47 protein-coding genes and 1 pseudogene (1 of these 48 only partly in view) are annotated in these 57,671 nt (G+C 46.0%); 31 read left to right on the forward strand and 17 right to left on the reverse strand.

The window, feature by feature from the left end; all coding sequences use genetic code 11:
- The 8 genes from F3I09_RS07185 to F3I09_RS07220 form a co-directional block, all read left to right on the forward strand.
- Positions 1-1,442, forward strand: the 3' portion of a protein-coding gene (locus F3I09_RS07185) for an RND family transporter (RefSeq protein ID WP_149694359.1). Its footprint begins 979 nt before the window's first position; only the last 1,442 of its 2,421 coding nucleotides appear in the window; its start codon lies off the left edge, out of view; the stop codon is at positions 1,440-1,442.
- Between the two features lie 188 nt (positions 1,443-1,630).
- Complete coding sequence (locus tag F3I09_RS07190) at positions 1,631-2,323, forward strand: LuxR C-terminal-related transcriptional regulator (protein WP_149694360.1); 693 nt, start codon at positions 1,631-1,633, stop codon at positions 2,321-2,323.
- Between the two features lie 577 nt (positions 2,324-2,900).
- Positions 2,901-6,113 (forward strand): SusC/RagA family TonB-linked outer membrane protein, encoded by a 3,213-nt coding sequence (locus F3I09_RS07195; RefSeq protein WP_149694361.1) that lies wholly within the window; start codon positions 2,901-2,903, stop codon positions 6,111-6,113.
- Between the two features lie 20 nt (positions 6,114-6,133).
- The gene (locus F3I09_RS07200; protein WP_223233160.1) at positions 6,134-7,585 is read left to right on the forward strand and encodes a SusD/RagB family nutrient-binding outer membrane lipoprotein; all 1,452 of its coding nucleotides are present in this window, start codon (positions 6,134-6,136) and stop codon (positions 7,583-7,585) included.
- 273 nt (positions 7,586-7,858) lie between these two features.
- A complete protein-coding gene (locus F3I09_RS07205) occupies positions 7,859-10,873 on the forward strand; it encodes a TonB-dependent receptor (RefSeq protein WP_149694362.1) in 3,015 nt (1,004 codons plus the stop codon).
- A gap of 3 nt (positions 10,874-10,876) precedes the next feature.
- Positions 10,877-12,313: a RagB/SusD family nutrient uptake outer membrane protein gene (locus F3I09_RS07210; RefSeq protein ID WP_223233161.1), complete on the forward strand. Its 1,437-nt coding sequence runs from the start codon at positions 10,877-10,879 to the stop codon at positions 12,311-12,313.
- Between the two features lie 637 nt (positions 12,314-12,950).
- Positions 12,951-15,959, forward strand: a complete 3,009-nt coding sequence (locus F3I09_RS07215; protein WP_149694363.1) for a TonB-dependent receptor — start codon at positions 12,951-12,953, stop codon at positions 15,957-15,959.
- A gap of 18 nt (positions 15,960-15,977) precedes the next feature.
- Complete coding sequence (locus F3I09_RS07220; protein ID WP_149694364.1) at positions 15,978-17,387, forward strand: RagB/SusD family nutrient uptake outer membrane protein; 1,410 nt, start codon at positions 15,978-15,980, stop codon at positions 17,385-17,387.
- Between the two features lie 72 nt (positions 17,388-17,459).
- On the opposite strand, the gene F3I09_RS07225 is transcribed toward F3I09_RS07220, so the two are convergent.
- Complete coding sequence (locus tag F3I09_RS07225; RefSeq protein ID WP_223233162.1) at positions 17,460-18,623, reverse strand: TlpA disulfide reductase family protein; 1,164 nt, start codon at positions 18,621-18,623, stop codon at positions 17,460-17,462.
- Positions 18,624-18,638: 15 nt separating this feature from the next.
- Entirely contained in the window at positions 18,639-20,093 is a 1,455-nt protein-coding gene (gene gatB / locus F3I09_RS07230; protein ID WP_188133716.1) for an Asp-tRNA(Asn)/Glu-tRNA(Gln) amidotransferase subunit GatB, read from the reverse strand.
- A gap of 198 nt (positions 20,094-20,291) precedes the next feature.
- Between gatB and F3I09_RS07235 the strand changes: the two genes are divergently transcribed.
- Entirely contained in the window at positions 20,292-21,662 is a 1,371-nt protein-coding gene (locus F3I09_RS07235; protein ID WP_149694366.1) for an aldehyde dehydrogenase, read from the forward strand.
- A 641-nt stretch (positions 21,663-22,303) separates the two neighbouring features.
- On the opposite strand, the gene F3I09_RS07240 is transcribed toward F3I09_RS07235, so the two are convergent.
- Positions 22,304-23,332: a PDZ domain-containing protein gene (locus F3I09_RS07240; RefSeq protein WP_149694367.1), complete on the reverse strand. Its 1,029-nt coding sequence runs from the start codon at positions 23,330-23,332 to the stop codon at positions 22,304-22,306.
- Between the two features lie 144 nt (positions 23,333-23,476).
- On the opposite strand from F3I09_RS07240, the gene F3I09_RS07245 reads away from it, so the two are divergent.
- Entirely contained in the window at positions 23,477-23,662 is a 186-nt protein-coding gene (locus F3I09_RS07245) for a hypothetical protein (protein ID WP_149694368.1), read from the forward strand.
- 242 nt (positions 23,663-23,904) lie between these two features.
- Here F3I09_RS07245 and alaS read toward each other — a convergent pair whose 3' ends face one another.
- On the reverse strand, positions 23,905-26,520 hold the full coding sequence (gene alaS, locus F3I09_RS07250) for an alanine--tRNA ligase (protein WP_149694369.1): 2,616 nt from the start codon (positions 26,518-26,520) through the stop codon (positions 23,905-23,907).
- A 282-nt stretch (positions 26,521-26,802) separates the two neighbouring features.
- Here alaS and F3I09_RS07255 point away from each other — a divergent pair, with 282 nt between their 5' ends.
- Genes F3I09_RS07255 through F3I09_RS07265 form a run of 3 tightly spaced genes read left to right on the forward strand, consistent with a single transcriptional unit; the run spans position 26,803 to position 28,966 of the window.
- Positions 26,803-27,774 (forward strand): M23 family metallopeptidase, encoded by a 972-nt coding sequence (locus F3I09_RS07255; protein WP_149694370.1) that lies wholly within the window; start codon positions 26,803-26,805, stop codon positions 27,772-27,774.
- A gap of 52 nt (positions 27,775-27,826) precedes the next feature.
- The gene (locus F3I09_RS34350; RefSeq protein WP_223233163.1) at positions 27,827-28,438 is read left to right on the forward strand and encodes a MerR family transcriptional regulator; all 612 of its coding nucleotides are present in this window, start codon (positions 27,827-27,829) and stop codon (positions 28,436-28,438) included.
- A gap of 9 nt (positions 28,439-28,447) precedes the next feature.
- A complete protein-coding gene (locus tag F3I09_RS07265) occupies positions 28,448-28,966 on the forward strand; it encodes a thioredoxin family protein (protein WP_149694371.1) in 519 nt (172 codons plus the stop codon).
- Between the two features lie 56 nt (positions 28,967-29,022).
- On the opposite strand, the gene F3I09_RS07270 is transcribed toward F3I09_RS07265, so the two are convergent.
- Both F3I09_RS07270 and F3I09_RS07275 read right to left on the reverse strand, forming a co-directional pair.
- Positions 29,023-30,114 carry a mechanosensitive ion channel family protein gene (locus F3I09_RS07270; RefSeq protein ID WP_149694372.1) on the reverse strand — a complete coding sequence of 364 codons (1,092 nt, stop codon included), beginning with the start codon at positions 30,112-30,114 and terminating at the stop codon, positions 29,023-29,025.
- A 31-nt stretch (positions 30,115-30,145) separates the two neighbouring features.
- Positions 30,146-31,300 (reverse strand): amidohydrolase family protein, encoded by a 1,155-nt coding sequence (locus tag F3I09_RS07275; RefSeq protein ID WP_149694373.1) that lies wholly within the window; start codon positions 31,298-31,300, stop codon positions 30,146-30,148.
- 82 nt (positions 31,301-31,382) lie between these two features.
- Here F3I09_RS07275 and prfA point away from each other — a divergent pair, with 82 nt between their 5' ends.
- On the forward strand, positions 31,383-32,447 hold the full coding sequence (prfA, locus tag F3I09_RS07280) for a peptide chain release factor 1 (RefSeq protein WP_149694374.1): 1,065 nt from the start codon (positions 31,383-31,385) through the stop codon (positions 32,445-32,447).
- 137 nt (positions 32,448-32,584) lie between these two features.
- Positions 32,585-33,265 (forward strand): OmpA family protein, encoded by a 681-nt coding sequence (locus F3I09_RS07285; protein WP_149694375.1) that lies wholly within the window; start codon positions 32,585-32,587, stop codon positions 33,263-33,265.
- A gap of 153 nt (positions 33,266-33,418) precedes the next feature.
- On the opposite strand, the gene F3I09_RS07290 is transcribed toward F3I09_RS07285, so the two are convergent.
- The 4 genes from F3I09_RS07290 to F3I09_RS07305 all read right to left on the reverse strand — a co-directional run bounded on the left by F3I09_RS07290 (position 33,419) and on the right by F3I09_RS07305 (position 35,497).
- Positions 33,419-33,820: a VanZ family protein gene (locus tag F3I09_RS07290; RefSeq protein WP_149694376.1), complete on the reverse strand. Its 402-nt coding sequence runs from the start codon at positions 33,818-33,820 to the stop codon at positions 33,419-33,421.
- A gap of 121 nt (positions 33,821-33,941) precedes the next feature.
- On the reverse strand, positions 33,942-34,322 hold the full coding sequence (gcvH, locus tag F3I09_RS07295; protein WP_149694377.1) for a glycine cleavage system protein GcvH: 381 nt from the start codon (positions 34,320-34,322) through the stop codon (positions 33,942-33,944).
- 56 nt (positions 34,323-34,378) lie between these two features.
- Entirely contained in the window at positions 34,379-35,038 is a 660-nt protein-coding gene (locus F3I09_RS07300; protein WP_149694378.1) for a peptidylprolyl isomerase, read from the reverse strand.
- 117 nt (positions 35,039-35,155) lie between these two features.
- Positions 35,156-35,497, reverse strand: coding sequence for a hypothetical protein (locus tag F3I09_RS07305; RefSeq protein WP_149694379.1), 342 nt, complete (start codon positions 35,495-35,497; stop codon positions 35,156-35,158).
- Positions 35,498-35,809: 312 nt separating this feature from the next.
- Between F3I09_RS07305 and F3I09_RS07310 the strand changes: the two genes are divergently transcribed.
- The 5 genes from F3I09_RS07310 (at position 35,810) to rsgA (ending at position 40,860) form a co-directional block, all read left to right on the forward strand.
- Complete coding sequence (locus tag F3I09_RS07310; protein WP_149694380.1) at positions 35,810-36,808, forward strand: MoxR family ATPase; 999 nt, start codon at positions 35,810-35,812, stop codon at positions 36,806-36,808.
- 51 nt (positions 36,809-36,859) lie between these two features.
- A complete protein-coding gene (locus F3I09_RS07315) occupies positions 36,860-37,723 on the forward strand; it encodes a DUF58 domain-containing protein (RefSeq protein ID WP_149694381.1) in 864 nt (287 codons plus the stop codon).
- 26 nt (positions 37,724-37,749) lie between these two features.
- Complete coding sequence (locus F3I09_RS07320; protein ID WP_149694382.1) at positions 37,750-38,739, forward strand: hypothetical protein; 990 nt, start codon at positions 37,750-37,752, stop codon at positions 38,737-38,739.
- A gap of 34 nt (positions 38,740-38,773) precedes the next feature.
- Complete coding sequence (locus F3I09_RS07325) at positions 38,774-39,784, forward strand: VWA domain-containing protein (RefSeq protein ID WP_149694383.1); 1,011 nt, start codon at positions 38,774-38,776, stop codon at positions 39,782-39,784.
- A 140-nt stretch (positions 39,785-39,924) separates the two neighbouring features.
- Positions 39,925-40,860, forward strand: a complete 936-nt coding sequence (gene rsgA, locus F3I09_RS07330) for a ribosome small subunit-dependent GTPase A (protein ID WP_149694384.1) — start codon at positions 39,925-39,927, stop codon at positions 40,858-40,860.
- A 38-nt stretch (positions 40,861-40,898) separates the two neighbouring features.
- On the opposite strand, the gene F3I09_RS34000 is transcribed toward rsgA, so the two are convergent.
- From F3I09_RS34000 to F3I09_RS07335, 3 genes are read right to left on the reverse strand one after another with little or no spacing between them, the layout of a single operon-like run.
- Complete coding sequence (locus F3I09_RS34000; RefSeq protein WP_188133717.1) at positions 40,899-41,051, reverse strand: hypothetical protein; 153 nt, start codon at positions 41,049-41,051, stop codon at positions 40,899-40,901.
- 15 nt (positions 41,052-41,066) lie between these two features.
- Positions 41,067-41,222: a hypothetical protein gene (locus F3I09_RS34005; RefSeq protein WP_188133718.1), complete on the reverse strand. Its 156-nt coding sequence runs from the start codon at positions 41,220-41,222 to the stop codon at positions 41,067-41,069.
- Positions 41,223-41,262: 40 nt separating this feature from the next.
- Positions 41,263-41,793, reverse strand: coding sequence for a gamma carbonic anhydrase family protein (locus F3I09_RS07335; protein ID WP_149694385.1), 531 nt, complete (start codon positions 41,791-41,793; stop codon positions 41,263-41,265).
- Between the two features lie 114 nt (positions 41,794-41,907).
- On the opposite strand from F3I09_RS07335, the gene F3I09_RS07340 reads away from it, so the two are divergent.
- The 5 genes from F3I09_RS07340 to F3I09_RS07360 all read left to right on the forward strand — a co-directional run bounded on the left by F3I09_RS07340 (position 41,908) and on the right by F3I09_RS07360 (position 45,968).
- Positions 41,908-43,104: an aspartate aminotransferase family protein gene (locus F3I09_RS07340; protein WP_149694386.1), complete on the forward strand. Its 1,197-nt coding sequence runs from the start codon at positions 41,908-41,910 to the stop codon at positions 43,102-43,104.
- Between the two features lie 71 nt (positions 43,105-43,175).
- Positions 43,176-43,817, forward strand: a complete 642-nt coding sequence (locus F3I09_RS07345) for a hypothetical protein (RefSeq protein WP_149694387.1) — start codon at positions 43,176-43,178, stop codon at positions 43,815-43,817.
- 45 nt (positions 43,818-43,862) lie between these two features.
- Entirely contained in the window at positions 43,863-44,162 is a 300-nt protein-coding gene (locus F3I09_RS07350) for a transcriptional regulator (RefSeq protein WP_089829004.1), read from the forward strand.
- Positions 44,163-44,213: 51 nt separating this feature from the next.
- Entirely contained in the window at positions 44,214-45,581 is a 1,368-nt protein-coding gene (gene creD, locus F3I09_RS07355) for a cell envelope integrity protein CreD (RefSeq protein ID WP_149694388.1), read from the forward strand.
- A gap of 21 nt (positions 45,582-45,602) precedes the next feature.
- A complete protein-coding gene (locus F3I09_RS07360) occupies positions 45,603-45,968 on the forward strand; it encodes a diacylglycerol kinase family protein (RefSeq protein WP_149694389.1) in 366 nt (121 codons plus the stop codon).
- A gap of 55 nt (positions 45,969-46,023) precedes the next feature.
- Here F3I09_RS07360 and F3I09_RS07365 read toward each other — a convergent pair whose 3' ends face one another.
- Positions 46,024-49,407 (reverse strand): hypothetical protein, encoded by a 3,384-nt coding sequence (locus F3I09_RS07365; protein WP_149694390.1) that lies wholly within the window; start codon positions 49,405-49,407, stop codon positions 46,024-46,026.
- 56 nt (positions 49,408-49,463) lie between these two features.
- On the opposite strand from F3I09_RS07365, the gene F3I09_RS07370 reads away from it, so the two are divergent.
- Positions 49,464-50,102 carry an MBL fold metallo-hydrolase gene (locus F3I09_RS07370; RefSeq protein ID WP_149694391.1) on the forward strand — a complete coding sequence of 213 codons (639 nt, stop codon included), beginning with the start codon at positions 49,464-49,466 and terminating at the stop codon, positions 50,100-50,102.
- 29 nt (positions 50,103-50,131) lie between these two features.
- On the opposite strand, the gene F3I09_RS07375 is transcribed toward F3I09_RS07370, so the two are convergent.
- Together F3I09_RS07375 and arfB are read right to left on the reverse strand one after the other, a co-directional pair.
- Positions 50,132-51,667, reverse strand: coding sequence for a polysaccharide biosynthesis C-terminal domain-containing protein (locus F3I09_RS07375; protein ID WP_149694392.1), 1,536 nt, complete (start codon positions 51,665-51,667; stop codon positions 50,132-50,134).
- 26 nt (positions 51,668-51,693) lie between these two features.
- Positions 51,694-52,074 (reverse strand): annotated as a pseudogene (arfB, locus tag F3I09_RS07380) (alternative ribosome rescue aminoacyl-tRNA hydrolase ArfB); the annotation flags it as partial.
- A 108-nt stretch (positions 52,075-52,182) separates the two neighbouring features.
- On the opposite strand from arfB, the gene F3I09_RS07385 reads away from it, so the two are divergent.
- From F3I09_RS07385 to F3I09_RS07405, 5 genes are read left to right on the forward strand one after another with little or no spacing between them, the layout of a single operon-like run.
- A complete protein-coding gene (locus F3I09_RS07385; protein ID WP_149694394.1) occupies positions 52,183-53,532 on the forward strand; it encodes a hypothetical protein in 1,350 nt (449 codons plus the stop codon).
- 43 nt (positions 53,533-53,575) lie between these two features.
- Entirely contained in the window at positions 53,576-54,028 is a 453-nt protein-coding gene (gene dtd / locus F3I09_RS07390) for a D-aminoacyl-tRNA deacylase (protein WP_149694395.1), read from the forward strand.
- 9 nt (positions 54,029-54,037) lie between these two features.
- Positions 54,038-54,364 (forward strand): nucleotide pyrophosphohydrolase, encoded by a 327-nt coding sequence (locus F3I09_RS07395; protein WP_149694396.1) that lies wholly within the window; start codon positions 54,038-54,040, stop codon positions 54,362-54,364.
- A 26-nt stretch (positions 54,365-54,390) separates the two neighbouring features.
- Positions 54,391-55,344 carry a YihY/virulence factor BrkB family protein gene (locus F3I09_RS07400; protein ID WP_149694397.1) on the forward strand — a complete coding sequence of 318 codons (954 nt, stop codon included), beginning with the start codon at positions 54,391-54,393 and terminating at the stop codon, positions 55,342-55,344.
- A gap of 44 nt (positions 55,345-55,388) precedes the next feature.
- Positions 55,389-56,819, forward strand: a complete 1,431-nt coding sequence (locus F3I09_RS07405; RefSeq protein WP_149694398.1) for a glycine--tRNA ligase — start codon at positions 55,389-55,391, stop codon at positions 56,817-56,819.
- A gap of 89 nt (positions 56,820-56,908) precedes the next feature.
- On the opposite strand, the gene F3I09_RS07410 is transcribed toward F3I09_RS07405, so the two are convergent.
- Positions 56,909-57,628 (reverse strand): ferredoxin--NADP reductase, encoded by a 720-nt coding sequence (locus F3I09_RS07410; RefSeq protein WP_149694399.1) that lies wholly within the window; start codon positions 57,626-57,628, stop codon positions 56,909-56,911.
- Positions 57,629-57,671: the final 43 nt, after the last annotated feature.

The following is a 57,671-nucleotide window of genomic DNA, read 5'->3' on the forward strand; positions in this document are numbered from 1 at the left end:
CAGCGATCGGTTTTGGTGTGTTCTGTTTCACCAAGAGCGCCCTGTTAAAAGAGTTTGGTGTGGTAGCAGGATTGAATATCATGCTGATCTTTTTGATCTCATTCATTTTCCTGCCTTCAGTATTAAGCTATCTGCCTGCTCCCAAGACGAAACACACCAACTACATGAATAACAGGTGGTTCCGTGCCCTGTTGGATGGACTAACTGCTTTGGTGTTTAAATACCGTCCCTGGGTGTACGGAGTGACCGGCCTGCTGGTAGTAGGTGCGGTGGCTGGTATGCTGAAATTGCATTCTGAGGCCCACATGCTTGATGACATTCCGCAAAGTGACAAGTTGTATACCGACCTTAAATTTTTCGAAAAGAACTTTAAAGGAGTAATGCCGCTGGAGATTGCGGTAGATACGAAGAAAAAAAACGGTGTGGTAAATTTGCAGACATTGGAGAAACTGGACCAGTTATCAAAGCTGATAGCAACACAGCCGGATTTCGCCAGACCATTGTCTGTAGCAGAGGGTATCAAGTTTGCAAAACAGGCTTATTATAACGGAGATAGTTCCAACTACTCGGTGCCTAATCAGTTTGATATTGGTTTCCTTGCGCCTTATCTGCGTATGAAGGGAGGTACTAACGCCAGTGGAAATGCTACTGCCTTTACCAAGCTGGTGTCTTCTTTTATGGACAGTACCAGGCAGGTAGCGCGTGTGAGTGTGAATATGGCGGATGTAGGGTCTGCCAGATTGCCTGCGTTGCTGGACTCACTGACGCCACAGGTGAACCAGATCTTTGACAGTACAAAGTATAAAGTAACCTTCACCGGTACCAGCGTTATATTCCTGGAGGGTAGCCGTTTCATTATTAACGGTTTAACTGAGAGCATCGTGCTGGCATTTGTGCTGATCATTTTCTGTATGCTGTATCTCTTCCGTTCCTGGAGGATGCTGCTGATCTCCCTGATCCCGAATATTATCCCGCTGGCTGTTACAGCTGGTGTGATGGGCTGGCTGAATATACCCTTAAAGCCGTCTACAGTATTGGTATTCAGTGTGGCATTAGGGATAGCGATAGATGTGACGATCCGTTTCCTGGTAAACTTCAAGCAGGAATTACCGCATCATGACCTGGATATTTCGGCTACAGTGAAACAAACCATTCATGAGACCGGGTTGAGCATTATATATACTTCTCTGATCCTGCTGGCAGGATTTATGATCTTTAGTTTCTCCGAATTCGGAGGTACCAAGGCTTTGGGCTGGCTGACGTCCCTGACATTGTTAATGGCGACGATCACAAACCTGACCATTTTACCGGCCCTGTTATTATGGATGGAGAAGGCATTACTGAAAAAGGCCCGGAAAAAGCAGTTATGGAATACTTTAGATGAGGAAAATGATATGGATATGTCTGAGCTCGGATTGAAGGAACGAGAAAAGGAAGACTAGATAAGTATATCATTCACATATAATTAAAACGCTCAATGCATGATTATCAGCATTGAGCGTTTTTTGTTATTCCCAAATAATCTAGTGGACTACATTCATCCCCCCATATTAGCCGTTTGTATAAAAGGATGCCACATACCCATTAAAAAGTATGAGGTTTATAATGCCATTCTAACCTCTTTTAGTTCATGAAAAACAAATACTTAAAGGGCGCTCACCTTTCTGAGCGTAAATTTAAGGAGATACTACGGCTATTCGCCGAAGATCTTACAGCCACGCAGATTGCCAACATTAGTGGAGTAAGCCGGGTTACCGTAAACAGTTATCTCAAAAAGATTCGCCAACAGATCGCCCGTCATTGTGAGTCCTTATTGCCGGCAGAGAGCCATCATCGCGCTGCCGCCCCGGTACGTAATGTACACCATGTATCCCCGGTGGATGATGGAGATGTTTCCGTTAAAACAGAAGTCGGCCGTAATGTGAAGCCGGTTGTATTTGGTATCTACCGTTGTTCCGACAGGTTGCATACCGAGATATTGCCGGATGTGAGCAGGTCTATGATCCATTCTGTTGTGAGAAGCAGCCGTTCCATACTGGAGATGCAGAGTGCAGCGGAGAAGATCCGCCGTTTCAGCAATGTAGTTGACCTGGGTCAGTACCGTTTATACAATCTTGAAAATGAAGGCGCTGTCAGTATTGCAGACGATGTAGATGCATTCTGGGGGCTTACCAAACACCGGCTGGCAAAGTTCAAGGGATTGAACCGCAGCACGGTGTACCTGCATTTGAAGGAGTGTGAGTTCCGGTACAATAACAGGAATGAAGACATTTATGAAACGTTGCTGGAGTTGTTAAAGACGCAGCCGTTGAGTCTTTCCTGATAGACGGGTTTATCACTTACGATATTGCTGCAGTAGTGCAGCGCATTTTTATTTAAATCTGGAACAAAACCCGGATTTAGATTTTGGTTGATGAGCGCGCAGGTGGTAATCCTACCGCCTGCCTTTAATTCTTTTGCAATTACTTATTTAAGTATATTACGAGATTGTGTTATGGAGCATTTTTACATATTACAGATTTCAGTTATTACAAATAAAAAATATCCAGTTATGTTAAAGGACTGTTAAAGAAATGTTATAACACTTAATTTTGTTAACTGGTTTTTGTTAAAATTATTGTTAATAAACTTATATTTGAACGTTAAAATTAAGTTAAACAACAAAGAAGGGTTAATTGCTTATGAGAAAAGGCTGTAGTAGCCCCCTCACCCCCTCTGTATACTCATTCAAGGAATTTAGGACAAGTATTGTTAATTGCGTTTAGGGGAACCAAGATGTATTTTTTCAACTAAAGTTTTATCAACGTAGGACAAGCTTTCAGAACCAGTGGTCGGTTTTCTGAGATCTATATTCTATTTCATTTGAATATTTAACTAAACAACCAGAAACAACAAAGCTTATGAGGAAAAGTTTATTTTTCCTCCTGTCCACTACGTTTGTGGTAGGGCAGGTGGTTGCGCAAAACCGTCCCATTACGGGGAAGATTACTTCCGCTGATGATGGTAGTCCGGTAATTGGCGCTACAGTCATTGTTAAAGGTACCACAACCGGTACTGTAACCAACATGAATGGTGAGTATACCATTCAGGTACCAGAAGGCGCCTCAGCCCTGATCGTTAAGTTCGTGGGCATGAAAGACCAGGAAGTAAAACTGGGCGCAGGTGCAAAACACAATGTGGCATTATATCCCGATGTTACCAAACTTACTGAGACTGTTGTAACTGCTAACGCTATCCGCCGCGAAAAAGCATCTCTTGGTTACGCAGCTCCAACTGTAAAAAATGATGAACTGACCAGAGGTCAGAGTACCAGCCCACTGAATGGACTTGCAGGTAAAATAGCCGGTGTGAACATCTCTACCAGTGCGAATGCTCCGGGAAGTTCTTCCAGGATCGTATTGAGAGGTGGTTCTTCCATTAATGGTAATAACCAGGCGCTGATGGTAGTAGATGGTATTCCTATCGACAACTCCAGCATTAACGGTGGTGACAACAGCCTTTCTTCCTCCGACTTCGGTAACCGTGGTAATGACCTGAACCCTGAAGACATCGAGTCTGTAACGGTGCTGAAAGGCCCTGCTGCAGCAGCGTTGTATGGTTCCCGTGCATCTAACGGTGCCTTGGTGATCACTACCAAGAAAGGTAAGAAGAATGGCAACAAGAAAAGCGAAGTTACGCTGAGTTCAGCGATGACTTTCTCCAATATTGCCAAACTGCCTGATTTCCAGAACAAGTATGGTCAGGGTTACCTGAATGGCGCTGGTGATGGCTTCGATATTGATCCAAGAGAAAACTTCAGCTGGGGCCGTCCTTTTACCGGCGCAGAAGAAGAATGGGGTCAATCCATCAAGGGTGTAAGGTTAAAGAAAGCTTATAGCGCACAGAAAGACGGTGTAAAGAATTTCTTTGAACTGGGTAAGGCTGTGAACACTAACCTATCACTGTCCGGCGCTGGCGACAAGACCTCTTATTACTTATCAGTGAATAGCCTGAACTCTGATGGAGTTATGCCAGGCAACTACGATAAATATAACAAGTACGGTGTACGTTTTAACGGTAGTGCTGAATTGAGCAACAAGATCAGTACCTCTGTTTCATTCAACTACAGCAAGATCAGTAGCGCAGTAATACAAGGTGGCCAGGGTGGCGGTTCTGTATACAACAACGTATTGCAGACACCACGTGATATTCCTATCGACAAAATGGGAGACCTGAACAATCCTTACTATAGCTTTGGTAACCTTTTGAACGCTAATGGTGTTCCTTACTACGGTTACTATGGTGCTTATACGAAGAGCCCTTATTTCATCCTGAAGAACTACAGGAACCAGAACGATGTAGACAGGATCACCGGTGCATTTACCCTGGAATACAAACCATTAGCATGGTTGAATGTATTGGAAAGGGTTGGTGTTGACGTATATTCTGACCGTCGTACTTACAAATCTCCTAAATACTCCTTCGCTCCTGCTGATGATGCCGGCAACTATAGCCAGACCAGAAACCTGCAGACTGCAACAGGTCTGTACAGCAAAGACCAGTATGACCTGGCTGAAGTAGTACATGACTTCATGGTAACTGCTACTAAAGATTTCGGTCCTGATTTCAAAGCGTCCCTGATGGTAGGTAACAACATCCGTCAGCGCAAACTGAATACTACAGAACTGCAGACAAATGCTGCCGGTCTTGTAGTACCAGGATGGTACAGCTTTGATAACAGTAATGGTCCTATCGTTACTAACGACGCGTTGTCAAGACGCCGTCTGGTTGGTGTGTACAGTGAGTTAAACCTGTCTTACAAAAACCTGGTGTACATCGGTGCAACTGCACGTAACGACTGGTCTTCTACACTGCCTAAATCAAACAACTCATTCTTCTATCCTAGTGTGAATGGTTCATTCGTATTCTCTGAACTGTTCAAAGACAGTGAATTCGCTCACATTCTGAACTATGGTAAATTAAGGGCGAGCTGGGCGCAGGTAGGTAACGATGCTGATCCATATCTGTTACGTACTTACTATGAAGCAACCAGCATCAACGGTGGATTTGGTAGCACTACCTTCCCTTTCAATGGTGTGAACGGTTATACACTCTCCAACGCTATTGGTAATGCTAACCTGAAACCAGAGATCACTACCGCTACAGAAATTGGTACTGAGTTGAACTTCCTGGAAAACAGGATATCAATCGACCTGTCTGTGTACAAGAACAAGTCTAAAGACCAGATCATCCCAGTGCCTTTAGCACCATCTACCGGCTCTACTCAGAAAACACTGAACACTGGTCTGATCGAGAACAAAGGTATTGAGATCGGCGTAAGAGGTACACCAATCCGTACTGCTTCCGGTCTGTCTATCGAACTGTTTGGTACTTACACCAGAAACAAGAGCACTGTATTGGATTTAGGTGTTGCTGACCAGATCGTGATCGGTGGTTTCACTGGTATGAGTATCGTTGCAGCTAAAAACCATCCTTATGGTGAGTTCTACGCACAGGACATCCTGAAAGATGCTCAGGGACATGTAGTAGTAGATCCTTCTACAGGTCTTCCGCTGAGCACTCCTACTGCAGTTTACCTGGGTTCATATAATCCTAAATACCAGGCTTCCTGGGGACTGAACGCGGGTTACAAAGGGTTCAACTTCAGCCTCTTGTTTGATACCAAACAAGGAGGCAAGTTCTTCTCCCGTACTGCAGATATCACAGACTTCGTAGGTGTATCTGAAGCATCTGCTGCACAGGATCGTTTAGGTGCTGTATGGGCTAACTCCGTAACAGACGATGGTTCGGGCAAGCTGGTGCCAAACACAACTAAATATTATCCAGAACAATACTGGACAAACAAACCTGATGGTCAGAACATTCTGAACGCATCTTACATCAGACTGCGTGAAGCCAGCCTGACTTACCGTATTCCAAAGAATATACTGCACAGAACTCCGTTTGGTGATCTGACAGTAGGTTTATTCGGAAATAACCTGGCATTGTGGGCAAAGAACAAATATGCTGATCCTGAAGTAAACTCTGGTGGTGCTGGTAATGAGCAAGGTTTTGACTTTACAGCGCAGCCTTCTCTGAGAAACTTTGGTTTTAATGTAAGGGTAACCTTCTAATGTTTAAAAGCAAGCTTATAATGATGAATAAGAATATAATAAAAGCAGCCACGGGTATTCTCGCCGCGCTGTCTCTCACAATAACAGGTTGTAGCAAATTCCTGGATATTAATGAGAACCCAACCAAAGCCGTTGACGTGGATCCCAGCTACCTGCTGCCATCCAGCCAGGCAAACATTGGTATGGTAATCGGTAACAACTTCCAGGTTTACGGAGGTATCTATGCACAGTTCTGGACACAGGATATCAGCTCTTCACAGTACAAGAACATTGAACAGGTGAACCTGGACCCTGCCAGCTTTGACAGACCATGGCAGTTCCTGTACGCCGGCACGCTGCAGGACCTGCAGGTGATCATTGATAAAACAAACAGCAAAAGGTTAGAACAATATGCCGGTATTTCTGAGTTACTGAAGGCTTATAGCTACCAGGTACTGACCGACGCATTTGGTGATATTCCTTTAAGAGATGCTATCAAGGCTGGTAGCCAGGACATTCTGGCGCCTACCTATGATCCACAGAAAATGGTATATGACAGCATCTTCGCTATGATCAACAGGGGCCTGTCTCTGATCGATCCGGCAAGTACTGCTAAACCAGGAAAAGATGATCTGATCTTTGGTGGTAATATGGCTAACTGGAAAGCTTTCGGTAATACCCTGAAGCTCCGTGCATATCTGCGTTTACTGAAAGTCGATTCAGCTTTTGCTGCTCAGGGTGTTGCAAGCCTCGCCGGCTCAACATTCCTGACATCAGATGCAAAGATCACTTATGTATCTACAGGTGGTAGCCAGAACCCATTGTTTGCTGAAATACTGGGACTGGGAAGAACACAGAACCTGATCGCGAGCAGCACTACTGTTGATCAGATGAATGCGCTGAAAGACCCACGTGTTTTCACTTTCTACAGAACTACTCCTGATACCTTCGGTATCGCTGGTATTCCTCAGGGAAGCTACAAGACTACATGGGATTATAACTTCTCCGCACCTAATACAGCTGTAGCCGCTTATGGCCAGAATGACTCTTCTGCGCTGGCTCCTGTGAAATTCATCTCTGCCGCTGAAAGCTATTTCCTGCAGGCGGAAGCTGCTGCTCACGGATACCTGGCGGGAGATGCTAAAACACTGTATCAGCAGGGTATTACTGCAAGTTTTGCTGCATATAATGTTGCTCCAGGTAGCTACATTACTGACGTAGTTGCAGCATTCCCTGCTACCGGTACTGAAGCTCAGGTAAAAGCAATCATTACCCAGAAATACTTCGCAATGTGCGGAAACCAGAACTTCGAAGCATGGACAGAATGGCGCCGTACCGGCTACCCTTCCTTCCTGGTTCGTTCTCTGGCATCTGTACTGCCTGCAGGTCAGATGCCACAGCGTCTCCTGTATCCTAACTCAGAGATCACCAGGAACCCTAAATTCCCTGGCGCTAAACTGGCTTACGATAAGGTTTGGTGGGACGCTAACTAATAATAACGGATATGTATATATTCAGGGGCTCGTTATACAACGGGCCCCTTTTTTTTGATCCTGGGAGTTTCTTTTCTAAGTAACTATATGTTAAACCACACATCCGTATATCTTTTTAAGAATTTTTATATCTTGTGATACTTTTAGCTGATTGGCTATTTTCAAAATAATAAAGACACGGGGACAATTGACCGCATTTACACCACGGATGTGGTATTTTAATCTTGGTACTATCACTAATGCTGCTTCCTGCATTAATTTAAAATCTGTTTGATGAAAAAAGGAGTATTCCTGTATCTGTTTTCATTCATGGCTGTGCTGCCTGCCCTTGCACAGATGAGGACACTTACAGGCACTGTCAAAGCCGATAACAGCGGAGCACCGCTGTCCGGCGTTACTGTCCACATTAAGGGCTCTACCTATCGCGTAGCCACCAATCCAGACGGCTCTTTTTCCATGAGCGTGGGTGGGACGCCCGAGCTGCAATTCTCCATGGTAGGATATGAATCCCACCAGGTGAAGGTCGGCCAGGATATTACCTCGCTGGATATAAAACTGCGACGCATGTCTTCCCGGCTATCTGAAGTGGTCGTGGTGGGATATGGAGAACAGGTGCAACGGTATACGACCGAGGCCATATCTGTTGTGAAAGCCAGTGAGATAACGAATGTACCGGCGGTATCGCCCCAGCAGCTATTGCAGGGACAAGTAGCAGGCGTAAACATGACCAATTCCTCCGGTTTACTGGGCAATGCTTCTCTCCTCCGGGTAAGGGGTACTGCTTCCATTACAGCCGGTAGTCAACCCTTATTTGTTGTGGATGGGGTGCCATTGAATGATGGTGCGTACAGCACATCTTATGGCGGGGGCGCAGTTCTGAATCCCCTGCTGGAAATCAATCCGGAAGATATCGCGTCCATCACTGTACTGAAAGATGCAGCGGCGGCTGCTATTTATGGCTCCAGGGGCTCAAATGGGGTAATGCTGATAGAAACAAAGAAAGGCGCCCTGAATCATAAAACACAGCTTAAACTGGATTATTATACCGGCTGGGTAAGCCCTACGGATAAGCTGAAGGTCATGAACGGGGATGAATACCGTTCCTTTTACAATAACTACATCACCAAGGTAAAAGGAACTACGCCTGTCGATTTTCCGGCGAAAAGTACCGACTGGCCTTCCCTGGTAACCAGGACCGGACGTACAAACAATTATGCGCTCTCTGCCAGCGGAGGAAATGAGAAGACCCGCTTCTATGTAGGTGGTAACTATATGGATGATGAGAACTTCGTGATCGGTAACAACCTGCAAAGGCTATCCGGAAGACTGAACCTGGAACATACCGCCAACAAGTATTTGCAGCTGGGTGTTAACTTCAGTACCGCCTACACGAATATGGACCGTATCTACCAGGAGGGAAACGCCACTGGTAACACCAGCTTGCCACCATTTACGGCAGCATTTCTTAATACACCATTCACACCTGCCTATACAGACGACGGGCAGTTTGCCAATCCGACCACTAATACCCTCGCCAACATCGCATTAAGCACCAATAAATACTATACCCGCCGTAACACAGGCAATGCATATGCAAAGGTCAATATCACGAAAGATCTCTGGGTAAAAACTGACTGGGGTATTGATCTCCTGGAAACGGAGGAACGCATCCGCAGGTCTGCTAAACTAACAGGCGCCACTACAACGCCCGGCTCTGCCAGCCGTACCCTCTGGCAGGATTACAAATGGCTGAGCACTAATAGCCTGAACTACGATAAAAGGATCGGAAATGACCATCAGGTAACATTACTGGCGGCATATAGCTATGAGACGTCAAGATATGATGATATCAAAGTGACAGGTACAGGCTTTGTAAACGACCAGCTGCCAAATGTGGGGTCTGCGGCAGTAACTACAGGTTCTGCAACGGGTAAACGCTGGGCGATGGAATCGTACATTTTCCGCGGTAACTATCGCTTCCTGGATAAATACCTGTTTGAAGGATCATTGCGCCGGGACGGTTCTTCCCGGTTTGGGGCCAATAAGAAATATGGTAACTTCTGGGCTGTATCCGGTGGGTGGATCATTTCACAGGAACAGTTTATGAAGGAGGTACGTTTTATTGACTACATGAAACTGACAGCCAGCTATGGCGTAACCGGTAATGACCGTATCAATTACTATGATTATCTGGGACTATATTCTGCGGGTACTGATGCCAGCTATGCCGGACAGCCAGGATTAAGGCCAACCCAGATCAAGAATCCGAACCTGGGTTGGGAAGAAACCAAACAGTTTGACCTGGGCCTGGCAGTAAATGCGCTGGATAACAGGGTACAATTGACAGTGGATTACTATAGCAAAAATTCTAAAGACCTGCTGCTTTACTTAGCAGTACCTTCCACAACAGGTTTTGGCTATTCCACCAGGAATGCAGGAAAGATGCGTAACAGAGGGGTGGACCTGCAGATAACAGGAGTGCCTGTACGCACAAAAGATTTCCAATGGACTTCCACCCTTAACCTGGGCTTTGTGAAGAACAAGGTAATAAAGTTGTCTTCGGATAACAAAGATGAAGCAGGCAGAAACTATGTACTCAGTTCATATGGTGGCCAGCGGGTAATACAGGGATATGCACTGAATTCGTTCTATGTCTTCAATTATAAAGGTATTAATCCGGAAACAGGAGATCCTGAATGGTATACCAAAGACGGGAAAGCCACGACTACGCCAACTGCTAATGACCAGATCATAGCCGGCAATGCGATGCCGAAATTAACAGGCGGCTTCAATAACACAGTACGGTATAAACAGTTTGACCTGGGCGTTAATTTCTACTTCTCTTACGGCAATAAGGTCATGCTTAATGAATTCCAGACGCTGGATAATGCAACATTGACTACTTCTAACCTGAGCAAAGACATGCTGAATTACTGGCAGAAGCCGGGAGATCATGCATTTGCGCCGGCAGCTACCAGCGCTTCCTGGAAGACCATGCCGTTTTACCAGTTGTCTACCAGACAGTTGTTTGATGGGTCTTTCCTGAGGTTAAAGACATTGACATTGGGATATAATCTGCCATCAAATTTGTTGAGCAATACGCATATATTAAGTGGTGCAAGATTATATGTGCTGGGACAGAATCTCTGGACTGTAACAAAGAAGGAATTCCGTGGCGCTGATCCTGAGGTATCGCTGTATGGCTCGAATGGCCAGGTAGCTGGAGAATCATATTTTTCCCTGCCTCAACCTAAGACTATCACCGTGGGTGTGAACCTGTTATTCTAAAATATGAAAACAGCCAAAATGAACGGGCAAAAAAAGATATTGATATGGCTGCTGGCAGGTCTTACCTGTACCAGCCTGTTTTCCTGCAGCAAAGACCTGGACCAGGATCCTGAGCAGCAAATTCCTACTGAAGATGTATTTACTTCCGGACCTACTGCTTTAAGCGCATTATACGGCGTTTATAGCCGCTCTCAACGTCCGGAGGTATTTGGAGGTCAGCCTCAGATCATCGCTGATTTTATGGCAGATAACAGCAATTATCTGGGCTCTACCATGAGTGATATCAGCAATTTTATTACTTCACCTGCCAGCTCGATTGTGAGTGAGATGTGGCGCCTTCACTATGATGCCATTATGGGAGCTAATGCGGTGGTAGATAAGGTACCGGGTATACAGGATCCTACATTTACGGCCACTGACCGGAAAATGTATGTAGCAGAAGCGAAATTCATGAGGGCTATCCTCTATTTCCAGCTGCTGGACCTCTTTTCCCAGCCTTACCAGGTAACACAGGGTGGAGCACCCGGTATTCCGGTGGTAACTGCTGCTTTTGATGGTACCATCGCATATCCTGCCAGAGGTACGGTAAATGATGTACAGGCACAGATAGAAAAAGATCTGCTGGATGCATTGCCTGACCTGAGCGATACTTTCAGCGATCCTATGCTGGCAAGAGGCCGTGCTACCAAAGGTGCTGCAAATGCGCTGCTGTCAAGACTGTACCTGTACCGTGAGCAATGGGATAAAGCCGCACAGTATGCAAAAGCAGTACTGGATGCGCCCTACTATAAACTGGCTGGCGATTATGCCTTCTATGATGGTAATACAAAAGAAGATGTGTTTTCCATTCAGAATACAGAAACTGATAATCCAGGTACTAACAGCTGGGCCGGATACTATCGTCCAACAGGCGTAGGTGGCAGTGGCGCATGTCCTTTTTCTCCCGAATTGATACAGGCATTTTCTGCAGAAGCGGGTGACAAAAGATTTGCCATGAGTGATGAAGGTACCGCGGCTAACCTCGAAAAGAGAAGATTCACGCTGAAGTTCCCGGATCTATCTCCTGCCAAGGATAATGCGCCACTGATCAGGGTTACTGAAATGTACCTGAACAGAGCCGAAGCACTGGCATCTGCTGGTGGTGTTAACCAGGAATCCATAGACCTGGTGAATGCATTGAGAAAACGTGCAGGACTCACCGAATGGGACATCAATACTTTCGCTACTCCTGATGCACTGATCACGGCTATTCTGAATGAAAGACGTAAAGAGCTCTGCTTCGAAGGTCAACGCAGGATGGATGTGCTGAGAAGAGGACAATCATTGCGTGCAAATGATCCGGAGAAAAAAGCTGGAGCGGACAGAGTGGTTTTACCTATCCCGCAACGCGAAATTGATCTGAGCCCTGCATTGAAAGGACATCAGAACCCGGGCTACTGATTGATATAGGATATTATAAAAAGGAGCGGCTGTTCATCATGTTGAACAGCCGCTCCTTTTTTATGTCTGACAGTGTAATAACGTTACCAGCTTCGTAGATATATCCTGCTTCCATATTATTGAAATCAGCCGGTGCCTAACAATGTTATTACTTTTTTATATGTTGTATTTCCCGCTCTCTGCATATATGAAAACAGGTATTATCATACATGGAGGTGGATAATCAGGGGTTATACGGAAGCATTTTTCTTACATTATATTGAAAAAAATGTGCGGAATAATTTCCATTGATTTCATATATTGCATTAGAACTTATGCGAGTACTATAGAACCAAAATCTGAATCAGAATTCCTTAGAGTGAACCCGATTACCACTTTAATAGCCCGACGAAAGGAATTGTAATTATTGTTTAACAAGTGAAATGACAACCCGGTTTTTCTCTGTACTGATTGATATGGGGGGCTGAATTCCCGATACCTGAGGAGTAACCCACAGTCCATTCTACACAGTTAAATCCGCAAAGCGGTAATGCATGCGCATACTTCTGCATATGGTTACTGACGTGTTGTGCTATTCTAAACTTTTTTCTATGTAGCAGGAAATAACCGGACGTTTTTTCATCAATCAAAATCGCTTATGAAACACACTTTACTCCTATGGCTATTCGTGGCCATCAGCGTGCTGCCCGCGCTTGCCCAAACACGAACGATCAAAGGGAAAATTACAGATGCCAAAGATGGCGCAGGCGTGCCCTATGCCACTGTAAGGGTCCAGGGGGCCAACAAAGGAACTACTACAGATCAGAATGGAAACTTCAGTATTGAAATTGGTGCAAACCAGTCGCTGATTGTTTCTTCTATCGGGTTTGCTGCAAAAACAGTGAAACCCGGTAACAGCGGAACACTAACAGTATCTCTTGCTGCCGACAATACGCTGGGTGAGTACATCGCCACCGGTTATGGGAATACCAACAGGCAAAGGAAAGTAAGTTCCGTGTCTGAAGTGGCCGGAGAGAAAATCGCCAATACACCATTTGTTGATGTTAACCAGGCCTTGCAGGGTAGAGCAGCCGGTGTATTTATCGGAGGGGCTTCAGGACAACCGGGCGCGGTACAGAACGTGAGGATCCGTGGCGTAGGCTCTATTAGTGCAGGCGCTGCACCATTGTACGTAATAGATGGCGTCATAGTAGATGGAAGGGACATTAATGGTACCTCCGGTCTCGCCTTACAGACAAACGACCTGCTTGCAAACCTGAATGCCAATGATGTTGAAAGCGTAAACGTACTGAAAGATGCTGCAGCTACTGCATTGTACGGTTCACGAGGCGCCAATGGCGTGATCGTGATCACGACTAAAAAAGGGAAAGCCGGCGTTACTACTTTCAGCGCAAGAGCGCAGTATGGTTCTGCAAAAGCCAGCTTCGGTAAATCCGGTATGCTGTCACCTGCAGAGGCACTGGCTTACAACCGCGATGTATTAGCTATCAATGGCGCCACTCCTGCCGAAGTAGATGAAGAATTTCCCACATCATTATTGCAAACGGCCTTTGACTGGCATGATGCAGGTTTCCGGAGAGCCACCACGCAGGATTACGGTCTCGCCGCTTCCGGTGGAACAGACAAAACAAAGTTTTATATCTCCGGTGGATATCAGAACCAGGAAGGAACCGTGATCAATTCATGGTTTAAAAAATATACTGTCATCTCCAATGTTTCCCAGCAGGTGAATGACCACCTGGACATTGCAATGAACCTGAACCTTTCCCAGAGTAATGCGAACAATGCAATGGGCGGGAACTATTATTCCAGCCCGATACTGGGTGCCTATTTTGTTTCTCCTTTTCAAAGTCCCTATAAGCCTGATGGCTCCATGTATACCGGCCTGGAACCCGACTTCAACGCCGCCAGCGGCGATAACTTCCTGTACTCTGTATATCTGAATGATAAACGCCTGACCAACTTCAGGGGTTTAGGCGGGCTTACAGTAGGATATCGCGTGTTTGACTGGCTGAAGGTACAGGAGAAAGTGAATATGGACCTGGTGTACGGTGAGGCTAGTCTCTTCTATGATCCTACCACCGGCGATGGTATCAATACAGCGGACCCGGCGAAGAGTGGTGAGATCTATAATGCCAATGTGAAGAACACTACACTGACCAACCAGTTATCAGTCAGCGGCGCTATTAAGATCAATGAGGATCATCAGCTGGATTACCTGGTGCTCACTGAGTATAACAGGTTTAAATCAAAGTCCATCAGCGCAGATGGAATTGGTCTTGTTACCGGCAAACTGAAAGCGCTTGATGTTACCGCCGTTCCGCAGGACGTAGGAGGTAACGGTACAGAGTATACGTTCCTTTCATATCTCGGACAGTTGAACTATACTTTTAAAAACAGATATAACCTGAGTGGTAGTATCAGAACAGATGGATCTTCAAGGTTTGGTGTGAATAACCGTTTTGGTACATTCTATTCTTTTGGCGCTTCCTGGAAAGTAATGGAAGAAGCATTTATGAAATCACAGAAAGCCTTTTCAGACCTGCGTCTGAGAGGTAGTTATGGCGTTACCGGTAACGCTGACTTTGACAACTTTGTGGCAACCGCTTTGTATGATTATGGTACTGCCTATAATGGTGAACCTGGTAACGCTCCTTCTACTATTGGTAACAGAAGCCTTACGTGGGAACGCAACAAATCGTTCAATATTGGTCTGGACCTCGGTTTCTTTAAAAACAGGCTGACTGCGGTAATTGACGTTTACAGACGCCAGACGGATGGCCTGCTGATGAATACTCCCGTGAGCTCTACCAGCGGCTTCCTGACTCAACCTGCGAATGTTGGTTCACTGGAGAACAAAGGTATTGAAGCACTCATCACCAGTAAGAATATAGACGCTCCTTCCGGCCTGACATGGACTACTGAATTGAATGTGTCTACGAATAAGAATAAGATACTGTCACTATATGGTGGGCAGGATGTATCTGCTTCCACTACACAGTTACACAGAGTGGGTGAGGCTGTACAGAGCTGGTACCTGAATGAATGGGCTGGTGTTGATAAAGATAATGGCGACCCCCAATGGTATACAGCAGATGGTAAAACAACAAACAATATCAACCTTGCACAGAGAAAAATAGTAGGTAATAGTCAGCCGAAATTTATCGGTGGATTGACGAATACTGTAAGCTATAAAGGTATTTCCTTCAGCGTATTCTTTTATGGAGTGACCGGCAGCAAGATCCTTAACAGAACAAGGATATTGGGAGATGCTGATGGTGCTTATTTCGGATATGGTTATGATAAGCTGACGGCTCAGAATTACTGGCGGAAAGCAGGTGATATAGCTGAACGTCCAAAACCGGTTCCCGGCGGTAACCATAACGCTAACAATGCACAATCCACCAGGTATCTGGAAAATGGTTCCTTCCTCCGTCTTAAGAACATCAGCCTGAGTTACAGCCTTCCTAAAAAATGGATGAGGGCTGCTAAACTGAGTGATGTTAAATTCTATGCACAGGCAGCAAATATTGCTACCTGGACAGGATATACAGGATGGGATCCGGAGCAGGATATCAGTGCGATGGAGTTCTTCAGATATCCTCCTGCCAAGAGCATCACCTTTGGCGTAAATGTTAATTTCTAATCTAAGCAAAGATCCTATATGAAAAGAATATTCGTGTATACAGTTATGTTAGTCCTGCTATCTGTTGGTCAGGGCTGCAATAAAGAACTGGAGCTTTCGCCGGCAGATAAGTTGCCGACGGATGAAGCGTTATCAAATATTAAAGGTGTGAATGCCGCGGTAAACGGTATGTATGCCGGGATGAGAGCTACGGATTATTATGGAAGGAATTACCTCATACTCGGGGAAGTCACTGGCGATAATGTTTACCTTTCTACCAGCAACAGTAACCGCTTTCTGTCCAGCTGGCGATTGAGCTGGATCGTTTCAGATGTGGATGTCACCGCCGTCTGGAATAGGGCCTATGCAGTGATTTTAAGGGCCAACAATATTATCAACAGTGTACCTGTTATCAGCGATGGTACCGCTGAAGAGAAAGATTTCGCCAAGGGACAGGCATTGTTCATCCGCGCATTGGCGCATTTTGACCTGCTACGTTTCTTTGCTGAGCCATATATTATTGGGGGTGGTACATCTCTTGGTGTACCGGTGATAACAAAATTCGAAGTAGGTTCGCCAGCAAGAAATACTGTGGATCAGGTATATGCACAGATCATAGCCGATCTGACAGAAGTTAAATCACTACTGGCCGAAAATACCAGCGATCCTTTCAATGCCAGTTCCTATGCGGCATCTGCACTGCTGGCAAGAGTATACCTTTACAAAGGTGATAACGCTGCTGCTATTGCGGAGGCTACAAGAGTGATCAATGCGGGATATACTATACAACCCGCAAGCAGTCTGGCTGATTTTTACAACACACCAGGTACAGGAGAAGATATTTTTACACTGAAAATACTCGACATACAGACAGCTGGTTCTGATAACCTGGGCCAGATGTACAGGAAACCCGGTTATGGGGATATCCGTGTATCGCCCGACCTGGTAAACGTATTGGAGCCAGGTGATGCAAGAAGAGCTTTCATTTCTGCATTTAATGGCAGTGCTGCCGAATTTCAGAATAACAAGTTCACTGGCCAGCAAGGTATTTCAGGACTGCACAGTCCTAAAATACTGCGCATTTCAGAAATGTACCTGGCGCGTGCAGAAGCATATGCGAAGGAAAGCAATTATGCTGCTGCACTGGCAGATGTAAATGCGATCCGTACACACAGGAACCTGGCTGCACTGGAGAATGTGGCGAATGATGCCGTGTTAACAGCTGTGCTCAGGGAGAAACGTGTTGAATTTATGTTTGAAGGACATCGTTATTTCGACCTGTTAAGAAATAAGCTGGATATTGTAAGAAACCATTGTAATAATCCGGAGCAGTTAAACACGCCCAGATGTACAATTGAAGCCACTTCAAATACAGCCATCTTCCCTATTCCGCAAAGGGAAACAGATGTGAACCGTAACATAGAACAGAATCCGGGGTATAAAAAATAATTGTGGTCAACCTATAAATAAAAAAAAGCGTCTGCCTTTGGCGGACGCTTTTTTTTATTTGCTGTGATAATTTTATTTCAACACTTCCTGAAGCTTGCCCTGTAACTCAGGGCCTCTCAGTCCGATAGCGATTACCTTTCCTTCCGGATCGAGCAGCATGTTGGATGGAATGGAGTTCAGTCCGTATAAAGGAACAACTGCAGATTCCCAGAATTTCAGATCACTCACATGGGTCCAGGTAAGGCCATCTGCCTGTATCGCTTTTGCCCATGCCTCTTTTGTTCTGTCGAGAGATACGCCGAGGATAGTGAAGTTTTTATTCTTGTAAGTGTTATAAGCCTGTACAACGTTCGGATTTTCCATGCGGCATGGTTTGCACCAGCTGGCCCAGAAATCTACCAGTACATATTTACCTTTGAAAGAACTAAGGCTGGTGGCTTTTCCTGACAGGTCGGGCAGTGTAAAGTCGGGCGCTACCTGGCCGATCTTAACAGCTGTCATATTCTCCTCTTCACCGGCCATGGCATCTGTTCCCGGAGAAGCATCCTTTTTGGATATTTCGTTCAGCTTGTCGGTGAAGCTGGTGATCAGTGTGTTTTCAGGAAAACGGGTCTTTATTTCGTTGATCACTTTCTGATCCTGCAGCAAGGTAGGCGTGCTCACCATACTCAGTGCGAATGCAGCTACAGCAGGAGATTTTGTGTCTGTTGCCGCTTTCATGATGAACTGTTCAAGTTCCTTTTGTCTGGCCTGGAAAGCAGTAACCCGTGGTTTCATCACGCTGTCGGGCGTTTTGGCCTGATAGAGGCTATCCAGGGTTTTCATTTCAGTTGTCAGCGCTATATTCTTTGTGCTCACTTCATTCAGCAGTTGCTGTATTTCTGAAGAGGCTTCGGAATTCTCAATTTTAACCTGTTCCAGGTGGTTATAATCACCGTCGATGCTCATAGTACCGGCATCGAGGCCCAGCAGGATAAAACGGTTATTTTCAGCGAAACGGATACGGTAAAGCGCCTGTTCCGGCAGCATACCTTTGAGGGTGAATTTACCGCTGGCATCTTTTATCACAGCAGTGTCCACGATCTTCGCTTCTTCCAGCGTCAGTTCCTCCAGGTATATTTTACCCAAAGGAGCATTGTCTATATGTGCATTGATAACAAAATCGCCCTTCTCTGTCTGTTGTGAACAGCTGGCCAGGAATAGTCCGGCTACTGCCCATAAAGCAAATTTCTTCATATTGATCAGTTATAGTTATTTCAGTTTTTCTGCCAGCAGCTGGTTTGTCAGTTTTGGATCAGCTTTGCCTTTGGAGAGTTTCATCACCTCTCCTACAAAGAGTCCCATCAATCCTTTTTTACCACTGCGGAATTCGGCTACTTTATCCGGATACTTAGCGAGGACTTCATCAATAATAGGTGCAATGTTATTTGCATTGTTATCCTGAAGGAGGTTAAGGCGGGTAGCAATATCCAATGGCTGCTCTGCAGGGTTTTGCAACAGTTCCGGGAAGATGCGGGAAGAGGCAATGGAGAAGCTCACCTTTCCGTCTTCAACAAGTTGTATCAGGCCTGCCAATGCAGCTGGCGCTAATGGGAATTCCGTCATAGACGCACCCTGTTCATTGAGGGTGGATTTAACCGGGCCCAGTAACCAGTTGGCCACTGCTTTATGTGCAGGAATGATCGTTGCTACCTGTTCGTAATAGTCTGCCGTTGCCTTGTCATCACAGATCACGCGGGCGTCGTACCCGGGCAGTCCGAACTGGCTTACATACCGTTGCACCATAGCCTCCGGCAGTTCGGGCAGTGCGTTCTGTATGCTGTCCAGGTATTCTTCTGTCAGATGGAATGGCGCCAGGTCCGGATCAGGGAAATAGCGGTAGTCATTGGCTTCCTCCTTGGAACGCAGGGAGAATGATGTACCGTTGCCGGCATCGAAACTCCGTGTTTCCTGCATGATGGTGCCGCCGCTTTCCACAATAGTGATCTGGCGTTTTATTTCTCCCTCTACCGCACGTTTTACGTTACGGATGGAGTTGAGGTTCTTTACTTCTACTTTGGTACCCAGTCTTGTCTCTCCTTTCAGACGGATAGAAATATTGGCGTCACAGCGCATACTTCCTTCCTCCATGTTACCATCACATACATCCAGCCAGCGTACCAGCCTGCGGAGGGTAGTCAGGAAAGAGTATACCTCGTCACTGTTGTGCAGGTCGGGTTCTGTTACGATCTCCACCAGGGGCACACCGGCACGGTTGTAATCCACCATGGTGAACGATGGATCCTGGTCGTGCATGGATTTTCCGGCATCTTCTTCCAGGTGAATGCGGTTCAGTTTGATCTGCCGTTCGCCTCCGGTTACGGGAATAGTGACAATTCCTCCGTCACAGATGGGGGCAGTATGTTGTGAAATCTGATATCCTTTCGGGAGATCAGGGTAGAAATAGTTCTTACGGGCAAAATAGTTTTCCCTTTCAATCCTGCTCTGGCATGCCAATCCCAGGCGGATGGCATATTCCACCGCCTTGCGGTTCAGTACGGGAAGCGTACCGGGGTGGCCCAGTGTAATAGGACTGATATGGGTATTGGGCGCGCCTCCGAAAGCTGCACTGTCTCCACAAAATAATTTGCTCTCTGTCAGTAACTGGGCGTGTACTTCCAGGCCAATTACTACCTCATATTTGTCAAAATCGATGGCTGCGCTCATGATGATCTTCTGCTATTAGCGCAAATATATATAATGAAGGGTAGAAAGGGGAATCCCGAGAATATTATTGGAATTTAACAAAATTTTAGTATTCTTGTATTGCAGAACCGTTCAACCTATATTCTGTTTTTCCTATACCTCTCTTTCGGATTAAGCGAACAATCTCCACTTTTATCATTTTCAGTACCTTCAGGTAGTATGAATACCCAGGATGTCTATAACGCACAACAAACCTTTTTTGCGTCCGGTAAGACGCTCTCCTATAAATTCCGCCGTCGCCAGCTTAAGTTGCTGAAAATGGCCATTAAAGAGCGGGAAAAGGATATTCTGGCCGCTTTACATGCCGATCTGCACAAACACCCCGTTGAAGCTTACAGTAGCGAAATAGGGTTCCTTTATGTCGAAATAGCGTATCTGCTCAGCAATCTTAAACGGTGGATGAAACCGGAAGATGTCAGCAGCCCTTTTATCATGTATCCCAGCAAGAGCAGGATCCACCGGGCGCCGTTGGGCTTAACCCTGATCATAGGGCCGTGGAATTATCCTTTTCAGCTGGTCCTGGCGCCGCTGGCAGGGGCCATTGCCGGCGGGAACTGCGCGGTAGTAAAACCGTCTGAACTGGCGCCCCAAACATCCGCAGTAATAGCTTCCCTGGTCAGGGAAACCTTTGACCCGGCTTATATTACCGCCGTGGAGGGAGATGGCGGAGTGGTCATTCCCGACCTGATGCAGCACCGTTTTGATCATGTATTCTTTACCGGAAGTGCTGTCATCGGCCGTAAGGTCATGGAGCTGGCAATCCCCCACCTCACGCCGGTTACGCTGGAACTGGGAGGGAAATCGCCTGTTATTGTGGACGATAAGGTAAACATCCGGGTGGCAGCCAGACGTATCATATGGGGAAAATTCTGGAACGCCGGGCAGACCTGTATAGCACCGGATTATGTGCTGGTACACAGTAGTGTGAAGGATGAACTGGTGGAGGCAATGAAGAAGGCGGTCGTTCAGTTTTTCGGGGAAGATCCTGCTGCTAGTCCGGACTATGCCCGGATCATTAACAAAAAGCGGTTTGGGGTATTGAACACCTATTTGCAACAGGGTAAGGTGGTACATGGGGGAACTGCTGATGAAAGTGAGTTGTTTATATCGCCTACACTACTGGAAGACGTAACCTGGGACAGTCCCGTCATGCAGGAAGAAATATTCGGCCCTGTCCTGCCGGTGCTTACGTTCGGCGCGCTGGAGGAAGCCATCAGCCTGGTCAGACAGCAACCGCAACCATTGTCCCTGTATCTGTTCACCAAAAGAAGCAGTACCGAAAAGGCTGTTACTGAGCAGCTTAGTTTTGGCGGAGGATGTATCAATAACACCCTCGGACACTTTACAAACCCCGAACTGCCTTTCGGTGGCGTAGGTCATAGCGGCATGGGGCAGTATCATGGGAAATATAGTTTTATGACGTTTACACACCCCAAAAGCATCATGAAAACCGGTACCTGGATAGACGTGGCCATGAAGTATCCGCCCTTCAGGAACAAGCTGAAAATAGTCCGTTGGTTGATGAGATAAGGGGCTGATACTATTTTGATATGTTATTTTGAGCTAATAACATAGTCTCTGAAATGTTAACTCGTTGTTTGTTAATTAATTATGTTTTTTATCCCTCTTTTTGCCTGAGAGAACAAGCATAGAAGAAGCAGAGAAGACGCGACGAAGAAAGGGAGGTAATGTGTAGAACAGGCGATAATATAATATCAGTATTCGCACTCACCGGCATCTTCAGCCATCAAATAAGTAAGATCCATATAGTTCAATACCAGCCTTAGCGTACGGCTTTTGTCGTACGCTAAGGCCTGCTTTATACCTATGCATTCTTTATAATAACTCATAAGTAAGCTATTCTAAACCCATATATAACCCATATATAATCCATACCTTTTAAATATGGGTTATATATGGGTCATATATGGCTTATATATGGGTTATATATGGGTTATCTCCGAGAACAGGCTATGAGAGAAGCTTTACATAGACTGTATGAATACCTTACTATGTACTAATTTATAGAAGAATGGTTTTTATAATAGATAAATATGTTATGCCTGACTTTAATACACCTAAGCGTTGGATCTGAAATACTTAATCTATGGATATAAAAAAAGGATGCTTCTGAGGGGAAGCATCCTTTTTACGTCGACCGCTTATCTGGTTTACAAATCAGCTTTATGTAATTTCTTTGGTACTTTAACTTCCAATGTCTTCTGCTGACCACCCCTTTTCACCTGGGCCGTGATAGTGCTTTTATCCTTATTGGCACGATAAGCATTGGCCACATCGCGGGTGGAATTAACAGCGTCACCTGCCAGTTCAGTAATGATGTCCTTGGCTTTAAACCCGGCCTTTTCAGCTGCGGAACCCGGCGTTACGCTTAATACTTCTGCACCGTTGCCTTCTTCAGTATCCTGTACAGATAATCCCAGTTTGACGTCATTATCTTCGTTAAAGCCACGGAAACGGTTAGTACCGCCAGGTCCAGGGAAATTATCACCGAAGTTAAATTCTCCTCGGGGAGCGCGACGGAAGCCCTGAGCTCCGCCACGGGGGAAGAGTTCCAGTGTACCAGCTCCTTTTCTTTCATCCAGGGTGACTGTAGCAGTATATTCCTTTTTGTCGCGCAGGTAAGTGATGGTTACCTTATCGCCAGGATCGTGGGCGCCGATCTTTTCAAACAGGTCCTGTGGCTCATTGATCTTATCAGCATCTACACGGGTGATGACATCGCCTGTTTTAATACCTGCTTTTTCAGCAGGGCTTTCCTTGGCTACTTCACGCACAGTGGCGCCTGCAGCTTCTTTCTTTTCAGTGAATACGCCCAGAACGGCCTTACCTGGTTTGATATCCATCATACCGCCGGCAGCATCGTCATTATCATCGTCGTTGAAGAGCTGTATGCCTCCACGGGGTGCAAAATTGAAGTTATTACCATCTACAGGCCTGATGCGGCGTCTATATACAGACAGATCTCCATCCTTATACGCATCCATTTTCTCCCCGTCTACCAGTACATTGCCATCCTTAATCTCGATGGTCACCTTTCCATCCTTGTTACTGTTGCGTTTGATAACGATCTCATCGTACTCTCCCAGTTTATCGCCCCTTTTATCCTGGGCGATGGTGGCAGAGCTGAAAGCAAAGCAGGTAATGCTTGCCAGTGTGAGGGTCTGCAATAGCTTGCTCATAATTTCCTCCTTTTTATGTAGTGAATTGTAGTTAACAAGGCAAATTTAGGAGGGCTTATAATAAACGAAAAGTTAAAATAGGCGAAGCGGGGAAGTATGGATACATAACAAAAGGTACTTTTGATGAAATCCCTGTTGTTATCTATGAAAAGAAGAATCCCGTTTAAGGTGGATATCCCGGTGCCCTGCACACAGTCATGGAACGATATGAATCCTGTGGATAACGGGAGATATTGTGGGCATTGTTCGAAGAAAGTAATCGACTTTACAAAACTGGCTGATCACGAAGTTGTAAGGATATTCCTGGATAGTAGCGGGGGTATCAGATGAAATTTGCCGAGGCCGTCCGTTCAAAGCCTCTTCGAATAACGATACCGCCTCCGGTTGATGATGCGAAGAAATAATGCGATGATTGAATTGCGATAAAAAAAGAGGGGATATAGCAGAAATAAATGCACGTTCTTATAAGCGCCTAAAAGATTACCTTAATTCATCAGGTATACGAACAAGAAGGGCCTGTATGCTACTTTTGATACAGGCCCTTTTTTATGTCGCAAATTTTATCTTCTCTTTTACAATATCGCCTTCACCTGCGAGATCACCTGATCCAGCTGACCCGCTTCCTGTCCGCCGGCAGTTGCGAACGATTTCTGTCCGCCGCCACCGCCTTTGATGATCGGAGCGATCTTTTCTTTGATGATCTTAGGCGCTTCCAGTCCTTTCTCAGCTACCAGGTTCTCAGAGATCATGAGGGCTACATTCGCCTTACCGCCAATATTCGCAGCGAAGATCAGTACATGATTCTCTATTTCATTCTTCAGGGCGAAACACAGTTGTTTCAGCGCATCTGCACTATTTACATCCACGATCTTACCGAGGAAGTTGATGCCATTGATCTGTTCCACCTGTTTCTGCAGGCCGGCAGATAACTGGCGTACTTTCTCCTGTTCCAGTACTTCCAGCTGTTTTTCCAGTGATGTTTTGTCCTGCAGCAGGGTCTCGACAGCAGCGATAGGATCTTTCGGATTCTTGAGGGCTGCTTTGATGTCCCTCAGCTGTTTTAGCTGTGTATCTACAAATGCCAGCGCATTGCTGCCGGTTAAGGCTTCAATACGGCGTACGCCCGCAGCTACAGCGCTTTCTGCTGTAAATTTGAACAGACCCAGTTCACCGGTAGCGCCGATATGGGTACCACCACAAAGCTCTACAGAGTAAGCAGGATCCATCATCACCACACGTACAACATCGCCGTACTTCTCGCCAAAGAGGGCCATAGCGCCCAGTTTCATGGCTTCATCTTTCGGCAGTTCCCTGATCACTACCGGGATGTTGGCACGGATCTTTTCATTGACGATGTTTTCTATCTTTTCCAACTCTTCGTCAGTTACCTTGGCGAAGTGGGAGAAGTCAAAACGCAGGTATTCCGGATTTACCAGGGAACCTTTCTGTGCCACATGGGTACCCAGTACCTGGCGGAGCGCCGCATGCAGGAGGTGGGTGGCAGAGTGGTTCAGCGTGGTAAACTGACGGTTCTTTTTGTTGATCACCGCTTTGGCAGTGGTGGTAATGTCAGCCGGTAATTTATCTATGAAATGAACGATCAGGTTATTTTCCTTTTTGGTGTCTGTCACGTTGATAGATTCACCATTGAAGGTGAGTGTACCGGTGTCTCCTACCTGTCCGCCGCTTTCTGCATAGAAAGGAGTCTGGGACAATACCAGTTGGTACTGTTCCTTACCTTTTGACTTGATCTTACGGTATTTTGTAACGGAGGTTTCTGCTTCTGACAGCTCGTAGCCGACAAAAACAGATACCGGGTTCTCATCCAGCACGGTCCAGTCGCCCATATCCAGTTCAGTAGCTGCGCGGGAGCGGTCTTTTTGTTCCTGCATGGCAACCTTAAAGCCTGCCTCATCGACGGTAAAGCTATTTTCACCTGCTATCAGGCTGGTGAGGTCATATGGGAAGCCATAAGTATCATATAGTTCAAAGGCTGTTCTGCCATCAACAGATTTCTGTTTAGCGGCGCCCATGAAGTCTTCTATCCTGCGGATACCACTATCCAGGGTGCGGAGGAAGTTATTTTCTTCTTCGAATACTACTTTGGTCACAAAGTCCACCTGCTGCAGTAATTCGGGGAATACATTGGCAAACTGCTGCGCCAGTACCGGCACCAGTTCATGCAGCAAAGGTTTCTTCTGATTCAGGAAGGAGAAGTAATACCTTACCGCACGGCGGAGGATACGGCGGATCACATAGCCTGCGCCATTGTTGGAAGGCAGCTGGCCATCGGCGATAGCGAAGCAGATAGCGCGGATGTGGTCTGCTATCACGCGGAAAGCCACGTCCTGTTTGCTGTCTGTACGGCCATATTTCAGCCCGGCCAGTTTTTCTGTATGTTCTATAGTGCCGGAGAATACATCTGTGTCGTAGTTGGAGCTTTTACCCTGAATCACTCTTACCAGACGTTCGAAGCCCATACCCGTATCCACGTGTTTCGCAGGGAGCGGTTCGAGGGATTTATCTTTCAGGCGGTTGAACTGCATGAATACATTGTTCCAGATCTCGATCACCTGGGCATTGTCCCCATTTACCAGGGTCTTACCGTCTACCAGGGCTCTTTCACTGTCCGGACGGCAGTCCACATGGATCTCTGAGCAGGGACCGCAGGGGCCGGTATCTCCCATTTCCCAGAAATTGTCTTTTTTATTTCCCATCAGGATGCGGTCTTCTGCAATGTGTTCTTTCCAGAAGTCATAGGCTTCCTGGTCTTTTTCCAGGTTTTCACTTGCATCTCCTTCAAAAACAGTTACATAGAGACGATCTTTAGGAAGTTTATAGATCTCGGTGAGCAGTTCCCAGCTCCACGCGATAGCTTCTTTCTTAAAATAGTCGCCGAAGCTCCAGTTACCCAGCATTTCGAACATGGTATGGTGGTAGGTGTCGATGCCCACTTCCTCCAGGTCATTGTGTTTTCCGCTTACACGGAGGCATTTCTGGGTATCCGCCACCCTTTTCCAGGCCGCCGCCCTGTTGCCCAGAAAGTAGTCTTTAAACTGGTTCATGCCCGCGTTGGTAAACAGCAGGGTAGGGTCGTTTTTTACTACGATAGGAGCAGAAGGCACGATGTGGTGGCCTTTGGACGCAAAAAAGTCCAGGAATTGCTGACGAATCTCAGGAGCTGTCATAAGTATTTGAAATAATTGGTATGTATTATAATTTTGTGTCACCTAAATGACTTTAATTTGTATTTTAAGCCAACAAGTGGTATTTAGAAAATTGACACTCAAAAGATTGCCCTTTTACTCTATTTCCCTTAGGTTTGCACACCCTGCCGCCCAGCGGAAGGAGTGCAAAAATATTGAAAAAGTCTATATACCCTCTCATCCATATCTGTATAACCCTATTAAAAGTAACATAAAGGACTTCCATCGGGATGTAGGTTCTGCTTAAATGCTTAAGGCCGGTACATGAAGAAGGTAAAATACTTTTACAATACACAGACGCTAAAATATGAAAAGCTCGTAGTATCGCTGCGGGTGAAACTGTTGAGAATACTGGGATTTGTCTCTGCTGCCATCGTAACAGGGTTTATATTCCTGTCGATATCCTATCGTGTACTGGACTCCCCCAAAGAAAAAAGGTTACGGCGGGAAATAGAGGTGATGAACGAGCGCTATGAAGCTATGGAAGACCGGATGAACGAGGTAAAGTCAAAGCTGGGTGAACTGGAGCACCGGGATAATGAAATCTACCGTGTTATTTTCGAAGCCTCTCCTATTCCTGACAGTACCCGGGCGGGAAGCAAGGAAAAAGAGGAAGAGCTGACCCAGTTACAGTCATTCTCCAGCAGTGAGATCATCGCCAGTACCGGCGTCCTGCTGCAGGAATTATTGCACCGCATAGCTACACAGGCAAAATCTTACGAAAAGATTGACGACCTGGTGAAGAATAAACAGAAAATGCTGGCTTCTATTCCGGCTATTCAACCTGTTGCTAACAAAGACCTGAAACGTATCGCTTCCGGTTTCGGTTATCGTATTGACCCAATCTATAAAACTGTAAAATATCACTCCGGACTTGATTTCGCTGCTCCTGCGGGCACTCCTATTTATGCTACCGGCGATGGTGTTGTGGAAGATGCCAGTTCCAGCGCTGTGGGTTATGGCAATCATGTGTTGATCAACCACGGTTATGGCTATAAGACATTATATGGCCACATGCTGCGCATAAAGGTGAAACCCGGTGCTGTCGTAAAACGTGGCGAAGTACTGGGTTGGGTGGGTAGCACCGGTAAATCAACCGGCCCTCACTGTCACTATGAAGTAGTGAAAAACGGAGAAAAAGTTGATCCCGTATACTTCTTCTTTAACGACCTCTCACCAGAAGAGTTTGACCGTATGTTGAAGATTGCCGCTTCTGGCAATCAGTCTTTCGACTAACTTGTTAAAGCTGAACCTGCAATAACAGTGGAGAATTTTGTAATTTGGTGCCATGATGCAACAACTGGACCTCTTTTCTTCACCGGATCCGAAACCGAAACCACCAGTACCTGAACCGGTACCGGAACAGGTTACTGTTCAGAAGCCGCCTCCAAAGCCCTTGCCGGAAGTGGAGATACCAGTGAAGATACAGGTGCAGATGCCGCCTGACAATCTCCCTCCCGTTCCTTTTACAGGCACAGGTACGTCGGTTACGGCCACACAGCCGCCACAAAAAAAACGTGGCAGGAAATCACTGAAGGAAGTCGCAGATGATCCGGATCTGATGAAAGCGCTGGATGCCATCCCGCTGGATAAGCAATACTACTCAATTAGTGAAGTGGCAACAATGTTCCGTGTGAATACATCATTGATCCGTTACTGGGAAAATGAGTTTGATATTTTACAGCCTAAAAAGAACCGTAAAGGAGATAGACTATTCCGCCAGGAGGACATTCAGCATCTGAAACTTATCTATCATTTACTAAGAGAAAGAAAATACACCATTGAAGGCGCGAAGCAGAAATTAAAAGAAGATCGGAAACTGGCAGCCCGCAGTTTCGAAATGGTACAAGCTTTGCTAAAGGTAAAGGGTTTTCTAACTGAACTGAAGGAACAATTATAAAAATACATTATGCGATTGAAATCACTACTCCTGGTTGGCGGTCTGTTACTGTCAACCCTGACATGGGCGCAAACCACAGCAAGCCGTGCATCCAACGGTAAAAAGGCGCTGAAAGGAAAAATAGAAATGAAGACATTAATGAATGACAGCGCTTTTGCCTGGTTCTATACTGGTGTGAACGGATATCAGCCTAATGATAATATGCTGAACTACATCAAGGATAATCGCGGCAAATTTAATGTGGTAGCTGTAGTAGGTACATGGGAAGATCAGAGCCGTCAATTGCTGCCTGCATTATATAAGATCATGATCCTCGGTGGTAGCCCTGAAGAACAGGTCCTGACCTATGGCGCTGATGAAAAACTGAACAGCGACGCACCGCAGGATTATAAAGTAAAGCAGCTGCCTACCTTTATTTTATTCCGTGAAGGAAAAGAGATCGGTCGTGTAAGCGGAGAAGTAGGTGAATCCCTTGAAAGTGATATGGCGAAGATCCTGCTGAAAGCAAACAGAAAAGATAAAGACTGAGTTTAATTATTCAGCATAAACGAAAATCCCGGGCAGATAACCTGCCCGGGATTTTTTTATTTTTCGTGTATTTCCACTTTTGTACTGGATAACTTCGCATCTCTCTTTTCCAGGATGGCAACTACCGCCAGATTGATCTCATTACGGAGCGCATTGTATTGTACTCCTTCAATCACCGGCGTCAGGTAAATGATCTGAATGACATAGGTGTCTTTAGTGAACTCATTCAGGTTCACAATAAAACCTTCCTGTATTTTTTCATGAGTGGTCAGTAATTGCTTGATATCCTGCAGTACCTGCATCAGGTTGCCCGCAGGAGTGTCACCAGCTACTTCCAGTCGCAATACAGCACGCTGGTGTGTACGCAGCGAAAGATTATCGAGCACACTGTCTACCATCTTTTTGTTAGGTACGGTTACATATGTTTTTTCCTGTGTACGGATGCGGGTGCTGCGCAGACCGATCTTTTCAACATTGCCCTGGAAGGAATCTACCCTTACAGAATCGCCTACACGGAAAGGTTTATCAAAGAAGATAATGAAAGAACAGATCAGGTTCTCTATACTTTCTTTAGCAGCGAGTGCAAGGGCTGCAGCACCAATACCGAGACCTGCAATGATCTTATTCACCAGTACCGCACCGAAAAGAATGCGTATAAAGGCAATGGCGCCAAAGATGAACACGATCGCTTTAAAGAAGTCGCGGAAGAACACGATAAACTGATTGTCAGTGATATCGTGAGAGAGGTCCGCGCTTTTACTGATCATGAGGGATATGAAATCGATCACCCGCAGCACGATCCATATAATAGATACCGTAAGCGCCAGCTCCATGACGGTATGGAGGAACAGCTTCAATGTATAGCCATTGTATACGGGTACATCAAGTTCCGGCGGGAAGTTCAGGTGATCTACTGTGAGCATGAAGGTAACCAGCAGGAGGAAGTACTCCAGCGGTACCAGCAACAGGTGTGAAAATTCATGTTGATCAATGTCGGGCGCCCAACGCCGTACCTCTTTATATAGCTGGGTAGCCAGCCATCTTGAGAGATAACGCTTGATCATGGAAACAAACAGCAATATAATTGCCAGTATAAAATAGTTTTGGATAGGGTTGCCAAGTATAACCTGGTCTAGAAAATTGTTCATAGTTTACGTTTGCATTCTTCAGTGCGCGAAATTAGAGAATCCTGCGACTTTCTCTCTCATCTATTAATGTTACGCCGGGTTGTCTGCCCTTTTCGAAGCTACCATATTTACCATCAATACCCAGTGCCCTGGCGCCATTCAGCGTAGCCCATTGTAATATTTCTTCCAGTGCAATATTTGAGTAGTGCTTGCGTATGGTCTGAATTTCCTGCCAGATAGATAACTGATGATTGGATGCCAGACTGTCGGTGCCCAGGGTGATGGTGCAGCCCTGACTGCGCAGCAGGCCAATATCGGGTATGCGGTTCTCTATATATAGATTTGCCTGCGGGCAGAGGCACCAGTATGCCTGGGGCGCCTGTTCCCTTGTAAAAGCAATATCCTGTTCAGTAGTATAAGTATTATGTACCAATAGTATCGGCAGTTGTTTGAACCATGGCAGCCATGCCGGCAAACTGTTTGTGCCGGTGGCTGTAAAAGCTGAAGCGTCCATATTGAAATGACTGTAGAAATCCAGAAAGGCGCCTGTCTTATCCTGATACAGGCTATTCTCCGCTTCACATTCCTGGTTATGGATGCTGATGGGCCTATTATCTGGCGTGGCGGACAAAAGTGAAAAAAGCGCTTCACTTACTGAATAAGGCGCGTGCGGCACAATAGAAGAGGAATGTCCCGGGCCGTCAAGTTCCCTGAACTGTCTGAGTACATCCAGGCTATACTCATAGCGTTGCCGGGCAAAGCCGGGAACAAAGCCCATGCACTCAATGAAAGAGTGATAATATATGGGAGAATCCTTTTTGACGGCCAGGGAGGCCGTTCCGTTGCAAATGTCGCCAATGGCGCTGATCCCACTCTCCCACATAGCTGTGGCCGCCTGTTGCATAGCAGCCTCCTGGGTTTGAGAGTCCTGTTGTCCTCTTTTTTCCATGACACTCGTCAGGAATGCGGGGAGGCCGGTCCCTTCGGGAACTACTCCGCCCATATGAGACAATTCCAGGTGGCAATGGGTATTGACAAAACCGGGACTCAGCAGGCCGTTTAGTTGCTGTACATCGTCGCCCGCAACGCTTTCATGCACAATATCCTGGACAATCCCCTTATCGGATAACACCAGTACCATGCTGCCGGGCAATAACTGTCGCCCGTTAAATAATGCAGTACCCTTAAATTTCAGCTGTTGAGACATGTAGTAATTATATTAATTTTGCGCCCAGTCAGAGGAGGTGAATAGCCCGAAGATTATTCATATCCTCCCAACAAAGATAATTATGATAGATAAACTTGATGCGATAAAGGGCCGTTTTGAGCAGGTATCGCTGGCACTGACTAACCCTGAGGTAGTTAGCGACAATAAACAGTTCAGCAAGCTGAGTAAGGAATACCGCCAGCTGGAAAAGATTGTAAAGGCGTATGATGCCTATATGAAACTACTTGACAGCATCGCTTTTAATAAAGAAGTACTGGAAAGTGGCGACGAGGAAATGAGGGAACTGGCGAAGGAGGAAACTGAATCGCTCCAGAACCAGAAGGTTGAAGCGGAGGAAACGATCCGCAACCTGCTGATCCCGAAAGATCCGCAGGATGAAAAGAATGCCATGCTGGAGATCCGTGGTGGTACCGGTGGTGATGAGGCGAGCCTCTTTGCCGGAGACCTGCTGCGTATGTACCTGCGTTATTGCGAGGTGAAAGGCTGGAGCACCAATATCATGAGTGAGACTGCCGGCGCTGCGGGTGGCTATAAGGAAGTTGTTGTGGAAGTGACGGGCGACGATGTATATGGTACCCTGAAGTTCGAATCAGGCGTACACCGCGTACAGCGTGTACCGGCAACTGAAACTCAGGGCCGTGTGCATACTTCTGCCGCCACGGTGGCTATTCTGCCAGAAGCGGAAGAGGTGGATGTGGATATCAGGGACGCTGATATCAAGATGGATACCTTCCGTTCCTCTGGTGCGGGTGGTCAGCACGTAAACAAAACGGAATCTGCTGTACGTCTGACGCACATTCCTACCGGTGTGGTAGTAGAGTGTCAGGAAGGACGTAGCCAGCACTCCAACAGGGATATTGCCATGAAGATGCTGCGTAGCCGTATCTATGAAGCGGCAGTGCGTAAACATGAAGAAGCCATTGCTTCCCAGCGTAAAAGTCTGGTGTCAACCGGCGACCGCTCCGCCAAGATCAGGACCTACAATTATCCACAGGGCCGTGTAACCGATCACCGCATCGGCATGACCATATATAACCTGGATGCTTTCATGAACGGTGAGATCCAGGAAATGGTACAGGCGCTGCAGTTTGCTGAGAACGCAGAAAAGCTGAAGGTAGGCGGTTAATAATTTGTTATATTTGCGACCGTAATAATATTTAGTTACCTGGTATGCTGCCACTTTGAAAATCTGGCAGCATATTTGTCTTAGAAGAACACATAACAACTACCAGAATATTAAAAGAACGTTTAAACTAATTTAAGATGAAAAGAATAACTCCTATTGTAGCTATTGTACTGTCCGCATCGATGTTATTTGGTTGTAAGACCTGGCAAGGCATGGATAACACCAAGAAAGGCGCTGTAATTGGCGTTGGTGGCGGTGCTGCAACCGGTGCTATTATCGGTAAGGCTGCAGGTAATACTGCCTTAGGTGCGATCATTGGTGCGGCTGTTGGTGGCGGCGCTGGTGTATTGATCGGTAAGAAGATGGATAAGCAGGCACAGGAAATCAAGAACCAGGTGCCAAATGCAACTGTTGAGCGTGTAGGTGAAGGTATCAATGTGACTTTTGCTTCCGGCGTACTGTTTGGTTTTGACAAATCAGACCTGACCGCACAGGCACAGCAGAATATTAAAGAACTGACTACCATTCTGAATAAATATCCTGACACTTACGTACGTGTGGAAGGACATACAGATACTACGGGTACATATGACTACAATATGAAGCTCTCTGAAAGACGTGCAATTGCAGTGAGCAATTTCCTGAAAGCGCAGGGTGTTGCTGCAAACCGTGTACAGCCTTACTGGTATGGTGCAACACAGCCTGTAGTGCCTAATAACTCAGATGCTAACAAGGCTAAGAACCGTCGTGTGGAATTCTCCATCTTCGCGAATGACAAGATGAAATCTGATGCGAAGAAAGAATCAGGTCAGCAATAATATTAAACTAATACAGTGATAACAGTGCCTCCGTTCCGACGGGGGCACTTTTTTTTATGGCCCATTGCCGCGTTTTGTATCTGTATGAACTAGCGAGGGAAAATCACAGCCTGTTGATGGGAGAAGGTATAGCGCCGGCTACGCTGCAGCATATCAGGCCTTTTCCTCTTTCAACCACCACTTCCTTACAAGATTAAATGCAATGATACCTGCAATGGCGCCAACAGTATCTGCAGCTACATCGCTCATGTCAAAACTGCGGTGAATAGCAATATATTTCTGTATATATTCAATAGCGAGACCATAAAAGGACGCTGAGAGGGCAATGATGGTGAGGGTAAATTTGGAGAGCACCCTCTTTTGCATATATACACCCAGACACAGGAGGAATACAGTCCCCCCGAATAGCCCGAAATGTACGATCTTATCCATATGGATCTTTTCGAAAAAGGGAGAAGACGGGATCTTCTCACCGGGTATCGTACATACATACAGTACCAGTAATATCCAGATTGTGGCTGGCAGATAATATCGTATAATTCTCATTGCTGGCATCTGCAGTAGTTTAGTCTGTAAAGTTATAAGGTTATAAAGTTGCTGCCAACCTTATAACCTTAAACTTGACAGGGTTATACCCTTTTTAACCTTTTATTAAAATATCTTGGGAGTGAGCTGATTATTCGCCAACAAGAGATTGGTAGGCTGCTGCATCCAGCAGGCCTTCTACATCAGCCGGATTGCTAACGGTCATTTTGATCATCCAACCTTGGCCATAAGGCTCCTGATTCACCAGTTCCGGAGAACCGTCCAGTTCAGGATTGATTTCATTGATAGTACCGGCAACAGGCAGGAACAGGTCAGATACAGTTTTTACAGCTTCTACGGTACCGAATACCTCTTCAGCACTCAGGTCTTTACCAACGGTATTGATATCTACAAAAACGATATCACCTAATTCGCGCTGTGCAAATTCAGTAATACCAACGGTAGCTGTATTACCCTCCAGGAGAACCCATTCATGGTCTTTGGTGTAACGCAGGTTTGATGGAAAATTCATGGCAAGTTTGATTTTAAGCGGTAAAATTAAGGAAATTCCAATTGAGAATAGCGGTACTAAAAGAAAAGGAATTTATGTATCAATCTTATTTTCATGGGTACATCAGCTAAGGGACGATCATTCGTATCCGTTTTTTGTGTGGCGATCTTATCGATCACATCCAGTCCTTTCACTACCTGTCCGAATACGGTATAACTCTGGTCCAGCTGCGGAGTGCCGCCAAAGTTCTTATAACGTTCCCTTTGATCTACCGGTATCTTACGGCCTCCCAGGCGTGTCTTTTCCAGTTGGTCCAGTTGCTCGTCTGTCCACTTCTTTCCCTGTACGATGTAGAACTGGCAGCCGGAACTGGCTTTGGTTGGATTATTATCACGCGCGGCCGCCAGTGCGCCTTTTATGTGATAAAGGTCCAATTCGAATTCGGCGGGAATGGTATAATTCACATCTCCGTTGCCCAGCATAGCGCCTGTCTGAGCATGTTTTGACTCAGGGTCGCCGCCTTGTATCATGAAGGTGTTGATAACACGGTGAAAGAGCGTGCTGTCGTAGAAATGAGCTTTCACAAGTTTGATGAAGTTGTCCCTGTGCAGCGGGGTCTGATCGTACAGTCTGATGATCATGGTGCCATAAGGCGTAATAACTTTTACTTTGCGGTTCTTTGCCATGGTAGTACCAAATGAGAGCAACAATAGCAGTAGGAGTAGCTGTTTTTTCATGTGGGTGGTTTATGATAGATTTTGTACTAATGTATCCGGTTGTCCGGGAGTAATGGGGTTGATATGGTGTAAGAAAATTGTCATGAGCTGATTGCCTGGAGAAAAAGAGAAGCGCTGTCAGCGCCCCTCAAGATCGTCAAAGTATGCAATGATATGTTCCTGCAGGAATCTTTCCTGTTCTATCATATCCATTTTAGGAACGGGTTGGGCCTCTTTAAAGTGAGGCCATCCATCCTTGTCATATCCTTCCAGTTCATAATAGCCACTCTGGCTGAGCAGTGTACAGGTGGCCACATGCATGAGGTCCTGTTTCTGCTCTTTGGTGAATTTCTTTTTCATGTGGCCCAGTTCCTGGATTCCTATTAAAAAGAGGATCGCTTCCATGTTCGGTTTCTTCCCAAAACGTTCTGTTAGCATATCCTCCACCCGTTTCCATTGCTGCGCGAATTCTTCCTGCATCTTCTAAAGATTTAATTATGAGCTCCGTATGGAGAAGTTACGTTTGCAAATGTACGTTATAAAAAAAGATGATATAAATATGCTCAGGCTTTATTAATTTGGACGCATGAGTTATTGAGACTTATGAATGACCATTTTCTGATATAAGGAAAACCTGAAAAACCGCAGTTCCCTGATAATCATGAACGTAATTCGTAATTTGTCATTTATAATGTTATTATTAACAGCATTTTAACGGGCCAATCCGGTAATGGGCGCAAGGTTTTACCGCCGGAATGTTTACTTTAGCAAACTTGTAAATAATATATAAGCATGGAGAATACATCGGATATCCGTCAATTGAACGAAAAGATTCATCAGGCCAGCGCATTTGTGGACCTGTTGAACCTGGAACTGAGTAAGGTGATCGTTGGTCAGCGTTACATGGTAGAAAGGTTGCTTATCGGCCTGCTGGCAGGTGGTCACGTACTGCTGGAAGGGGTGCCCGGTCTGGCAAAAACATTGTCCATTAAATCCCTGTCATCTGCTATTAATGCAAAATTCAGCCGTATCCAGTTTACGCCGGACCTGTTGCCTGCCGACGTGATAGGTACGATGATATATAATCAGCAAAAGAATGAGTTCGTGGTACGTCGTGGTCCGATCTTCGCCAACTTTATCCTGGCGGATGAGATCAACCGTGCCCCGGCAAAAGTGCAGAGTGCCCTGCTGGAAGCAATGCAGGAAAGACAGATCACCATCGGTGATACCACTTTCAAACTGGATGATCCGTTCCTGGTACTGGCTACCCAGAACCCGATCGAACAGGAAGGTACCTACATGCTGCCTGAAGCCCAGGTAGACCGTTTTATGCTGAAGGTAACGATCGGTTATCCTACCAAAGAAGAAGAGCGTCACATCATCCGTCAGAACCTGAACCCTCAGGCTGCTGTTGCCATCAATCCTGTTGTACAGCCTTCAGATATCATAGCAGCACGTAAACTGGTGCGTGAGGTATACATGGATGAAAAAATAGAGCGCTACATTATCGATATCGTTTTTGCTACCCGTAATCCGGAAGATTACAAGCTGCAGAAACTGAAACCGCTGATCTCCTATGGTGGTTCACCAAGGGCAAGTATCAGTCTTGCATTGGCGGCTAAAGCGTACGCATTCACTAAACGCAGAGGTTATGTGATCCCTGAGGATGTACGCAGCATCTGTTTTGATGTAATGCGTCACCGTGTGGGCCTTACCTACGAAGCGGAAGCTGAAAATGTAACCAGCGAGAACATCCTCAGCGAGATCCTGAATGCAGTAGAAGTACCTTGATAGGTGCCGTATGGCAGCGATGCGAATCATTATTCATTTTAATCATTACCGGTGGATACTGCAGAAATACTAAAAAGAGTAAGGCGGCTGGAAATAAAGACCAGAGGCCTCTCCAACCATATATTCTCAGGGGAATATCACAGTGCTTTCAAAGGCCGTGGTATGTCTTTCAGTGAAGTAAGGGAATACCAGTTCGGAGATGATATCCGGTCTATTGACTGGAATGTGACTGCCCGGTTCAATCACCCGTTCGTAAAGGTCTTCGAAGAGGAACGTGAGCTGACCGTGATGTTAATGGTGGATGTGAGTGAAAGTTCCATCTTTGGTACCTCCAAGCAGAACAAGCGGAATATGATCACGGAATTGTGTGCCGTACTGGCCTTTTCCGCTATCAACAACAACGATAAAGTAGGGGTTATCTTCTTCAGTGATGGCGTGGAAAAATACATCCCGCCCAAGAAAGGTAAATCGCATATCCTGTTCATCATCCGTGAACTGATCTCTTTTGAACCTAAGCGTAAAGGCACCAATATCAAAGAAACCCTTCGTTTCTTCAATAATGCCAACAAGAAAAGGAGCATTGTGTTCCTGATGAGTGACTTCCTGACCGGTAGTTACCAGGATGCACTGAACATTGCATCCAAACGGCATGATATGGTAGGCATTCACATTTACGATCAGCGCGATAAGGAATTGCCATCTGTAGGCCTGATCCAGATGAATGACCTGGAAACAGGCGACCGTCAGTGGGTGGATTCTTCTGACAAAAAAGTACAGCAGTATTATACCCAGCAGTTCCATCAGCATGTGCAATATTGCCGTAACTCTTTCAAGAAAAGTGGTGCGGAGCTTATCAGCATACGTACGGATGAAGATTATGTAAAAGCCTTACAATCCTTTTTCGTAAACAGGTGATAGTTTAAAGCTGAGCAAGTACTAACATGGTTAAACCGATTATAGTTAAACGTCTTATTTTTTTCTTCCTGTTAGGGTTCGTCCTGGCGCCTTTCGTTGCTGCTGCCCAGCAGCTGAACGTAAATGCGCAGGCTGATACTGACAAGATCCGCCTCGGGGAGCAGGTAAAGCTTCGCCTGTCTGCCAGTATGCCTCCGCAAGGCGTGAATGTAGTGTTCCCACAGATCCCTGATTCCTTCGGACATTTTGAGGTGGTACGCCGTTCCCCGCTGGATACAACTGCACAGGGTAATACAAAGTTATTGGGGCAGACTATTGTGCTGACCAGTTTTGACTCAGGCCGCTGGGATATTCCAGCCCTGCGTTTTGACCTGGTAAGCGCCGGTAATATCACAGATTCCGTCTTCACAGGGCCATTAAGCATCGACGTAAATACCATTGAAGTAGATACTACAAAGGCCTTTAAACCTATCAAAGGCGTGCGTACTGTAGGCTGGAGCTTCTGGGATTACTGGCTGTATTTTGCCATCGGTATTACCGTAGTGCTGGTGGCTGTAGGCCTGATCGTATATTTCCGCAGCAGGCCGAAAAAAGTTGCTCCTGTACCTGTAGCGGTTGTGGTGCCGCCTTACGAAATAGCGTTGCAGCAACTGCAGCAGCTGAAGTCAGAAAAGGTATGGCAGCAGGGCGATATCAAACAATATTACACCCGGCTTACAGATGTTCTGCGTACTTATTTTGAGCAGCAGTTTAACATTCCTGCACTGGAGCAGACATCGGAAGAGTTATTGCAACATATCAAGCCTGTCACTATCCTGAACCAGCAGCGTGATAAATTGCGCAACCTGTTAAGTCTGGCTGACCTGGCGAAGTTTGCGAAAATGACACCATCTCCGGAAGAGCATGAAGGCGCTATGCAACATGCACAGGAAATAGTGGAATGGACGAAGCCTGCAGCAGAGAAAGCAGTAGTGGCAGAGGCCGGGAAAGAAGAAACAAAGCAGCCTGTTAATTAGGTCGCTCCTTCAAAAGAGAAATTATTATTAATAAATGGATTTTTCGATCTGGAAAAGTATTGAATTTGCCCACCCCGCCTTCTTCGGGCTACTGGCGCTGATACCAGTAATGATTTACTGGTACATCGCCCGGCAGCAAAGGCGGCAGGCAGCCATGGAAATGTCTTCCCTGCAGGGATTGAAAGGACTGCCTGTTTCCTGGAAGGTGACAATGCGTCCTGTATTACTTGTACTGCGTCTCCTGGCTTTTACCGCTTTGGTAGTGGCATTGGCCAGACCGCAAACCAGTAATACGTCTGAAAGTATCGACAGTGAAGGTATTGATATAGTGATGGCGATCGACATTTCAGGTAGTATGCTGGCGCAGGATCTGCAACCGGACAGGCTGGAAGCTGCGAGGAAAGTAGCCATGAATTTTGTGGACAGCCGTATCAGTGACCGTATCGGTCTGGTGATCTTCTCCGGGGAAAGCTTTACACAGTGTCCTATCACAACAGATCATGGTGTACTGAAGAATCAGATAGCACTGATAAAAAGTGGTATGCTGCAGGATGGTACCGCTATCGGTATGGGCCTGGCAACCTCTGTAGATCGCTTACGTACAAGTAAAGCTAAAAGTAAAGTGATCATCCTGCTGACGGATGGTGTTAACAATACCGGTCTGATAGATCCGCTTACTGCACTGGAGATCAGCAAGGCATTCAAGATCCGCGTGTATACGATTGGTGTAGGTACTATTGGAAAAGCGCCTTTCCCGATGACCATGCCTGACGGTTCCATACAAATGCAGATGCAGGATGTACAGCTGGATGAGCCGCTGATGAAAAAGATCTCTGCTGAAACAGGAGGTAAATATTTCAGGGCTACCAACAACAAAGAGCTGGAGAATATCTACGGTGAGATCGATAAACTGGAGAAAACGAAAGTAGAGATCACTTCCTATAAACGTTTTGCAGAACATTTCTTCCCGCTGGCAATGATTGCACTGGCATGTATGCTGCTGGAAGTAGTGCTGAGATATACCGCTTTCAGAAGCCTGCCGTAAAGGAATTATATATCAGGAACCAGGAATTGAAACGAAGTGTTTTAATTCCTGGTTCCTGTTTCTTTTTTAGTATTCCCCAATTCGTGACGCCACATTGAAAAACCCCCTAACTTTACAGCCTAAATAACTAATACGAGAATTTGCAAGCAACTATTTATAGATCCACAGGAAGCTGGTATACAGCCAAAGCAACTACGGGAGAAGTATTTCAGGCCCGCATTAAAGGTGTCATGAAGATAGATGAGGATATTACCTCTACTAATCCTATTGCTGTAGGCGATGTTGTTGAAATTGTGCGGGAGGATGGAGATGCTACCGCCAATAATGCGATGATCACAGAAATAGTGGACCGCAGGAATTATATAGTGCGCAGTTCTCCTCATAAAAAGAACCAGAAACATATTGTGGCTGCCAACCTGGATCAGGCGATGCTGATCTGTACCGTAAAGGAACCACGTACTTCCAATGGGTTTATGGACCGTTTCCTTGTAACGGCGGCGGCCTATCATATACCTGTGGTGCTGGTGTTCAACAAGAGGGATATTTACAAAGAGAAAGACCTGGATAAGTTTGCCGAATTACAGGCATTGTATGAGGATATTGGGTACAAAGTACTACTGGTGTCTGCCGAAAAAGAACAGGGAATAGATGAGTTAGTTGCTGAGATGAAGGATAAAACCACCCTGATGTCTGGTCACTCCGGCGTAGGCAAATCTTCCCTGATCAATCGTTTGTTGCCCGGCCTTGACCTGCGTACCAAAGCTGTAAGCGGATGGAGCGGGAAAGGATTACATACCACAACTTATGCAGAGATGTACGACCTGCCTGTAGGTGGTAAGTTGATTGATACGCCAGGCGTGCGTGAGTTTGGTATTGTAGATATCACCAAAACGGAGTTATCGCATTATTTCCTCGAAATGCTGCCCTATTTAACCCAGTGTCAGTTCAATAACTGCCTGCATATCAATGAACCCGGATGTGCCGTAAAAGCGGCGGTAGATGCCGGTGATATCGATGTGAACAGGTACGTAAGTTATGCAACCATCCTGGAATCAATACAGGAAGAGCAGTATTGATCACTATCCCTGCGAAGGAACCTGCCCTGTAAATAATACTAACGTTTTTTCCTTTTGGGCGCGCTCATCTCGTCCAGCAGTTTCTCAGCCCCCCAGTTTTTGCGGGGAGTAGGGCAACCTGTTTTCCTGGTACGGCAGGCGGACAGTCCGGTGAGGGATATCACCAGTACAAAGAGTAAAAGTTTTTTCATAGGGTATCGTATTAATTAAAATACTCTGCCATTCATCTGCCTGGATGAAGACTTGTTTTGCTTTACATTTTTAGTAGAATAGTAGTTGTTGCTGGGGCAACCGGTGCGCTCTGTCTTACAGCTTACAGCAAGCATGCCGCACACCACCGTTAGTAGTAATAGTCTTTTCATAGGGCAAGGTGATTATTAGATGCAAGATAATTAAAATATGTCATTTACTTTCCGGCGTGTCCTTAAACCAGCCTGAGTACATGAGATAGTTGTTGGCAATACGGTCTATCTCGCCACTGATCAGGGATTGACTGATATCTTTCACCTTTTTGGCGGGTACGCCGGCATAGATGGAACCAGCTTCTACCTGGGTACCTTCCAGCACTACGGCGCCGGCGGCGATGATGGTATTACTGCCAATGTATGCATTATCCATCACGATAGCACCCATGCCTATTAATACGTTATCTTCAACTGTGCAGCCATGCACAATAGCATTATGCCCGATAGAGACGTTGTTGCCGATAATAGCCTGTGTTTTCTCATAAGTACAATGGATCACGGCGCCATCCTGCACATTTACCTTATTGCCCATCCTGATGCTGTTCACATCTCCGCGGATCACTGCATTGAACCAAACGCTGCACTGGTTTCCCATTATCACATCTCCTACAATTGTGGCATTAGGCGCAATAAAACAGTCGTTCCCTATTGTAGGCAGTATTCCTTTAACCGGTAAGATGACAGGCATATAGTATGTTTTAACGCAAAAGTAAAGAAATTCGTATAGGTCTGCTGTGAGCAGTATACCGAGCCTGCATCTTATCGGGGGCCTACTGATTCTTTAATGTATTTTTGCGGCAGAATGAATAACAGACAACTCTTTTTACGTCATGTGGCCCAGCTTTCAGATGCGCCGCTGGCACTCGAAATAGTGAAGGCATCCGGTATGTATATGTGGGATACCGAAGGCAAAAAGATCATGGACCTGATTGCCGGTATCAGTGTATGTAATGTGGGACATTCACATCCGGCCGTAGTAGCAGCTATTAAAGAACAGGCGGAACAATACATGCATCTGCTGGTGTACGGAGAGCTGATCCAGTCTCCCCAGGTGGCGTTCGCCACATTATTAACACAGCACCTGCCGGCGTCCCTGAACAGCGTTTATTTCACCAATTCGGGAGCTGAAGCCGTGGAGGGCGCTATGAAACTGGCTAAACGTTATACCGGGAGGACGGAGATCATCGCTTTTGAGAAAAGTTATCACGGTTCTACCCAGGGCGCTATGAGCATTATGGGGGATGAAAGCTGGCGGAATGCATACAGACCCTTGTTGCCTGATATACAGCATCTTACTTACAACACATGGGAAGCAGTGGACCAGATCACTGAGCGTACTGCCTGCATTATACTGGAAACTGTACAGGCGGAAGCAGGCGTGCGTGTGCCGCAGAAAGAATGGCTGCAGGCCATCCGGGAGAAATGTACAGCCACGGGTACGCTGATGGTATTGGATGAAATACAGTGTGGCCTGGGACGGAATGGCACGCTGTGGGGCTTTGAGCAGACAGGCGTGATACCAGATATCCTCTTGCTGGGGAAAGCATTGGGAGGCGGGATGCCAATGGGGGCTTTCATCGCCGATAAAGAAATCATGTGGAGCCTGACCAATAAACCGGTGCTGGGGCATATGACCACCTTTGGGGGACATCCTGTAATCTGTGCCGCAGGCATGGCCGGTTTTAAGGTATTACTGGAAGAGAAACTGGTAGATACTGTAAAGGCCAAAGGCCAGTTATTTCACCAGTATCTGCAGCATCCTGCCATTAAGGAGATCCGCTCCCTCGGACTGATGATGGCGGTCGAATTTGAGAACTTTGCGATGAATAAGAAGGTTATAGATGCGTGTATCGAAAGAGGCTTGCTGACTGACTGGTTCCTTTTCGCCCCTGAGTGTCTGCGTATTGCCCCACCCTTGATTATCAGTGAGGAAGAGATCAGACAGGCATGTAAGATCATCATAGATGTACTGAATGAAATAACAGGGACTACTACCTGAGAATATAGCAAAAAAATATATTTTGTCTTCTCATTGAAATATGTAACTTTGATATACAAAGTACTTTAAGTATGACAGATCAGCAACACCTGGAAGCAATAAGTGATATCAGGCGCATGATGGAACGGAGTACCCGTTTTCTTTCTCTCAGTGGATTAAGTGGCGTTTTTGCCGGCGTATCTGCCCTGGCCGGTGCGGCAACCGCTTATATCCTGTTCCGGTCTTATTATGACCGCTGGGAAGTAAGAGGGCATTATGATGATGCCGACTTTTCCATGCTCCGGTTGCAGCTGATCCTCCTGGGCCTGGGCGTAATAGCACTGGCGCTTTGCGGGGGTACTTATTTCACCTGGAGGAGGGCCCGGCGGAACAACGTTCCTATTTGGGATGCCACTTCCCGTAAGGTACTGATCAATGCATTGATACCAATGCTGGCCGGTGGCGCTTTCATTGCCGGTTTGATATATAATCAGCTGGATGTGCTGATAGCGCCATCCTGTCTTATATTTTACGGTATGGCATTGCTGAATGCCAGTAAGTATACATTCTCTGATATCCGTTACCTGGGTATTGCTGAAATAGGACTTGGTATATTAAATGTTTTCTTTTTGCGCAGAGGGCTTTATTTTTGGGCCGTTGGTTTTGGTGTATTACATATTTTGTATGGCATCATTATGTGGTGGAAGTATGAGCGGCAGACAACTGTAGCGTAAAAACCGGCGCAGATCGGAACTAGTGGAAACAATAAAGACGTACTCGTGAACAATCCCATAGGTAACTTAAATAAGATTTTTGACAGCCGTATACGGCTTGGGGTAATGAGTATCCTCATGGTAAATGAGGAAGTCAGCTTTAATGACCTGAAGCAGATGCTGGAACTGACAGATGGTAATCTGGCATCCCACCTCAGTACCCTGGAAGAAAATGGTTACCTCAAAGTACATAAAGGTTTTATAGGACGTAAAACCAATACTACCTATTCTATTACGAAAGCCGGTGAAAAGGCGTTTAAAGGTCACCTGGCTGCTCTCGAAAATATGATCCGCTCTATGGAGTAAATTTTTTTGTCTTTATACTTTGAAGTTCAAAGCGCTTTTAAATGTAATTATATGCAAACAACTAACATCAACGAAACAAATCCCCTGCCTCCCGGCCCACCTTCGCCTGCTACGGAAAACCGTTCGCAGGACGCTAAAGAGCGGCCTTCTTTCTTCGAACGTTATGCCTATGGTGTAAAGGCGCTGCTTATCGGTATTCTTGTAGTACTGCTGTTAATTCCCACTGCTATGATCATGGGACTTATTTCCGAAAGGGAGCAGCGGCAGTTTGAAGCCAAAGGAGAAGTCAGTGGTAAATGGGGCGACGCACAGACCATTACCGGGCCCGTATTGGTAATACCTTACTACAGCAAACCTGGGGTGACATCCAATGCCGTATTCCTGCCGGATAAACTGGCGGTAAATGGTGAGCTGCTGCCTGAAATACGCAGGCGCGGCATCTATGAGGTAGCTGTATACAGCTCACATTTACAGATCAGCGGCGCCTTCTCCGGTCTGGACCTGAACGGATTAAATATTGATCCCACAACTGTGTTGCTGAAAGATGCTTACCTGGCAGTTGGGATCAACGATATGCGCGGTATCACTAATCAGGCAGGTGTGGAGTGGAATGGCCGGAATTTCTACTTTAATCCTGGTATTCCTGCTACGAATCTGTTCGAGAACGGCATGCAGGTAAAGGTGCCACTGACAATGTCAGACTCCGGCATTGTAGCCGGCAACTTTGCTGTCAATCTTGATCTGAAGGGTTCCGGTCAACTGTTCTTCTCTCCCGTTGGCAAAACAACAACTGTCAACCTGAACTCCAACTGGAAGAGCCCCAGTTTCGACGGCGCCTTCCTGCCTAATACACATAACGTGCATGCAAAAGGTTTCACCGCTTCCTGGCAGGTTTCCAACCTGAACCGCAACTTCCCCCAAAGCTGGGTTGGCGCCAATGCTAACCTGCACTCTGCTGATTTCGGCGTGAAATTATTCCTGCCGGTGGATACCTACCAGCAATCCACCCGTGCGGTCAAATACGCCATCCTGATCATCGGCCTTACCTTCCTGGTATTTTACTTTATCGAATTGCTACAGCATTCCTCTGTTCATCCATTACAATATATATTGGTCGGTGCGGCATTATGTGTATTTTATACCTTGCTGATCGCCCTCGCAGAACAATTGAATTTTAGTATTGCTTACCTGATCGCTGCTATCCTTACCATTCTGCTGGTAGCTATATATACAGCCAGTGTATTGCGAAGCAGTCGTATGGCCATAGGCGTCGGAGGTGTATTAAGCCTGCTCTATGGGTTTATTTATGTCATCATCCGTTCGGAAGATCAGGCTTTGCTCATGGGTAGCCTTGGACTGTTTATAATACTGGCTATTGTGATGTACTTTAGCCGGAGGATCAAGTGGGGAGAATTATAAAAATTATAAACAGTTATAGTCATGCAAACCGGTCGCTATCTGCAGCAGCGTTTACTAAGTTTTAAATATGCTTTTCAGGGGATCATCGCATTTCTCCGCAGTGAACCGCATGCGCGTATTCATGCTGTAGCAACGGTGGTGGTGGTAGCGGCCGGTTTTTATTACAGATTATCCGCCAATCAATGGATCGCCATCCTGATAGTAACGGGAATGGTATGGATCACGGAGATGCTGAATACTGTTGTTGAAAAGATCATGGATTATCTATCCCCGGAAATTCATCCGAGGGTGAAATGGATCAAAGATGTTGCTGCGGGTGCCGTACTTGTTTCGGCTTTGGTAGCCGCTATCACAGGCGCTGTCATTTTTATCCCTATCCTGTGCTAAAAGAAAAGGGTCTCGCATAAAGCGAGACCCTTCCATATATTGAAGCTCATTCTTCTTAGAAATCAACTCCCATTCCAAAGTACCAGATCGGTTTACCACGGAAGAACGCAACCATCGGCCAGCCAGCGTCTACTCTCAGGAAGTAACCAGCAAGCGTTGTACGGGCGCCAAAGCCATAACCACCTACAAATGGTCCGAGGAAACCTTCTTTCACTTTCACTGTTACGCCGCTACCATCGTCATAATAAGTGTAGTTAGCATCTTTAAAGTTCAGTTTCTCGTTCCATGCAGTACCAATGTCCACAAAGCTGGTCACCTGGAAGTTACGTACGATGGCTGAGTTAATAGGCCTGTTCATAAAGGTGGCGAATACCGGCAAACGTAATTCCGAATTAAACACCATTACATTATTACCGTTACGTGCATTCTGTTTGTAACCACGCAATGGGGTAGCCAGTGTCTGGTATGCATAGTTTGCAGTCATATTCACTGGTGTATTGGTGTTGATCTTAGGATTCAGCCAGTTGTCGGTACCACCCAGATAGTACAACAGTTTACGTGTACCCCATGATAAGTCTGCGGAGAAGCGGGTAGCCCATATAAAGTTGCGGAAGATGGATTCGTAATGTCTCACATCAATACCCATGTTATATGTGAACTTGCCCTTTCCGGCAGCTGCTCCCTGGTCGAATACATCATTCAGGTCTCCGTTGATCTGTGCGTTCATATCGCCATAGATCTTGTAGCGTGTACCGTGCCAGATGTTGATGGCTGGATTAATAGTATTGTCATACACATATTCCAGGCGTAATAAAGCATAGTTGTCGGAGAAATTCTTCAACTTCAATGTATTCTCATCAGAAGCGGCTATTACGAATTTGTCATTACGGTAGCCTACCTGCAAACGGATGCTTCTGGCCTCATCAAACGGATAACGTACATCGAACTGGAAGAGATTGGTCTTCATCTTGGCCGGGTAATCCAGCGGGTTGCCCGATGTATCAAAGCCCACACCACTATATTTATCTACTCTGCGATAGTAAGTAAATTTATAATCGAAACGTTTTTTGAGATAAGAAGCTGAGATGAAGTATTCAGTACCATCCAGACTGGAAGGGAATCTAAACCCACCATTGATCTTAATATCTTCCATCAGGTCACTTACTCCTATGCGGATCAGACCATTCACAGGATCAACAAGCCTGATAGGGCCGGAAGGAGGACCGGTGAACGGCTGGTACCTGTTGATCAGGATAGAGTTATCTATCTGGAGTATCAGGTAGTCTGATGCGAATTTCAGTTTATAAGGAAGCAGTTTGGACTTCTTCAATACAGGCTCCATCAGCGGGATCTGTAATAACTGGGTTTCTGCTGCCGCACTGGAATCCTGTTCTTCCTTGCCAAACTCACTCTGGAAGAAGTCGTCATGTTTTGCAGTATCGACCTTTGCTTTTTCATGGTAAGTAGGCAGACCCAGACGGAGACTGTCTTCGTGCATCTGACGGGCTCTGAAAGTAGTAGGACGGCTATTTACATTTCTCTTGCGCAGGGTTACAGTATCGATCCTCAGCTTCTGGAGGTTCTTAAAGCCATACTGCTGGATCACCTGCGATACTTCGCTCTGGTCGCCTGCTCCTCTGGATTCTTTGATACCAAAAGAGTAGTTCGACATTGGGAAGGTGTATGTAGAGTCTTTGGTAAGCGATACTGCCATTACGGAATCAGGTGCTGTAGCGCCGTATTCTGCCAGTGCTGAATCCAGGTCAGCCTGTTCCGGGTTATGCAGGATCTCTGATCCGACAAAGAAGAGGGAATCTACTCCTGTTCTTTCCGTCTTAAAGAAACCGGCATAACGGTTACGAATACCGTTGACGTCTGATACAAACGTAAAGTGTGTGTTATTGTATTGCAGTGGCGAACGTGCGTCACCGTATTTCATGTCTGTCAGCTGGGAGATCTGTTTGTCAGCGCTCTTGTTCCAGTTATCGATCAGGAAGATATTGTAATGACCTGCCGGCAGGACGGTATCTCCGCTTTTGGCGGTTGGAGACGGCCTGTTGGAAGAGTAGATAATTCCGCTCTTACCAGGGAAGGCAACGAATGAAGGATCCAGATCATCATACACATCATTGGTGATCTGTTCTGCAGTCTGTTTTGTGATACTGTAGGTGTAGATATCTGTATGACCGTTCTTCACTGCTGAGAGCAAGAGGGAGTTATCGTATTCGAAGAAGTACTTCATATCGATTACCCTGTCAAAGCGTGGAAGGTCTTGTTTGGTAGTAGTTTTGGTAACGAGGTCGTATACCATGAGCTTAGTCACGCCCTCATGTTCATAGATGATGGCCAGGCGATTTCCTTTCTGGTTCCATGCCAGTAACGGATAGTTAGGGTCCAGCTGGCTGGCCTGCATTCTCACCCCGCTGCGCAGCAATATCTTAGGCTTCATGTCGGCGAACTGTACCTGTACCTTGTACAATCCTTTAGAAAATTCTACCACTGCATACCAGTTGCTTTTTGGATTGGCCTGGAAGCGATAGAAGTCAGACTTCTTCAGTTCCCTGGCGGCGATAGTACGGGCGCCACGGGTACTCTGACGGCGGCGGCGGTTATCGTCCTGGTAACGTTTGGCATTGAATACCATGAAGTCCTTCAGTGCATTTTTGGGCTTCTGGCTCAGTACCTGTTCAAATCCTTTTTTCAGTCCGCGGTTAATGCGTGAGATATACATCAGGTAAGGTACAGCGTCCTTGCCATATTTACTTTCTACATAATACCAGAAGGCATGTCCGGCCAGTGTAGGCTTTTCATAGGCCAGCTGATAGAAGTCCTTGTACCTGCCTGACTGGATAGCGTCTTTCAGTTCATCATCCAGCTGGGTATTCCAGTTTTCCGCAGCATAGGCTATAAATCCGTCGGTGAACCATTTTGGGAAATCAATGAGCACTGCATTACCGGCAAACTCTCCGATATCTTCTCCGAACAACAGGTTTTCCAGCATAACGCGGGCGATCCCTTCACGGATCTGTTTGTACAGGTGTTCATGGTTGCCATCAAAGTACACGATCAGTTTATTACCCACCAGCTTGGTGATACCACCCGTGTTCTGCCAGTCAACGCCAATGCCTATATTGGATTGCTTCATTTCCCCGAAGCTGTTGTACACGACAATATTCACCCGCTGACGGAAGGTAAATTCCATGAATTGTTCCAACTGTGGTAATTCCCTTTCTGCTACCTGTGCTACGTATTTCCCTAATTCCAGACCGTTCTGGCTGAAGTAAGTATTAAAATGACGGGTTTGATAGTAACGCCATTTAAAATTCTTATGCTGTATGCGGTTCTGTCCAAATTCCACGGTATTGGTCTGTGCCTGGGATAGATACGAGCCAAGTAATAGGGTACCGGTAATTAATAACCTGGTAGTAAGTCGGTTCATACAGAAAGTATTGATAATATTGCGTTCTGAATTAAAAATAGCAAAAATCGGCAACAATGATGGAAATACAACATTTCACCTTTAATCCGTTTCAGGAAAATACCTATTTACTCATTAACGAAAAAAAGGATTGTATAATTATAGACCCGGGCTGTTATTTTGAAGAAGAAAGGAAACAATTACTGACATATATCGAAAAAGAGGGTTTGAAAGTTACACGGCTCCTGAACACACATTGCCACATTGACCATATTTTCGGTAACAGACTGGTTGTGAAGACCTATGGAGTTGGCCTGGAAATACATCCTCAGGACAAAATTGTACTGGACCGTTCTCCTGAAATAGGCAAAATGTATAATATTCCCTTTGAACCTTCTCCAGAACCTGTCCGGTTCCTGGAAGACGGAGAAAAAATACTCTTTGGCGATGATGAGCTGGAAGTATTGTTGACTCCCGGCCATTCACCGGGGAGTGTGTGTTTTTATTCCGCCGGCCAGCAAATCCTTATAGGTGGAGATGTGCTGTTTTACCAGAGTATTGGCCGTACAGACCTGCCTGGAGGCAGCCATCAAACTTTAATTAACAGCATTCAGCAAAAATTGTTCGTACTGCCCGATGAGGTAAGGGTGTATCCCGGTCACGGACAGTCTACCACTATTGGTTTTGAAAAGCGGCACAACCCCTTCCTGCAGTAAGTACTCAGACTCTTCAGGACAGTGGAGGTTTAAATCCTGCTCACAAATTTTCCGATAAAAGGTAGTCTGGAAAACTCCTTTTTCTCCATTTTCAGCAGGAACCAGATATAGCCGCCAAAGAAGACTGTGGCCACAAACAGGGACAGTGGCTTCAGTGCGTATACATCGCCCGGAGACAACAGTGTCCTGTTCAGGAGATCATACAGGTAAAAAGTCAGCACAGCGGTTAGCATGTAAGTGAGGATGCGTGGAAGATGGTATGGTACCGGGTAGTATTTCTGCCCCAGTATATAACAGATGGTCATCTGGGCAAAGTAGCAGACCATGGTGGCCAGCGCCGCACCAAAGTATCCCATAACGGGGATCCACCACCAGTTCAGTAAAAAGGCCAGTATTGCGGTAATAATCGTGATCATGGCGCCTGTTTTGGTCCGGTCGGTCAGTTTGAACCAGATGGTCAGGTTATAGTAGATACCCAGGAACATATTGGCCAGCAGCAGGATGGGAACGATCTTCATACCGGGATAGTACTCCGGTCTGCGCAGGAAGGTCTTCCAGACGTTCAGGTACAGGCTTACAAAGAGGAACATCATACATAACAACACCACAAAGAGTTTCATGATGCGGGCGTACATCTTCTGCGGATCTTTGCCTTCTGCCTGTTTAAAGAAAAATGGCTCAGCGCCTAACTTAAATGCCTGTATGAACATGGTGATCAGAATAGCCAGTTTGTAGTTTGCGGCATAGATCCCGATCAGCTCTTTTTTGTCCGTCATATTATTCCCAGGCAGGAATTGCGGTAGAAACCATGCCCTGTCAAAAGTCTCATTCACCATACCAGCCATCCCGAAGAAGATGAGCGGAATGGAATAATTCAGCATCTGTCTCCATACCGCAGTATCAAACTGCCAGCGGATGCGCATCAGCTGGGGCAGGAACAATAACAGCGTAATACCACTTCCCAGCGCATTGCTGAGATAAATGTAACCTATCTGGTTTCCCGTACGTATATCCGGCAGCCAGGTCTGACCTGCAGCATGCATTTTCGGTATGATGACCAGGAAAAGGACGTTGAACCCGATAGTGGTGAGAATACCCGTCAGGCGAATAAAGGCATAACGGACCGGCTTGTTCTCCAGCCGCAGCTGGGCAAAGGGAATAGCCGTCAGCGCATCAAAGGCCATAATCAGTACCAGGTAGGTAAAGAATACCGGATGCGTATCTAATCCGCTCAACTCACCAATATAGGAATGAATGATAGGTCCCCGGAAGAACAGGAGTAATATTGTAAAACTAATGGTAGAAAACAGTAATGACATGGTGGAGGTGCTCAATACCGTCTGACTGTTCTCCTTTTTGGCGAACCGGAAGAAGGCCGTCTCCATACCATAGGTCAGGATAATATTCAGGAATGGGATATAGGCATACACTGTAGACATCTCCCCGTACGAAGCCTGTGTCATCAGCTCGAGGTAGAGCGGTGTGAGGAAGTAGTTAAGTAGCTTGCTCGCTATGTTACTAAAGCCGTAATAGATCGTTTGTCCTGCCAGTGATTTTATACTCAATTCCCTGAAATTTTAGCCAAAATTAATTATTCCAGCCCTTTCCTGCGCTGTTGTTTTTTCTCCGACAGTCGTTTTTTGAATTGGATACGCTTTTCCTTCACTGCCCTGGAGGGTCTGGTGGGTACCCGTTTTTTGGGTTTGATGAGGGCTTTATTCACCAGTTCGTTCATCTTCTTTACAACCAGCTGTTTGTTGCCCAGTTGGGTACGTTCTTCCTGGGAGCGTACCTGCAGCAGCCCCTCTGCGTTGATGCGGTGCGCCAGCTTTTCCTGCACCAGTGTTTTTTGTTCTTCGGTTAACAAAGATGAAGCGGCAATATCAAAATAACCCTCCACCATGGTTTCTACCTTATTCACGTTTTGTCCGCCCTTTCCCCCGCTCCTGGCGGTGCGGAAGGTAATTTCGGCGGAAAGATCTACACTCATTTAATTAACGTTTCTTTATAATTGATTATCGTAATTTAACTAAAGGTAAATGATTTTATTTGCCGTCCATCCTTATAAATCCTGTGTGCCATGAATTTCTTTACTCCCCTGCAGTTGCGCATACTTAAAACCAGCTGGATTCCCGTACTGATAGCCTGCACGATACAGAAGGGCGCTGACATCATATTCCCATCAATATTATCGCTTAGCCTGGGAACGCAATATGCAATATTCCTGGCGATGAATACGCTCGTTATGGTAGTATGGGAAGCTGTCATTAAAAAGGATGTGAAACAATTTGGTATACTGGCATTCGTGGTGCTCTTAGCTTTCGGTTTGCAGTTTGTCCTGAATGAATTCCTGAAAGCCAACAGCAGTCAACAAAATACTTCCCTGATCTATTATGTCAATTCATTTGCGGTCTTCCTGGTGATTATTATCACCCGCTTCTATCTGAACGGTATGAGCGATAAAATAGGAGCAGCAGTGCTGGCAGCGGTCATCTATTTTGTGATCCCTAAAACAGGTAGCCCAACGGGCGGGATCCCGATGGGATGGCTGAATATGTCCGGGTTCTGGATAGAGGTAGTGAAATTCCTTGCTTTTCTGCTGACAACCTTCGGCACCTTTATCTCTTACTACTCGATTATTTTCCTGACAGAGAACAGTTTCAGATGGCCGGCATTTTTTATAAAACTGCAGTCCCGTATACAGACCATCAGCGGATGGGAATATTTTTTCATCTTCCTTGCAATATGGTTCATTTACATGGGTAGCATTGGTGAACTCACTTATTTAATGGGAAGTTTCTTCGAAGGGACGGCATTGCCTGTAGTAGTTACTGGTTTTATTATTTTCAGGTTATTGCTGGCTGTTCTGTGTGTATATTCTCTTGCCGGCTTGTTAAGAAATATCATTACCGGCAGGGCTTTGACTACCGGAGAATATAATCCCTGGGTGATCATGATGCATTACATTCCTGTTGTTAATATTATCGCAGTGTTAAAACTTTTAATTGATAAAGATAAACCGACTACACAGGAAGCCCACGCTGTGTTATATCTGGAATCTGACAGGTATGCTGCCCAGCAGGCGATGATCATTTCCGGTATTACAGTAACGGTATACAATATCTATCACCTGCTGACAGCGCCTACCGGCCTGGCTTTATCGGGAGCAGCGTTACTGGGGGCACTATACCTTTTAAAGATCTTCGCCTATATAAAATTACGTAGCAGTAAGACCTATCTGTTACTGGTAATGGGTTTGAATACCATAACAATACTGTTTGCACTAAATGAATACCTGTTGTTGTCTTTATCATTCCTCTATCTCTACTATTACCTGATGCAGGAATTGTTTTATCCAAAGCTGGAAATAGAAGACACTATGAAAGTGCAGGATCCCGAAGCCGATGATATTTTCACACATACCGCATAAATATTTTAATTTCCCGCCGCAATTAAAATAACTTATTACACATATGCGTGCAGTTATACAACGTGCATCAAGGGCATCCGTGACCGTAGATGGCAGTGTTACCGGCAGTATCCGGACAGGTTTGCTGGTATTGCTGGGTATTGAGGATGCTGATAATACCGAAGACATCACCTGGCTAAGTAATAAGATCGTCAACCTCCGCATTTTTAATGATGAGGAAGGCGTTATGAATCGCTCTGTGAAAGAAGTGGAGGGCGATATCCTGCTGGTGAGCCAGTTTACCCTGCATGCCGCCACCAAAAAAGGGAACAGGCCCTCCTATATCAAAGCCAGTAAGCCGGATATAGCCATTCCGCTGTATGAACAGATGATTAGCCAGCTGACTTTTGATATGGGGAAAACTATAGCTACCGGTATTTTCGGGGCAGATATGAAGGTGGAGCTGCTGAATGACGGCCCTGTTACGATCATTATAGACACAAAATCAAAAGAATAAATATTTAATATGACGATCCAGGAAGCACAGGAAAAGATCGATGGCTGGATTAAAACTGTTGGCGTACGCTATTTCAGCGAACTGACCAACATGGCCATCCTGACAGAAGAAGTGGGGGAAGTAGCCCGTATTATGTCCCGCAAATATGGTGAGCAGTCCTTTAAGGAGTCGGACAAGCAGAAAGACCTGGCGGATGAGCTGGCAGATGTGCTGTGGGTACTGCTCTGCATTGCCAATCAGACAGGGGTGGACATGACAGCCGCCCTGGAGAAGAATTTCGAGAAGAAAAACATCCGGGATGCCAGCAGGCACAAGGACAATGAAAAGCTCCAATAAGGCAGGTTTTTTGTTAAAGCAATCATATGAAGATCATCAAGAAAATAAAGACCTTCTGGCACATTCTGAAACAGACTTTTCATGATTTCATGGATGATAAGGTACTCAAACTCAGCGCCGCATTATCCTATTATACCGTTTTTTCCATAGCCCCTATGCTGATCGTGATTATCACGCTGTGTGATGTATTTCTTGGGAAAGAGGCGATCGAGGGTAGTATATATGGGCAGATCAAGACTATGGTAGGAAGCCAAGCCGCCCTCCAGATCCAGCAGATGATCAAAAACGCTGCTCTCTCGGGAGACTCGGGCTGGGCAACCATAGTGGGTATTGTTACCCTTGTCATTGGTGCTACGAGTGTATTTGGTGAGATCCAGGACTCCATTAACTTTATCTGGCAGCTAAAAGCCAAACCTAAGAATGGTCTGCTGAAGATGTTGCTCAACCGCCTGCTGTCATTTTCAATAGTTATCAGCCTTGGATTTATCCTCATGGTGTCCCTGGCTTTGAACGGTATTATTGCACTGTTCAGTCACCAGCTGTCGATTTTCTTCCCGCAGGTAACAATAGTATTGGTGTACATTATTAACCTGGTCCTCACCTTTGTGATCATCAGCGTGCTGTTTGCCATCATTTTTAAGGTGTTGCCTGATGCAAAAGTGCAGTGGAAGCATGTTATTATCGGCGCAGTGACAACCGCGATCCTGTTTATGATAGGAAAATTCGCGATAGGCATGTATCTTGGCTCCAGTAAAGTAGGTACGGCCTACGGGGCGGCAGGGTCCATCGTGATCATCCTGCTCTGGGTGTATTACTCAGCCATTATCCTGTACTTTGGAGCTGAGTTTACTCAAGTATATGTACAGCATTTCGGAGGAAGGATCAGACCCAATGAATATGCAGTATATGTGAAGGAAGTGCCCGTGGAAACTGATGAATTACCGTTAACCGGCCCGATTGAGAATGAAAAAGGTAGCTAAACGCCATCTTTAAATCCGAAAACCCTTATTATATTTGCGCCATTATGGCTACAGATCAGAACAAATTCCAGGCGATCATCTCGCATTGTAAAGAATATGGCTTCGTGTTCCAGTCCAGTGAAATATACGATGGCTTAAGTGCAGTATATGACTATGGCCAGAACGGAGCTCAGTTGAAGAAGAATATCCGCGACTACTGGTGGAAGAGCATGACCCAGATGCATGAGAATATCGTGGGGATCGATGCTGCCATTTTTATGCATCCAACTACCTGGAAGGCATCTGGTCACGTTGATAATTTCAGCGACCCGATGATCGACAATAAAGACAGTAAGAAACGCTATCGTGTAGATCACCTCATAGAAGGTCATGCTGAAACCCTTCCCAAAGAGGCGGGTGACGCATTGCTGGAGCAGATGGATAACCTGCTTAAGGACAATGACTTCGCGGGATTGAAAAAACTGATAGAAGATAATAAGATCAAGTGTTCTGTAAGTGGCACTGTCAATTGGACAGATGTTCGTCAATTTAACCTGATGTTCTCTACCCAATTGGGAAGTGTGACCGATGAGGCAAGTGAAATATACCTGCGCCCGGAAACTGCTCAGGGTATTTTCGTTAACTTCCTGAACGTACAGAAAACCGGCCGTATGAAGATACCTTTTGGTATCGCGCAGGTAGGTAAGGCTTTCCGTAATGAGATCGTAGCCCGTCAGTTCATCTTCCGTATGCGTGAGTTTGAACAGATGGAAATGCAGTTCTTCATCCGCCCTGGCACCCAGAAAGAATGGTATGCCTACTGGAAGGAAGAGCGTCTGAAATGGCACCTCAGCCTGGGTGTATCTCCGGAAAATTACCGCTATCACGACCACGTTAAGCTGGCGCACTATGCTGATGCTGCTGTGGATATCGAATATGAATTCCCGATCGGTTTCAAAGAAGTGGAGGGTATCCACTCCCGTACTGACTTTGACCTGAAGAGCCATCAGGAATACAGCAAGAAGAAGATCCAATACTTTGATACGGAGACCAACCAGAACTACATTCCATATGTGATAGAAACTTCTATTGGTCTGGACCGTATGTTCCTGTTGACAATCTGCAATGCTTATGCAGAGGAAGATCTGAGCAAGGACGGTAAAGAAGACAGCCGTGTGGTGATGAGATTCCCTGCGAAACTGGCGCCGGTTCAACTGGCTATCTTCCCGCTTACTAAAAAAGACGGCTTACCGGAAATAGCGAAGGAATTGATGGATAAATGCAAATCCTCCTTCTACTGCTTCTATGAGGAGAAAGATGCGATCGGCAGACGTTATCGCCGTCAGGATGCCATCGGTACTCCTTTCTGCGTAACGATCGATCATCAGACCAAAGAAGATAACACCGTTACCATCCGTTACCGCGACAGCATGGAACAGGAAAGGGTGCCAATGGACAAAGTGAAAGATATCGTGCTGAGTAAGATCAACGAATAGAAAATAAAAATGATTTATAGAAAAAGGCGGCATCAATTGATGTCGCCTTTTTTATTGGAAATATATAAGATCCTATCGTTATGTATGGTTTAGCCATACAGTTCCTGGTGAATGTCATGTCTGTCATACCCCATGGCCAGTATCCGCTGTTTAGCTTCATCTATCATGTTCTTCCAGCCGCATAAAAAGAAATGCGCGGGTTGTTTGTGGGCCAGCTCTTCATAGATCAGGTGGACATACCCTTTACGGCCCGTCCATAGATCATCTTCCCGGGAAAGGGTGGGGATATAATGGAAACCCGCCAGTTCCTGCTCCAGTTGACACATTTCTGACGCATAGAGCAGGTCACATTGCTGCCGGCAGCCATATATGAGGTGGATGGGAGGATGCGGCAGGTCGTGCGCCTTGATATACTGGGCCATAGACCGGAAAGGCGCGATGCCCGTACCGGTACAGATCAGGAACAGGTCTCTGTCCAGTTGCTCAGGTAGTGTAAAGTGCCCCAGCGGGCCTTTAAGTACCAGCTCACTGCCCTCAGTGATCTCATTGAACAGATAAGTGGTGCCGGCGCCACCTTCCAGCAATACAATGACCAGTTCTATTGTATTCGTACCATCTGGGGGGGAAGCGATGGAATAGCTGCGCCAGCGCTTGTTCTTTTGTTCGTGTATGGGAAGATCGAGGGTTACAAACTGACCTGCTTTGAAGTCGAAGCGTTCCTTTTCGGGGATCTGAATCCAGAACCTGCGCGTATTATGCGTTTCCTGTACGATACGGGTTACCTGCCCTTTATACCATTGGTCAAGCATTTGTGTGGAATTTATACTAAATATAACCAAAATTGTCCATAGC

The organism is Chitinophaga sp. CF418, from assembly GCF_900142925.1.
In the GTDB taxonomy this organism is placed as follows: Bacteria; Bacteroidota; Bacteroidia; order Chitinophagales; family Chitinophagaceae; genus Chitinophaga.

Coding starts and splice junctions, on each gene's coding strand:
- F3I09_RS07190 (WP_149694360.1), top strand. CDS start 1,631: ATGAAAAACAAATACTTAAAGGGCGCTCACCTTTCTGAGCGTAAATTT.
- F3I09_RS07195 (WP_149694361.1), top strand. CDS start 2,901: ATGAGGAAAAGTTTATTTTTCCTCCTGTCCACTACGTTTGTGGTAGGG.
- F3I09_RS07200 (WP_223233160.1), top strand. CDS start 6,134: ATGATGAATAAGAATATAATAAAAGCAGCCACGGGTATTCTCGCCGCG.
- F3I09_RS07205 (WP_149694362.1), top strand. CDS start 7,859: ATGAAAAAAGGAGTATTCCTGTATCTGTTTTCATTCATGGCTGTGCTG.
- F3I09_RS07210 (WP_223233161.1), top strand. CDS start 10,877: ATGAAAACAGCCAAAATGAACGGGCAAAAAAAGATATTGATATGGCTG.
- F3I09_RS07215 (WP_149694363.1), top strand. CDS start 12,951: ATGAAACACACTTTACTCCTATGGCTATTCGTGGCCATCAGCGTGCTG.
- F3I09_RS07220 (WP_149694364.1), top strand. CDS start 15,978: ATGAAAAGAATATTCGTGTATACAGTTATGTTAGTCCTGCTATCTGTT.
- F3I09_RS07225 (WP_223233162.1), bottom strand. CDS start 18,623: ATGAAGAAATTTGCTTTATGGGCAGTAGCCGGACTATTCCTGGCCAGC.
- gatB (WP_188133716.1), bottom strand. CDS start 20,093: ATGAGCGCAGCCATCGATTTTGACAAATATGAGGTAGTAATTGGCCTG.
- F3I09_RS07235 (WP_149694366.1), top strand. CDS start 20,292: ATGAATACCCAGGATGTCTATAACGCACAACAAACCTTTTTTGCGTCC.
- F3I09_RS07240 (WP_149694367.1), bottom strand. CDS start 23,332: ATGAGCAAGCTATTGCAGACCCTCACACTGGCAAGCATTACCTGCTTT.
- F3I09_RS07245 (WP_149694368.1), top strand. CDS start 23,477: ATGAAAAGAAGAATCCCGTTTAAGGTGGATATCCCGGTGCCCTGCACA.
- alaS (WP_149694369.1), bottom strand. CDS start 26,520: ATGACAGCTCCTGAGATTCGTCAGCAATTCCTGGACTTTTTTGCGTCC.
- F3I09_RS07255 (WP_149694370.1), top strand. CDS start 26,803: ATGAAGAAGGTAAAATACTTTTACAATACACAGACGCTAAAATATGAA.
- F3I09_RS34350 (WP_223233163.1), top strand. CDS start 27,827: ATGATGCAACAACTGGACCTCTTTTCTTCACCGGATCCGAAACCGAAA.
- F3I09_RS07265 (WP_149694371.1), top strand. CDS start 28,448: ATGCGATTGAAATCACTACTCCTGGTTGGCGGTCTGTTACTGTCAACC.
- F3I09_RS07270 (WP_149694372.1), bottom strand. CDS start 30,114: ATGAACAATTTTCTAGACCAGGTTATACTTGGCAACCCTATCCAAAAC.
- F3I09_RS07275 (WP_149694373.1), bottom strand. CDS start 31,300: ATGTCTCAACAGCTGAAATTTAAGGGTACTGCATTATTTAACGGGCGA.
- prfA (WP_149694374.1), top strand. CDS start 31,383: ATGATAGATAAACTTGATGCGATAAAGGGCCGTTTTGAGCAGGTATCG.
- F3I09_RS07285 (WP_149694375.1), top strand. CDS start 32,585: ATGAAAAGAATAACTCCTATTGTAGCTATTGTACTGTCCGCATCGATG.
- F3I09_RS07290 (WP_149694376.1), bottom strand. CDS start 33,820: ATGCCAGCAATGAGAATTATACGATATTATCTGCCAGCCACAATCTGG.
- gcvH (WP_149694377.1), bottom strand. CDS start 34,322: ATGAATTTTCCATCAAACCTGCGTTACACCAAAGACCATGAATGGGTT.
- F3I09_RS07300 (WP_149694378.1), bottom strand. CDS start 35,038: ATGAAAAAACAGCTACTCCTACTGCTATTGTTGCTCTCATTTGGTACT.
- F3I09_RS07305 (WP_149694379.1), bottom strand. CDS start 35,497: ATGCAGGAAGAATTCGCGCAGCAATGGAAACGGGTGGAGGATATGCTA.
- F3I09_RS07310 (WP_149694380.1), top strand. CDS start 35,810: ATGGAGAATACATCGGATATCCGTCAATTGAACGAAAAGATTCATCAG.
- F3I09_RS07320 (WP_149694382.1), top strand. CDS start 37,750: ATGGTTAAACCGATTATAGTTAAACGTCTTATTTTTTTCTTCCTGTTA.
- F3I09_RS07325 (WP_149694383.1), top strand. CDS start 38,774: ATGGATTTTTCGATCTGGAAAAGTATTGAATTTGCCCACCCCGCCTTC.
- F3I09_RS34000 (WP_188133717.1), bottom strand. CDS start 41,051: ATGAAAAAACTTTTACTCTTTGTACTGGTGATATCCCTCACCGGACTG.
- F3I09_RS34005 (WP_188133718.1), bottom strand. CDS start 41,222: ATGAAAAGACTATTACTACTAACGGTGGTGTGCGGCATGCTTGCTGTA.
- F3I09_RS07335 (WP_149694385.1), bottom strand. CDS start 41,793: ATGCCTGTCATCTTACCGGTTAAAGGAATACTGCCTACAATAGGGAAC.
- F3I09_RS07340 (WP_149694386.1), top strand. CDS start 41,908: ATGAATAACAGACAACTCTTTTTACGTCATGTGGCCCAGCTTTCAGAT.
- F3I09_RS07345 (WP_149694387.1), top strand. CDS start 43,176: ATGACAGATCAGCAACACCTGGAAGCAATAAGTGATATCAGGCGCATG.
- creD (WP_149694388.1), top strand. CDS start 44,214: ATGCAAACAACTAACATCAACGAAACAAATCCCCTGCCTCCCGGCCCA.
- F3I09_RS07360 (WP_149694389.1), top strand. CDS start 45,603: ATGCAAACCGGTCGCTATCTGCAGCAGCGTTTACTAAGTTTTAAATAT.
- F3I09_RS07365 (WP_149694390.1), bottom strand. CDS start 49,407: ATGAACCGACTTACTACCAGGTTATTAATTACCGGTACCCTATTACTT.
- F3I09_RS07370 (WP_149694391.1), top strand. CDS start 49,464: ATGATGGAAATACAACATTTCACCTTTAATCCGTTTCAGGAAAATACC.
- F3I09_RS07385 (WP_149694394.1), top strand. CDS start 52,183: ATGAATTTCTTTACTCCCCTGCAGTTGCGCATACTTAAAACCAGCTGG.
- dtd (WP_149694395.1), top strand. CDS start 53,576: ATGCGTGCAGTTATACAACGTGCATCAAGGGCATCCGTGACCGTAGAT.
- F3I09_RS07395 (WP_149694396.1), top strand. CDS start 54,038: ATGACGATCCAGGAAGCACAGGAAAAGATCGATGGCTGGATTAAAACT.
- F3I09_RS07400 (WP_149694397.1), top strand. CDS start 54,391: ATGAAGATCATCAAGAAAATAAAGACCTTCTGGCACATTCTGAAACAG.
- F3I09_RS07405 (WP_149694398.1), top strand. CDS start 55,389: ATGGCTACAGATCAGAACAAATTCCAGGCGATCATCTCGCATTGTAAA.
- F3I09_RS07410 (WP_149694399.1), bottom strand. CDS start 57,628: ATGCTTGACCAATGGTATAAAGGGCAGGTAACCCGTATCGTACAGGAA.